Below are 44,489 nucleotides of genomic sequence, written 5' to 3' on the forward strand. Positions count from 1 at the left end.
CGCCGCCGCGCGCGCCGCCGCCGACGCCGCGGGCGTGCCGCTCGCGATCAACGCGCGCACCGACACCCTCGCCGGATCGCCCGACGCGTTCGACGAGGCGATCGACCGCGCGAACGCCTACGTCGACGCGGGCGCGACGAGCGTCTTCGTGCTCGGCCTGCGCACCGAGCAGATGGTGGCGGATGCCGTGGCCGCCGTCCGCGCGCCGGTCGCGCTCTTCGCGCACCCGGGCTACATCCCCCTCGCGCGCCTCGCCGAGCTCGGAGTCGGGCGCATCTCGTTCGGCCCGCAGATCCTCGGCCTCACCCTCGCGCACCTCGCGTCGGCGGCCGAGCAGCTCACCGCCCGCGGCGACTACCCGGCCGAGCTCGCGACGCGCTACGAGCTCTAGCCGCGGGAGGACCGAGGAGTGAGCATGCCCTACCCCGACGACGAGGACGACCTCGATCGCGTGCGGCCCGGCTGGGAGCCCGACCCCGAGCGCGAGGGCTACGAGCGCTGGTGGACGGGCGAGCGCTTCCTCGGCGCGCCGCACCGCGAGCCGCAGCCGTTCTCGGCGCTGAGCCCCGACGCCGAGCGGTCGATGCGCCCCGGCCCGAACCGGGACGCTCGCATCGCGCGCGCGGGCATCGTCGTGACCCTCCTGGGGTTCGCCGGGCAGGTCGTCGCGGCGAGCGGTCTCGTGCGGATCCCGGGCGTCGGGTCGAGTGCGGTGATCCTGGGGGCTCTCGTGCTCGCGGCGCTCACCGCGGCCGTGACGGTCGTGGTCGCGGCGCGCGGGCTGCGCCGGGCATCCGCGCTGGGCGGTCGCGCGATCAGCTCGCTCGCTCTCGGCGTCGGCATCGTGCTCGGGCTCGCTCCCGTGCTCCTGCTCGTCGCGATCGGCATCGGCGGCGGCCTGTAGCCCTCCGGCCGCCGAGCCGGCTCAGACTGCGCGCGCCACCCGCACCCGCACGACCGCGGCCGAGCGCGCGGGCAGCGTCAGCACGCCGTCGACGAGCGTCGCGTCGGGCGTCGTCGACAGCTCGAGCGCCGCCTCCGAGCCGACCTCGAACGACGCCTCCTCGCGGATCGCCGCGCACACGCTCACGATGCCGCCGAGCGGCGACTGGATGCCCGCCCCGCGATCGAGGCGGAACACCGCGAGCCCGCCCTCGCCCTCCCCCGCGGCGAGCGTGTGCTCGAAGCGCGGGTCGGTCAGCTCGGGCAGGTGCCTCCGCAGACGGATGAGCGCCCGGTGCAGGGCGAGCAGCCGCGCGTGGCGGGGCTCGTCGACCTCGGCCCACGCGAGCTTCGAGCGCTCGAACGTCGCGGGGTCCTGCGGGTCGGGCACGACCGACTCGTCCCAGCCCATCTTCGTGAACTCGGCGAGCCGGCCCTCCGCGGTCGCGCGGCCGAGCTCGGGCTCGGGGTGCGAGGTGAAGAACTGCCACGGCGTCGACGCACCCCATTCCTCACCCATGAAGAGCATGGGCGTGAACGGCGAGGTGAGGTTGAGCACCGCGGCGACGGCGAGCTCGTCGTCGCCGAGCGACTGCGAGATCCGGTCGCCCGCCGCGCGGTTGCCGATCTGGTCGTGGTCCTGGGCGAACGTGACGAGCCGCCACATCGGCACCTCGGCCGGGATGGGGAAGCCGTGCGGGCGCTCGCGGAACGACGAGTGCGTCCCGTCGTGGAAGAACCCCTTCGTCGAGGTCTTCGGCAGGGCATCCGCCGTCGCGAAGTCGGCGTAGTAGCCGTCGGCCTCGCCCGTGACGGCCGCGTGGATGGCGTGGTGGTGGTCGTCGCTCCACTGCGCGGTGAGGCCGTAGCCCCCGGCCTCGCGCGGCATGATGAGGCGCGGGTCGTTCATGTCGGACTCGGCGATGAGCGTGAGCGGCCGGCCGAGGTGGGCCGATCGCGCGTCGGTCTCCTCCGCCATGGCCTGCAGGATGTGCGTCGGCGACTCGTCGACGAGCGCGTGCACGGCGTCGAGGCGCAGGCCGTCGACGTGGAAGTCCTCGAACCACATGGCGATGTTGTCGAGCACGAAGCGGCGCACCTCGAGGTTGCCGAGGTTGACCGAGTCGCCCCACGTGTTGGCCGAGTGCCGGTGCAGGTACGGGCCGAACTGCGGCAGGTAGTTGCCGCTCGGGCCGAGGTGGTTGTGCACGACGTCCTGGATGACGGCGAGCCCGCGCGTGTGGCATGCGTCGACGAAGCGGCGGTAGCCGGCGGGGCCGCCGTAGCGCTCGTGCACGGCGAACCACGCGACGCCGTCGTAGCCCCAGTTGTGCTCGCCGTTGAAGCCGTTGACCGGCAGCAGCTCGACGAAGTCGACGCCGAGCTCCACGAGGTGGTCGAGCCGCGCGATCGCGCCGTCGAACGTGCCCTCGGGGCTGTAGGTGCCGATGTGCAGCTCGTAGATCACCGCGCCGGCGAGCTGCCGGCCGTGCCAGTTGTCGTCGAGCCAGTCGGAATCGGCGGGGTCGTCGAGCGCGCTGAGCCCGTGCACGCCGTCGGGCTGGCGGCGCGAGCGTGGGTCGGGCAGCGGATGCTCGTCGTCGTCGAGCAGGAATCCGTAGCGATCGTGCGCCTTGAGCGCCCCGATCGCGACCCACCACTCGCCGTCGCGGGTCAGCTCGATGCGCTCCGCGGCTCCCGCGCGCACGCGGTGCAGCGCGACCCGCTCGGCCACGGGCGCCCACACCCGCGCATCGGCTCGTCCGTCAGTCAGCCTGCTCATGACGCGTCATCCTGCTCGACCTCCACGAGGAGGGCAACGGGGTAGCGCTCGAGCACGTCGGCGAGTCTCAGCTCGCCGCCGGCGTACACGCGCCCGGTGAAGGCGTCGAGCACGGGCCTCTGCGGCAGCACGACGATCGTCTCGCCCCAGCCGCCCGCGCGCTCGAGCCCGACGGGCAGGCGCGTCGCGATCGCGACCGCTCCCCCGCGGTCGAAGGCGATGGCGTGCGCGGCCGCGGTGCCGATCGCGGGGAGCGGCGCGTAGCGGGTGAAGAGCTCGGGCCGGTCGCGGCGGACGCGGAGGGCGCGACTCGTGACGAGGAGTTTGGCGGCTCCGTCGGCGTCGATGTCGGGCATCCACCCCGGGGTCGCCGAGGGGTGCTCGCCGTCGACGCGCGCGAGCAGCTCGCGTCGCGCGGCGTAGTCGACGGGGCGGCGGTTGTCGGGGTCGACGAGGCTCGTCTCCCACAGCTCGCTGCCCTGGTAGACGTCGGGGACTCCCGGCGCGGCGATCTGCAGGAGCTTCGCCGCGAGCGCGTTGGACCAGCCGTAGGGGGCGACGGCGTCGACGAACTCCTGCACGAGGTCGCGCAGCTCGCCCTCGGCGAGGACGGCGTCGATCGCGTCGTGCATGCGCGCCTCGAACTCCTCATCGGGCTCGGTCCAGGTCGTCGCGGTGCCCGCCTCGCGCGAGGCCTTCTCGGCGTACGCGTGCGCGCGGTCTGCCGAGATCGGCCAGGCGCCGACGAGCGACTCCCAGAGGATGTTCTCGAAGGGGCCGTCGCCGATGGGCGCGCGCTCGCGCAGCTCGGCGAGCAGCGCATCCCACGCCTCGGGCACCTCGGCGAGCACGTGGATGCGCGCGCGCGTGTCCTCCCCGCGCTTCGTGTCGTGCGTCGAGAGCGCCGTGAGCGAGGCGGGGAAGCTGCCCTGGCGGACGAGCTGCCGGCGGTGGAACTCGTCGACGTCGACCGCGAACTCGGCCGGGTCGGCCCCGACCTCGGTGAGCGATGCGAGGCGCGAGTAGCGGTAGAAGGCCGTGTCCTCCACGCCCTTCGCCATGACCATGCCGCTCGTCTGCTGGAAACGGATGGCCACCGGCTGGGCGGGGTCGGCGAGGAGCGGCGCGAGCGCGTCGAAGGTCGCCTCGAGCTCGGGGCGGGATGCCCGAGCCGCCTCGAGCGCGGCCTCGAGCTGCTCGACCCCGACGGGCAGGTACGAGCGGTAGACGGGGAAGCACGCGAGCAGCTCGGCGAGCGCGTCGGCGGCCTCGGGGACGGCGTGCGGCAGCTCGCGCTCGAGCCGCAGGACCTCGCTGCGCAGGATCGTGTCGGCGATGCGGCGCTTCGTGCGGCGGATGAGCGCGTGCCAGTCGAGCCGCTGCGGCTCGTCGGCGCCGCCCGCGGTCGACTCCTGCAGCTGGTGCGCGGTCGACGTCTCGGCGCGCAGTCGCGCGTCGAGGTCGTCGAGCGCGCCGCGCCCGGCGGGGTCGACGAGCACGCGGTCGATCGTCGCAAGCGCGTCGTAGCCGGTCGTGCCGGCGACCTGCCAGAACGAGGGCAGCTGCTCGTCGCCCTCGAGGATCTTCTCGACCCACACCGGCGCGTGCCCGGTCGCGGTGGCGAGCTCGTCGAGATAGCCGCCCGGGTCGAGGAGGCCGTCGGGGTGGTCGACGCGGATGCCCTGCACGAGCCCCTCGCGCACCCAGCGCACGATCTCGGCGTGCGAGCGCTCGAACACCCACGGCACCTCGACGCGCACGGCGGCGAGCGTGTTGACGGCGAAGAAGCGGCGGTAGTTGAGCTCGGCGTCGGCGCTGCGCCAGTGCACGAGCTCGAAGCGCTGCCGGTCGAGCACCGCGCGCAGCTGCTCGGGCGTCGCCGCGGAGCGGTCGTCGACGTCGTCGGCGCTGCCCGCCGCGAGCGGGTACTCGGTGCCGTAGACGGCGATCGCATCGTCGCGCAGCTCGACGTGACCGTCGGCGATGACCTCCTCGAGCTCGGCTCCGAGCACGGGGATGCGCACCCGATCGCCGCCGAACGCCCAGTCGACGTCGAAGGCCTCCGCCATCTCGCCCTCGCGCCCGTCGCGCAGCAGGCTCCACCACCAGTCGTTCTGCCGGGGGTCGGCGACGCCCATGTGGTTCGGCACGATGTCGACGAGCACGCCGAGGTCGCGCGCGACGGCGGCCGCGGCGGCGCGCTCGAGCGCCTCGGGCCCGCCGCGCTCCTCGTCGACGACGCCGTGGTCGACCACGTCGTACCCGTGCTGCGAGCCGCGCGTCGCCTGCAGCAGCGGCGACAGGTAGAGCCAGTCGGCGCCGAGGAGGCGCACGTAGTCGGCGAGCGCCGCGACCTCGTCGAGCGGGAAGTCGGGGCTCACCTGCAGCCGGTAGGTCGAGCGGGGCAGTTCGGTGCGGCTCATGCGGGCGTCACCGCCGGGGTTCCGATGACCTCGACCGGGGCCGGCGAGAGCGAGAGCGACACGGCGTCGTCGACCGTGTGCTCGGCGGCGATGTGCTCGCGGAGCACCACGAGGCTGATCGCCTCGAGCTGCATCGACGAGCCGGCCTCGATCACCGCGGCGGTGTCGCCGAGGCCGCTCGTGTCGACGAGCCGCTCCCAGCGCGCGCCGTACTCGGCGGGCGGCAGCGTCAGCTCGATCGGCTCGGTGTGGGCCGAGAAGTAGACGAGGAAGTTGACGTCCGTGATGCGCTCGCCCCGGGCATCCCGCCCCCGGATGCCGTGGCCGTTCAGGTAGACGCCGACCGTGCGGCCGAAGCCCGACTCCCAGTCCGACTCGTCCATCGCGGTGCCGTCGGGGCGCAGCCACTCGACGTCGGGCAGCGGGTCGCTCTTGCCGCGGCGGACCGGCCGGCCGTCGAAGTACCGGGTGCGGCGGAATGTGGGATGCTCGCGCCGCAGCCGCGCGAGCGAGCCGACGAACTCGACGAGCGACGTGTCGGCGGTCGCCCAGTCGATCCACGAGAGCTCGTTGTCCTGCGCGTAGACGTTGTTGTTGCCCTGCTGCGTGCGGCCGAGCTCGTCGCCGTGGGCGATCATCGGCACGCCCTGGCTCAGCAGGAGCGTCGCGAGGAAGTTGCGGACCTGCCGGCCGCGCAGCGCGAGGATGATCGGGTCGTCCGTCGGGCCCTCGACGCCGAGGTTGTACGAGCGATTGTGGCTCTCGCCGTCGTTGTTGCTCTCGCCGTTGGCGTCGTTGTGCTTCTCGTTGTACGACACGAGGTCGCGCATCGTGAAGCCGTCGTGCGCGGTGACGAAGTTGATGCTCGCGACCGGGCGGCGGCCGTCCGCCTCGTAGAGGTCGGCCGAGCCGGTGAGCCGGGCGGCGAACTCGCCGAGCGTGCCCTCCTCCCCGCGCCAGAAGTCGCGGACGGTGTCGCGGTACTTGCCGTTCCACTCCGTCCACTGCGGAGGGAAGTTGCCGACCTGGTAGCCGCCGGGCCCGATGTCCCACGGCTCGGCGATGAGCTTGACCTGCGAGACGACCGGATCCTGCTGCACGAGGTCGAAGAAGGCCGAGAGGCGATCGACGTCGTAGAACTCGCGCGCGAGGGTCGCGGCGAGGTCGAACCGGAAGCCGTCGACGTGCATCTCGGTGACCCAGTACCGCAGCGAGTCCATGATGAGCTGCAGCGAGTGCGGGTGGCGCACGTTGAGGCTGTTCCCCGTGCCCGTGTAATCGCGGTAGTACTGCGGCTCGTCGTCCATGAGCCGGTAGTAGGCCGCGTTGTCGATGCCCTTGAGGCTCAGCATCGGGCCCATGTGGTTGCCCTCGGCGGTGTGGTTGTAGACGACGTCGAGGATGACCTCGATGCCCGCGGCGTGGAGCGCGCGCACCATCGACTTGAACTCCTGCACCTGCTGGCCGCGGTCGCCCGCCGACGAGTAGGCGTTGTGCGGGGCGAGGAATCCGATCGTGTTGTAGCCCCAGTAGTTCGCGAGGCCCTGGTCGACGAGGTGCTTGTCCTGCACGAACTGGTGCACGGGCATGAGCTCGATCGCGGTGACGCCGAGGCGACGCAGGTGCTCGATGATCGCGGGGTGCCCGACGGCCGCGTACGTGCCGCGGATCTCCTTCGGGATGTCGGGGTGCGTCTGGGTCAGGCCCTTGACGTGCGCCTCGTAGATGACCGACTGGCCGTAGGGGATGCCCGGGGAGCGGTCGCCCGCCCAGTCGAAGAAGGGATTGATGACGACGCCGAGCATCGCGTGCGGAAGCGAGTCGAGGTCGTTGCGCTCGTCGGGGGCGTCGAAGCGGTAGGGGAAGAGCGATTCGTCCCAGTCGATCTGGCCGTGGACGGCCTTCGCGTACGGGTCGAGGAGGAGCTTGTTCGGGTTCGCGCGGCGCCCGGTCGACGGGTCGTCGACGCCGTGCACCCGATAGCCGTAGAGCTGGCCCGGCTGGACGCTCGGGAGGTAGGCGTGCCACACGAAGGCGTCGACCTCGATGAGCTCGATGCGCTCCTCGACTCGGCGGCCCCCGCGCTTCTCCTCGATCAGGCACAGCTCGACGCGCTCGGCGGCCTCGCTGAAGATCGCGAAATTGGTGCCGTTGCCGTCGAACGTGGCCCCCAGCGGATACGCACTGCCCGGCCATGAATGCATTGTCAAGCCCCCTCCGTTTTCGAGGGTTTCCCTCGATTCTTTGTCCTGCGACGCCTAGCCTGTGCCTCACTATGGGGGCCATCGGATACGTCGTTCACTACTTCGGGAACAGGTACATCGCCGAATCGGAGATGGCCCTGATCTTCCACCGACGCATGCGCGCCCTCATCGAGGCGGGGGAGGGAGAGCTTGTTCCCCTGCGGCACGTCGAGGGTATCGATCTGCTCTGGATCGCGGCGGAGGTTCCCTGCCGCCTCGAAGAGATCACGGTGCCCCCGGGGGCCGACCTCGACAAGGCTCGCGCGCGGTGGGGGCTCCGTTGCCACAAGTCGACGACGGTAGCACCGACGGGGCGGATCAGCGATCCAGTGCCCAGACGATCAACAGGATCGTGACGACGGCCCCCGCGAGGAAGTTCAGCCAGAGGAACCGCTTCCACCCCCGATTGGCGCTCTCGGCATCCTCGTCGCTCACGTTCCACCACTGCGCGGTGCTCACGGCGTAGGGCACCGCGGCGAGCGCCGCGAGCGGGCCCGGCCAGTCGGTGCCGAGCAGCAGCAGCCCCGCGAGCACGTAGCTCACGACCGCGAACCGCACCGTGGTCCGCGCGCCGATGACCGTCGCGATCGACGCGATGCCGCCCTCGCGATCGGCGATGACGTCCTGCACCGCCCCGAACGCGTGGCTCGCGATGCCCCACAGGAAGAAGGCGGCGAGGATGAGCCACAGCTGCGGCGTGAACTCCGCCCCCGCGAGAACGAGACCGTAGACGGCCGGGCTCACGAAGTGGGTGCTCGAGGTGAGCGAGTCGAGGAACGGCTTCTCCTTGAAGCGCAGCCCCTTCGCCGAGTACGCGACGACGGCGAACATGCTGATCGCGAGGACGAGCCACGACAGCGGCCCGCCGAGCGCGACGAGCACGACGAGGAACGGGGCGCACGAGACCGCGGCCGCGATGAGGGTCGTGCGGTGGATGCGCGGGTCGAGCAGCGCGCCCTCGACGCCGCCCTTGCGCGGGTTCCGCAGATCGCTCTCGTAGTCGAAGACGTCGTTGATGCCGTACATCGCGAGGTTGTACGGGATGAGGAAGAAGATCGTGCCGACCCAGAACGCGAGGTCGAGGCGGCCCGTCGTGAGCAGGTACGCGGCGCCGAACGGGAACGCCGTGTTGATCCAGCTCAGCGGGCGCGAGCTCACGAGCAGCTGGCCGAGGGTCCTCACGAGATCTCATCCTGCCGCTGCGGGCGCCGCGCGAGCAGCTCCCACACCGCGGGCAGGAGGACGAGGGCCGCGACCGTGTACGCGAAGTCCTCGATCGGGGCGAGGCCGATCCGCACCCCGCTGATGAGGCTGTCGTCGTACGCGACGAGCCCCGTGCCGATGATGACGTTGTCGAAGATCGCGGTCATCGTGAGCAGGAGGAGGGCGGCGAGCCCGACCGCGCGCCAGCGCGGCGACCGGCGGGCGACGACGGCCGCGATCGCGACGAGGGCGACGACCGCCAGGAAGACGATATTGAGGAGGGTGTAGGTCATCCCGCACCCCCCGCATTCATGCGAGCTGATGCTCGGCGCGAGCCTCGCGCGTCGAGCAGGTCGCCCGCCGCCGCGTAGGCGTTCATCGTCAGATAGCTCAGCAGGGTGAGGAAGAAGACCTCCTCGACCGGCAGCTCGGGGCCGATGAGGAGCCCCGTCATGAACTCGGTCTGCCCGCGGAAGAAGATGCCGAGGGCGATGCCGAAGACGTCCCAGATCAGGAAGAAGAGCACGCCGAGCGGGAGCACGATCCGGGCCCGGCGGGCGTCGCGCCAGAAGAACAGCCGGAAGCGACGGTCGAGCACGACCATGCCCGTGAGCGAGATCGCGAGCGCCGCGAGGTAGCTGAAGCCGATCACGCCGCGGGGGCCGCCGCCGGCCTGCTCGCCTCGAGGGGCTCGGGGAGCGGACCCGTCGAGGTGTCGCCGCGCAGGCGCTTGATGAGCACCTCCGCGCTGATGAGGCACATCGGCAGGCCGATGCCGGGGATCGTCGAGGCGCCCGCGTAGTACAGGCCGCGTACCTTCTTCGACACGTTGCCGGTGCGGAAGAACGCGCTCTGCTTGAGCGTGTGCGCCGGCCCGAGCATGCTCCCGCGCCAGGCGTTGAGGTCGTCGTGGAAGTCGCCGGGGCCGTACGTGCGGCGCAGGACGATGCGGTCGGCCAGATCGGGGGTCTTCGTCCACTCGGCGATCTGGGCGATGATGCGGTCGGCGTAGACCTCGAGCGGGGTGTCGCCGTCGCCGTCGACCTCGCCGCGGCCGAGCGAGAGATCGGCGGGGGCCGGGACGAGCACGAAGAGGTTCTCGTGGCCCTCGGGCGCGACCGAGGGGTCGACGCCGCTCGGCTTGCAGATGTAGAGCGAGGCCGGGTCGGGCAGGCGCGAGTTCTCGCCGAAGATCGCCTCGAAGTTCTCGCGCCAGTCGGCCGCGAACAGCAGCGTGTGGTGCTCGAGGTTCGGGAGCTCGCCCTCGACGCCGAGGTACATGAGCAGGGCGCTCGGGCCGGGATTGCGGTCGCTCCAGTACTGCTCGGGGTACGACTGGAACCGCTCGGGCAGCAGCTGCGTCTCGGTGTGGTGGAGGTCGGCGGCCGAGACGACGATGTCGGCCTCGATGACCTCGCCCGACTCGAGCTCGACGCCGCGCGCGGCGCTCGTCGCCTCGTCGACGAGGATGCGGCCGACCGGGGCGCTCGTGCGGATGGTGACGCCGTGCTGCTCGGCGACCGCGTGGATGCGCTCGATGAGCGTCGTGAAGCCGCCCATCGGGTAGAGCACGCCGTCGGCGAGGTCGAGGTGGCTCATGAGGTGGTACATCGAGGGGGTGTCGAACGGCGAGGAACCGAGGAACACGGCCGGGTAGCCGAGCACCTGACGCAGCCGCAGGTCGTCGAAGCGGTTCGCGACGTACGAGTCGAGGTTCTGCAGGAGCATCCTCACGAGCTTCGGCGCGCGCTTGAGCACGTCGGTCGTGAGGAGCGGGCCGAACGACTCGAAGCTCGTGTAGAGGAACCGCCGCTTGGCCATCTCGTACGTGTCGAAGGCCGAGTCGAGGTAGCGCTCGAGCTCGACGCCCGCGCCCTTCTCGATCGACTCGAAGAGCGCGACGTTCTCCTCGCGCGTCGCCGCGACGTCGGTCCAGTCGTCGTGGCCCTGGGTGATGACGCGGTAGCCCGGGTCGAGCTGCACGAGCTCGAGCTGCTCGGCGGCGCTCGTGCCGAGGAGCTTGAAGAAGTGGTCGAAGACCTCGGGCATGAGGTACCAGCTCGGACCGGTGTCGAAGCGGAACCCGTCGGACTCCCACGAGCCGGCGCGGCCGCCCGTGGCGTCGCGCTTCTCGACGAGCGTGACCTCGTGGCCCTCGCGGGCGAGGAGGGCGGCGCTCGCGAGACCCGCGATGCCGCCGCCGATGACGACGACGCGGCTCACGCGGTCACCGCCGAGGCGCGGGCCGGAGTCGGCTGGGGCAGGCGGCCGGCGAGGACGCTCGCGGCGATGCGCAGCTTCACGGGGTCGGGCACGCGCACGCGGGTGCGCACGAGCTCGTTCGCGGGCGTGCGGCGCAGCCGTGCGGCGAGCTCGGCGAAGAGGCCCTGGGCGAGGGCGACGGCCCGCCGGCTGGAGGCCGGGAGGTCGGGGAGGACGGCGGCGGACATCCGCAGATCGTCGTCGATGTCGTCGAGCAAGCGGTGCTTCTCCTCTTCCGTGAACGAGTCAACGCGGACCCCCGGGAAGTAGCTGCGACCGAGCGTCTCGAAGTCGGCGGAGAGGTCGCGGAGGAAGTTGACCTTCTGGAACGCCGCGCCCAGGGCTCGGGCGCCGCGCACCATGCGGTCATTCTGGCCGCCGCTCACCGGGGCTTCCTGCATGAAGGCTCGGAGGCACATGAGCCCGACGACCTCGGCGGAGCCGTACACGTAGAGGTCGAAGCTCGCCTTGTCGTGCTCGGTGTCGGTGAGGTCCATGCGCATCGAGTGGAAGAACGGCTCGGTGAGCTCGCGCCCGAAGCCGACCTCGCGGGCCGTGCGGGCGAAGGCGTGCACGACGAGGTTCGAGCTGTAGCCGTTCTCCATCGCCTGGTTCGTGTCGGCCTCGAGCTCGTCGAGGTAGCGGCCGGCGGCGGCCTGGTCGAGGCCCGCCTCCGCGACGCCTCCGTCGACGATCTCGTCGGCGACGCGCACGAGCGCGTAGATGTTCTCGACGTGCTGGCGGATGCCCGGCGCCAGCAGGCGGGACGCGAGGCCGAACGACGTCGAGTAGCGGCGGATCACGACGCCCGCGACCTCGTCGGCGGCGCGGTCGTACAGGCTCAAGCGCTTCATCGCACCCTGTTCAGGACGGTCTCGGCGACGGGGTGGAGCTCGTCGCGGAGGGCGGCGGGAATGTGCGGCTCGGCGAGACGCGCGAGGGCGCGCTGCGCGTACCCTCGGGCGAGGTCCTCGGCGAAGGCCTTCGCGCCGCACTGGACGAGCAGCAGGCGCGCCTCGATGGCCTGGGCGTGGGTGAGGTCGGGGTCGCCGATGAGCTCGCGCAGGCGCGCCCACTCGGGCGTCGAGCACGCGAAGGCGATCATGACCGTGCGCTTGCCCTCGCGGAGGTCGCCGATCGTGGTCTTGCCCGTCGACTCCTCCTCGCCGAAGACGCCGAGCACGTCGTCGACGATCTGGTACGCGATGCCGATCTCTCGGCCGAACTCGCCGAGGGTCGAGACGGTCTCCTCGCCCGCTCCGGCGAGGACCGCCCCGGCCTGCAGCGGGGTCTCGAACGAGTAGACGGCGGTCTTGAGGCGCTCCATGGTGAGGATGTCGTCGACGAGCGGCGTCGTCGTCGCCATCGACAGATCGACGTCGATGAGCTCGCCCGCGGCGCTCGCGAACATCGCCTCGTCGAGGATCTCGAGGAGCCGGTCGCGCATCTCGCCCGTGACGCCGCTCTTGTCGATCAGGCGGTAGGCGTTGAAGAGCGCCAGGTCTCCGGCGATGACGGCGGCGGAGACGCCGCGGTGCTCGGCGATCTCGACGCTCGCGCCGCGATCGACGGCGTGGTCGCGGTACGAGCCCGAGATGTTCGGGATGCCCCGCCGGACGAAGTCGCGATCGATCACGTCGTCGTGCACGATGAGCGCGGTGTGCAGGAGCTCGAAGCTCGCGCCGATGTACGCGGCGGCGTCCATGTCGTCGCCGCCGAGTCCGGCGTAGGCGGCCATGACCATGCGGGGCCGGAAGCGCTTGCCGCCCTGCGTGTTGCGCTCGAGCAGACCCCAGAGCTGCTCGTACGGGGCACCCAGGGGCGTCGCCCGCTTCTTGGATAGGCTGAAGAAGCGCTCCAGAACAGCGTCGACCAGGGCACCGCGCTCCGCGGCCACCGCCACCCCGTCGTGTCGATCCACCCCAGCAGACTAGCGGCACCCATGACCGTAATCCCCGAGAGCGTCGTCCTCCTCGCCGAGGACGGCAGCCCCGTCGGCACCGCCCCCAAGGCGACCGTGCACACCGACGACACCCCCCTCCACCTCGCATTCTCGTGCCACGTGTTCGACGAGCGCGGACGAGTGCTCGTCACCCGCCGCGCGCTCGGCAAGGCGACGTGGCCGGGCGTGTGGACGAACAGCTTCTGCGGCCACCCCGGCCCCGACGAGGACTTCGCCGAGGCCATCGCGCGCCGCGCCGAGCGCGAGCTCGGGCTCACGGTGCGCTCGGTGCGCAGCGCGCTCCCCGACTTCCGCTACCGAGCCGTCGACGCCTCGGGCATCGTCGAGAACGAGATCTGCCCCGTCTTCACCGCGATCGCCGAGGGCGACCCCGCGCCGGCGGACGACGAGGTCGCCGAGTGGGCGTGGGTCGAGCCGGAGGCTCTGCGCTCCGCCGTGAGCGCGACGCCGTTCGCGTACAGCCCCTGGCTCGGCTGGCAGCTCGCGGCCTGGCAGGGCGACTACCGGGCGCCGTAGCGCCCCCGGCATCGCGGCTCGCGCCGCGCGTCAGGCGTGGCCGATGCTGACGGTGTCGTCCTCGTCGACGGCGGCAGGGGCATCCGCCCCGATCGCATCGCGATCCCACGGCAGGGAGACGCGGGCCGTCGTGCCCGACTCGCCGTCCGAGTGGAGCTCGACGCGACCGGCGAGTCGCTTCTCGACGAGCGAGCGCACGATCGGCAGGCCGAGGCCGGTGCCCGGGACGTCGCGGTGCTCGGCGTCGGAGACGCGGTAGAAGCGATCCCAGACCTGCTCGAGCACGGCGGGCGGGATGCCGGGGCCGTGATCGGTGATCGTGATGACGACGCCCTCGGCGCTCGGGTCGACGTCGACCTCGACCTCGCCGCCGTCGGGCGTGAACTTCACCGCGTTCGACAGGAGGTTCGCGAGCACGCGCGTGAGGTCCTGCGGCACCGAGCGGATCGGGAGCGCATCGACCGGGGACGCGACGCGCAGCCGCACGGAGCGCCCCACGGCGAGACCCTCGGCGTCCTGCGCGCAGTGGCGGGTCAGGGCGATGACGTCGAACGGGACGGCCGGTCGCGACACGGCCTCCGACGAGCTCAGCTTGCCGAGCTCGAGGACGTCCTCGATGACGTCGGCCAGTCGGCGGGCGTTGCGGGCGATGACCTCGGTCGCGACCCGCTCGGCGGGCTTCAGATCGGCGCCGTCGAGGTCTTCGACGAAGCCCAGGATGCTCGTGACGGGAGTGCGGAGCTCGTGGCTCACCGACGCGATGAAGTCGTCCTTCTGACGGTTCAGATCGCGCATCTGGTCGGCCGCCGCGATCGCGCGGCGCTCGCGCTCACCGCGGGTCGTCACGTCGGTGAAGACGATCGTCATGACGGTCGCGCCGCCCGCGCCGTCGTGGAGGCCGAGATCGACGTCGAAGCGGCGGCCCTCGCGATCGAGCTCGAGACGCGCGACCTCGCGCCGCCGGATGGCGTCGTCGAGCTCCGTCACGCCGAACACGGGCTGGCCGCGCGAGATGCGCAGGCCGACGACGCCCCACGTGGGCGGCATCGTCTCGCGGCCGAGCGCGCCGAGCGCGGTCGGGTTCACGCCGACGACGCGCAGGCGGTCGCCGTCGAGGATCTCGGCGATGAGGATGCCCGTCTCGGAGTTGACGATGCCGCCGCGCAGGAGCGCCTCACGCGCGCCGAGCTGCGTGACGACGTTCGCCCAGTCGTTGCGGGCTGCGGAGACGAAGAGCGCGGCGCACGCGTGGACGACGAGGAAGAGCTGCAGGAGCACGGCCTCGAGCCGCGGGTCGGAGGCGACGTAGCTGCCGATCGCGCCGCCACCCATCCCGGCAAGGGTCGTGGCGAGGACTGCCACGACGAGCAGCTCGACCGCGACGACGGTGATCGGGAGCCGGAACGCCGCCCACAGGAGGGCGACGAGCGGGACGAACGCGAGCGGCAGGGTGTTGCCCGGCCAGAAGACGAGCGAGACGATCACGACGAGGACGGTCAGCTGCACGATGACCTCGAACCGCCGCACCCCGCGCGCGAGGCGACGGCTGACGAGAGCGACGGGCGCGACGACGAGCATGGCCGAGCCATGCGAGGAGAGGAGGGCGAACGCCGAGGTCAGGAAGTCGGCGTCGGCAGCGATCGCCGCGGTCAGCCCCCCGAGGATTCCCATCACGAGAGCCCCGAGTACGACCGCGATGATGAAGCGAGTCACATCCCTCAGGCTGTCGAGACGCGCCTCCGGCCCGCCCCGCGAGGCGAACTGCGCGACGACGTACGCCTCGGCCGCATTGGCGATCCCGTAGCCGAGGGTCAGCCCGAACTCGCGGCCGAGGAGCGCGTTGGCGGCGAACGCCGCGACGAAGATGCCCGCGGTCACCACGAGACGGGAGCCGCGCGAGGCGAGCACGGCGATGACCGCGACGCCCGCCGCGGGCCACCACGGGGCGATCGGAGAGCCTTCGACGTGCATCGCCACGCTGAGCCAGCCGATGAGGCCCGTCATCACGACGAGCGCCGTGATCCCGGCGCGGCGGATGCCCGGAGTGGCGTACCAGAGCTGGGTCGCGATGCCCGCTTGACCCATGGGGGTGCTCCTCTCGCGACGCGGCACCCGAAAGATCGAATCCCTGTCACTCGTGAGACTAGAGTCTGATGACCGGAGAGGGGAATCGTGTCGCGAATCCTGATCGTCGAAGATGAGCCCGACGTGCTGCTGCTGCTCGAGAATCGAGTGCGCGGTGCGGGCCACGACGTCCAGAGCGCGAGCGACGGCGAGCGCGGCCTCGAGCTCGCCCTCGCCGAGAACCCGGACCTCATCATCCTCGACTGGATGATGCCCAAGCTCGACGGCATCGAGGTGCTCGAGCGCCTCCGGGCCGACGAGGTCGGCGGCGGCATCAAGGTGCTCATGCTCACCGCCCGCTCGCAGCAGAACGACGTCGACCGCGCGTTCGCCGCCGGCGCGAACGACTACATCGTGAAGCCGTTCAGCTCGCGCGAGCTCGTCGAGCGCATCGCGACGCTGCTCGAGGCCGCCGCGTAGGTCGAGGGTCCGGCGCGGCGCGAGCCGAGCATCCGCCCCCTGACGGCGCTCAGTCGGCGGAGTCGGAGCGCGCGATGACCGTGCGGTGAAAGTTCTGGAACGACCGCGACGCCGTCGGGCCGCGCTGGCCCTGGTAGCGGTTGAGGTAGCCGCCCGTCCCGTACGGGTTCTCGGCGGGCGAGCTCAGACGGAAGAAGCACAGCTGGCCGATCTTCATGCCCGGCCACAGCTTGATCGGCAGCGTCGCGACGTTGCTGAGCTCGAGAGTCACGTGGCCGCTGAAGCCCGGGTCGATGAAGCCGGCGGTCGAGTGCGTCAGCAGGCCGAGACGACCGAGCGAGCTCTTGCCCTCGAGGCGCGCGGCGATGTCGTCGGGGAGGCTCACCTGCTCATAGGTCGCGCCGAGCACGAACTCGCCCGGGTGCAGGATGAACGGCTCGTCGGCCTTCGCCTCGACCAAGCGCGTGAGCTCGGGCTGCTCTTCAGCGGGGTCGATGTACGGGTACTTGTGGTTGTCGAACAGGCGGAAGAACGAGTCGATGCGCACGTCGACGCTCGAGGGCTGCACCATCGACAGGTCGAGCGGATCGAGGCCGATGCGGCCCGAATCGAGTTCGGCACGGATGTCGCGGTCGCTCAGCAGCATGCGGTCAGCCTATCGAGATGGCGGCCCCCCATCGCGGCGACGGTCGGCGCTGCGTTGCTACACTCGACGCAGCCCTTCGGGGCGACGCGGATGTAGTTCAATGGCAGAACTTCAGCTTCCCAAGCTGATAGCGCGGGTTCGATTCCCGTCATCCGCTCGATGGTCCACTCCTGGAACCGCCTCGTCGCCCTCGGCTTCGGCCTCGTGTTCATCGCCCTCGGCGCCGCCGGGTTCGTCGCATCGTTCGGGTTGCCCCCGCTCGATGTCGAGGGCGTGCCGCTGCTGGTCTTCTTCACGGTCAACCCGCTGCAATCGGTGCTGTCGATGGCCGTCGGCGCGGTTCTGCTCGTCCCGGCGCTGAGGTCGACGAGCGCCGCGCGACGCGTCAACACGATCATGGGCGCCGTGCTGCTCGCCGCCGGCATCGCCGGTCTCTATCTGATCGGCACCCCCGCGAACGTGCTCGCCCTCAATGCGACGGATGCCCTGCTGCAGTTCGCCGCAGCGGCCTTCCTGCTCGGGGCGAGCCTCGGAGCCGGTCGCGCGCAGCGCTGACCCCGGCCGGGCCGCGCGCCATCAGCCCGCCTGTTCGATCGGCAGCGCCGCCCTGCTCGCCCAGGCATATCGGTAGTAGTCGGCGTGGGCGAGGAGCGAGGCCGCCGCCTCGTCGACGACGACCGTGGTGTGCGGATGGAGCTGGATCGCCGATCCGGGCTGACTGGCCGACACCGGGCCCTCCACCGCCGCGGCGATCGCCCTCGCCTTCGCTTCACCGAAGGCGAGGAGCACGAGGTGGCGGGCCCTCAGAATCGTGCCGATCCCCTGGGTGATGCAGTGCATCGGAACTTCGTCGAGGGAGTCGAAGAAACGGGCGTTGTCGGAACGCGTCGACTCGGTGAGCGTCTTGACCCGGGTGAGCGATGCCAGCGACGAACCGGGCTCATTGAAACCGATATGACCGGAACGCCCGATACCGAGGATCTGCAGGTCGACGCCACCCGCGGCGCTGATCGCGGCCTCGTACTCGCTCCCCGCCATGCGCAGAGTGCGGAGGTCGCCGTTGGGTACGCGCACAAGGTCCGGCGTGAGCCCGAGGGGCTCGACAACCTCGCGGCTGATCACCGATCGATAGCTCTGCGGGTGACCCGCCGGCAGGCCGACATACTCGTCCAGAGCGAATCCGCGCACGCCGCGCACGTCGATGCGCTCGTGCCGGATTCGATGCGCAAGAGCCCGATAGCTCGAGAGCGGAGTCGATCCGGTCGCGAGGCCCAGCACGAGGTCGGGTTTCGAACGCAGGAGCGAAACGATCGATTCGGCGACGAGTTCGCCCGCCTCGTCAGCGTCGGCGACGATTGCAACTTCTGCCATGCCGTCCTACTTCACGCTGCCTGCGGTCAGGCCGCCGACGAGCCGCTTCTCGATGAGCATGAACAGCACGACGACCGGGATGATCGCGACGAGGGAGACGCCGAAGACGTAGTGCCAGCTCGTCTCGTACTGCCCCACGAATTTCGTGAGCGCGACCGAGAGCGGTTGGTTGCCCGCGGTCGAGAGGATCACGAGGGAGGCCGCGAACTCGTTCCAGCACGCGACGAACGTGAAGACGATCGCCGTGACGATTCCCGGCCAGACGAGCGGCAGGTTGATGCGGAAGAGCACCGTGAGCCGTCCCGCGCCGTCGAGCTGCGCAGCCTCATCGACCTCGCGCGGTATTCCCGCGAAGAACGAGTGCATGATCCACACCGCGAACGAGAGGTTGAATGCGGCATTGATGAAGATCATGGCCGCCCACGTGTCGATCAGCCCGAGCGCGAGGAACTGTCGGAAGAGCCCTGACGTCAACAGCGCCGGCTGCAGCATCTGCGTCACGATGACGAGGAAGAGGAACACCATGCGCCCCGGGAACACGAACCGGGCGGTGTAGTACGCCGCCGGCATCGCGACGACGAGCACCAGGGCCGTGGCGAGCGTCGAGATCACGATCGTCGAGATCATGTTCTGCGGCAGCGGCGTCTCGGGAGTGGACCACATCGTGGCGAAGTTCTCCCAGCGCCACTCGGTGGGGAAGTAGGTCGGGTCGACCGAGCGGATCTGGGGCTTCGTCTTGACCGATCCGAAGAACATGATCAGGTATGGGAGGGTGAAGACGACGAGCACGACCAATCCAGCGAGCATCCTGAGTAGAACGCTGCCGAAGGGCACCTGGTCATCGGTGAAGCGGCGTCGGCGAACCTGGGTTGCGGGGAGTCGGATCGCCTGGAGCGCGGGCGCGATGATCGCCATCGTTCAGACCTCCTTCATGGGCTTGACGACCCTGACGTACACGGCGACGATCACGATGACGATGAGGAACGAGACGACCGAGAGAGCGCTCGCGACGTCGATCTTCTGCTGCACCTGGATGTACTTGAAGATCATCGTCATGATGGTGTCGGCGTCGTAGCCCGGTATCGACCCGGTCATGACCTTCAGGATCGGCAGCGAGTTGAATACGTTGATGATGTTGATGAGCACGGCGACCGCGACGGCCCCGCGAAGGTGCGGCAGCACGACGCTGACATAGGTGCGAGCGGGCCCGGCGCCATCCATCTTCGCCGCCTCGAGCACTTCACCGGGGACCATCTGCAGTCCGGCGAGGATCGTGTACGTGGTGAATGGCAACGAGACGAACACGGCGACGACGATCGACCAGGCGAAGGCGGTCGGGGGGTTCCTCGTCCATCCGTAGCCCTCGGGGGTCGTGATGAGGCCGATGTCGACGAGCGTCTTGTTGATGATGCCGAAGTAGGGCTCGAGCCCGTAGTAGAAGACCAGTGTCGTCATGACGACCGAGGCGGCCCACGGGATGATGACCGCGAGCCGCACGATGCGCCGACCGGGGAACGCCTTGTTGAGCAGTTGCGCCAGGGCGAGCGAGATGAGCACCGCCGCGACGACGACCACGACCACCCAGACGATGGTGCGGAGGAAGATCGGCCAGAAGTGCGGGAACGCGAAGACCTCGGCGTAGTTCGCGAATCCGACCGAGCCCTTGTCGATGCCCGAGACCGAGATGTCGCGCGTGGAGTTGTAGAACATCACGGCGGCCGGGAACATCACGACGCCGACGATGAGCAAGAGGGCGGGCGAGATCCACGGGAGGGCGGCGAGCAGGTCGCGCGCGCCGCTTCGTGGCTTCTCGACCGAGCGGAGGTCGCCGCCGGGGCGGGGACGGCGCTGGGCCGCCCCCGCCCCGGGGACCGATGGCGTATCGGTCGTGGTGATCATGATGAGGTACTCACCGTTTCCTCAGAGGTGATGGGTGATGGCGGGGCGCATCAGCCAGCGTCGGCCTGCGCCTGGATCTCGGCCAGGACCTCCGCGGCGGGCTTCGACTGGATCTGCCCGAAGAGAGACTTGAACGCGCCATTCGTGGCCGACCACGCCGGGTTGGTGCTGGGGTAGAACTTAGCGCCCGGCAGCACGTCGAGGAACGGCTTCAGCGATGCCTCGCCCGAGAGCTGCTCGGCACCCGACTTGGTGGTGGGAAGGAACCCCTCGGCCTGCACCCACGGCACGTACACGTCGGCCGAGTAGTAGTAGTCGAGGAACTTCGTGATCGCCTCCTGCTTGTCGCCGCCGTTCTTGAACGCCATGAGCTGATCCATGACGCCGAGGGTGAACGGGCTGCCGTCGCGCGTGGGGATGGGCACGATCGAGTAGTCGAGGTCGGGGTTGCCCTCCGCGATCTGGCCGACGGTCGGCGGAAGCCCCACCTGCATGCCGATCTTGCCCTGGACGAAGATGTCCATGAGCGGCGAGCGATCGGTCGATCCGGGATCGGCCTGCGTCGCGCCGGCGTCGATCATCTTCTTGATCTGCTCGGCACCGGGAAGGTTGGACGGGTCGTCCACGGTGATCTTCTCGGCGTCGCCGAAGGTTCCGCCGCCGCCCCACAGCCAGATGGCCGCTTCTGCCTGGGCCTCTTCTGAGCCAAGGGGCATGCCGTAGCCGGCGATGCCGCCGCCGAGCCCCGAGATCTTCGTCGCGGCGTCGAGCAGCTCATCCCATGTGGTGGGCGCGGCGTCCACGCCGGCCTGCTCGAGCAGTTCGTTGTTGACGAAGAGAGCGCGCGCTGAGGCGATCAGGGGCAACGCGTAGGCCGTGCCGTCGACTTCGGCGTTCGCGATGAACGACTCCTGGAAGTCGCTGAAGGTCTCGGGCGAGACGACGTCCTGCGCCGGATACAGCAGGTCATCGGCCGCGAATCCTGCGAAGGGGCCGCCGTTGTAGATGTCGGGAGCCTGGCCGCCCTGGATCTTCGTGGCGAGCACGCTCTCGAGGTTGTCCCACGACTGCACCTCGAGATTCACCGAGATGTCGGGGTTCTCGCTCTCAAAGCCCTCGATGACCTCTTCCCAGAGGCTCTGAGTGGCATCGGAGTAGCTCGGGACGAGAAGGTTGAGCGACGTGCTGCCTCCCTCGGCATCACCGCCGCTGCCACCGGATTCGCTGAACCCGCAGGCCGCGAGCGAGAGCGATGCGGTTGTCGCGACCGCGATGGCGGCGAACCGTTGCGACTTCTTCATTCGTGTTTCCTCACTGTGTTGTGGACCACGGCCGCTGCGGATCGCCGCGCCGTTTCGGAATGATGGAAGCTTGTCGCATGCACTGATCTGACTGTATATGACCAGTAACACGCACTTTCCGTCATGCTGTGCTCACGATCATCGCCGAACTCAATCGCGTCGTCAAGCGCCAATTATGGGAGCCATAGCGGCACTCTGCGTCGCATGGCGTGGCGCACTCCGCCGACTTCGACCATGCGGATGATTGGTAGACACCATGGGCAATCATTTGCAATCATTGATCTCGCTCTCAACTTTCACATGGAGGATCAGATGACTCAGCCCGCCGGCGTCTCGCCGCATGCGCTCAAGAATCCCGACGCAAGTGCCTCGCCCGGGGCCCACATGGCCGAGGAACTCGCCTCCCAGCCCGACATCTGGGCTTGCGCGGCATCGCTCCACGGCGAGCAGGGAATGCTGCCGCGGCACGGCACCCGCATCGCGGTGGTCGGCTGCGGAACCTCGTGGTTCATCGCCCAGGCCTACGCGTCGCTCCGCGAGCAGCGAGGAAGAGGCGAGACGGACGCCTTCGCGGCTTCGGAGGCCTTCGTTGATCGGGATTACGACGCGGTCGTGGCGATCACCCGCTCTGGAACGACGACCGAGGTGCTCGAACTCATGGATCGCCTTCGCGGACGCGTGCGCACGGTGGGCGTCATCGGCGACCCCGAGTCGCCCCTCGTCGATCTCGTCGACGATGCCGTGACGCTGCCCTTCGCCGACGAGCGATCGGTCGTGCAGACGCGATTCGCGACTACGGCGCTCGCGCTCTTCCGGGCCTCTCTGGGCGAGAGCCTCGACGACGCGGTCTCCGACGCGCGCCAAGCGGTCTTGGAGGAGCTCGACCCCGTGCTGGTCGCATCGGATCAGTTCACGTTCCTCGGTCGTGGGTGGACGGTGGGCCTCGCCCACGAGGCGGCCCTCAAGATGCGCGAGGCCTCACAGTCGTGGACGGAGTCCTACCCCGCCATGGAGTACCGGCACGGTCCGATCGCGATCGCCGCACCCGGTCGCACCGTCTGGCACTTCGGCGAGCCGCCCGCCATGCTCGCGAGCGACGTGCTCGCCACGGGAGCGCGCTTCGAGTGCCGGTCGGTCGATCCGATGGCCGAACTCGTCCGCGCCCAGCGAGTCGCCCTGGCACGCGCGTCCGCGCGCGGCCTCGACGCCGACGCGCCCCGCAACCTGACGCGCTCCGTCGTGCTCGGAGGCTAACGATGTCGAAGCCCACGGCGTCGGCGCTGCCTCTGGGCGCAGGCGAGGTGGTGCTCGCCTTCGACGTCGGCGGAACTGATATGAAGTCGGCGCTCGTCGACGGCGAAGGCCGCGTGCTCGGACTGAGCCGCACGCCGACGCCGCTCGACGGCGATCGCACCTCCATCGCGATCATCGGCCGCGTCGCAGAACTCGCCTCCGACCTCGTCTCGGCGCATCCCGACAGCCGACCCGTGGCCGCCGGCCTGATCGTTCCGGGCATCGTCGACTCGGAACGAGGAGTCGCGGTGTACTCGAGCAATCTCGGATGGCGCGATGCTCCGCTGCGCGAGCTCGCCGCGCGAGCCCTCGGCCTCCCCGTGGCATTCCACCACGACGTGACCGCCGCGAGCTGGGCCGAGCACCGACTCGGAGCGGCGCGCTCCTTCGACGACGTGGTGGTGCTCATCATCGGAACGGGGATAGCCGGGTCGCTCATCCTGGGCGGCCGACCGCACCTCGGCGGCGGATTCGCGGGAGAGGTCGGGCACTCTCCCGTCGCGGAGACCCCCGTGTGCGTGTGCGGCGGCCGCGGCTGCCTCGAGGCCATCGCATCGGCCGGTGCCATCGCCCGCCGTTACGCGAGCAGCGGCGGCGAGCAGGTCGCAGGAGCGCGCGACGTGCTGGCGCGCGCCGAGGCGGGCGATGTTCTAGCGCGAGAGATCTGGGATTCCGCGATCGATGCCCTCGCCTTCGCGATCGCGCAACTGGCCGCGACGGTCGCCCCGGAGGCGATCGTGATCGGAGGCGGCCTCTCTCGCGCTGGCGAGCGGCTCTTCACGCCGCTCGCCGCGCGGGTAGACGAGCGCCTGAGCTTCCAGCGCCGGCCTCGACTGGTGCCCGCCCAGCTCGGCGGCGACGCGGGGCTTCTCGGCGCAGCGCTCATCGCGCGCGAGAGCGCACTCGCATGATCCTCACCGTCACGCCGAACCCGGCGATCGACCTCACTTGGCGAGTCTCGCGACTCGCTCCGGGAACCACCCACCGCATGCCCACGGGCACCTCCCGCGCAGGAGGCAAAGGCCTCAACGTCGCGCGGGTGCTGCTCCAGACGGGCCACGAGGCTCTCGTGCTCGCTACGGCGGGTGGCGCGACCGGAGACGAGTTGCGAGACGACCTCACCGAATCGGGCGTGCCGCACAGGCTCATCACGACGGGGGGTCGCACGCGTCGGAGCCTCGCGATCGTCGACGCCGGCGATGGCACCACGACCATCTTCAACGAACTCGGCGAAGCTCTCGCCGCCGACGAGTCGACGGCCTTCGCCGCCACCGCGGCGAAGCTCGGATCGTCAGCGCGCGCGGTCGCGATCTGCGGCAGCCTCCCGCTCGGATTCGGCGCCGACGAACTCGCGTCGCTCGTCAGCCTCCTCGTGGCCGACCGAATCCCGGTCGTGGTCGACACGAGCGGGCCTGGAATACTCGCGGCCGCCCGAGCTGGCGCCCACGCTCTCAAGCCGAACCAGCACGAACTCGCGGAGGCGACCGGCCTCGACGATCCGGTGGAGGGCGCGCGATTCCTGCTCGGGCTCGGCGCGCGCCTCGTGCTCATCTCGCTGGGCGCCGACGGGCTGCTCGTCGTAGCGGAAGCAGGGGCCGCCGTTCGGGCCCGATTGCCTCGAGCCCTGAGCGGAAACGCGACAGGCGCAGGTGACGCTGCGGTCGCCGCTATCGCGACCGCTCTCGCAGGCGGCGGCGACCTCTGGTCCGATTCGCCGGCTGCCGACGCCGCCCGTGTCGAGCTCGCTCGCCGCGCGACGGCGTGGTCGGCCGGCGCCGTGCTCATGCCGCTCGCCGGAGAGATCTCCGCCGACCACGTCGCACTCGCCGACGAGGTTCAGATCACTACGATCGACGAGGAACGACGATGACTTTGACCTCCACCCGCACGCTCCTCGACGAGGCACACTCCGCCGGACGCGGAATCGGCGCGTTCAATGTGGTGCACCTCGAGACTGCCGAGGCGCTCGCCGGAGCCGCCGAGGATGCCGGCCTGCCGGTCATCCTGCAGCTCTCCGAGAATTGCGTTCGATATCACGGCGGATTCGAGCCGATCGCACTCGCGACCCTCGCAATCGCCGAGGCTTCGACGGCCCGAGTGGCCGTGCACCTCGATCATGCCGAGGACCCCGAACTGGCGCTGCGGGCGATCGACCGAGGCTTCGGATCGGTGATGTACGACGGCGCGAAGCTCGACTTCGCCGAGAACGTGGCAGTCACGCGCCGCGTGGTGGAGCGGGCGGATGCCGCGGGTGCGCTCGTCGAGGCCGAGCTCGGCGAGATCGGCGGCAAGGACGGGGCTCATGCTCCCGGGGTGCGCACTCATCCCGATGAGGCGGCGCGATTCGTCGCCGAGACCGGAGTGGGCGCGCTGGCGGTCGCGGTCGGTTCATCGCATGCCATGACCGAGCGGGTCGCGGCCATCGATCTCGCACTCGTGGCGAGGCTCGCTGATGCGGTACCCGTTCCCCTCGTGCTGCACGGATCATCGGGCGTCTCCGACGACATGATCCAGCGCGGCATTCGAGCGGGGCTCACCAAGATCAATGTGTCGACCCATCTCAACAGCGGTTTCACGGGCGCGATACGCGCTTACCTGAATCGGAACCCCGCCACCGTAGACTCGCGAACATACATCTCAGCGGGCCGAGAAGTGGTGCGCGAGGAGGCCGCCCGCCTCCTCGCGGTCTTCGCCTCGATCACTAGGGGAACCCGATGAATCGCGCCGAGCGTCTCAGCGCCGTGCTCGGCCTGCTCGCCGAGACGGGGCAGGTCGAAGTCGACCAGATCGTCGAGCGCCTCGACGTCTCGCCGGCGACCGCTCGCCGCGACCTCGATGCGCTCGCCGAGCAGCAGCTTCTCACCCGCACGCGGGGAGGCGCGGTCGCCCATTCGGTCGCCTACGACCTGCCGATCCGCTACAAGCACCAGCAGAACCCCGAAGCGAAGGCCGCGATCGCCCGCGCCGCGAGCGCTCTCGTGCCCCGAGGAGCAGTGGTGGGACTCTGCGGTGGTACGACGGCAACGGCGATCGCGGGCGCGCTCATGTCACGCGCCGACATCATGGAACCGTCGCCCGAACCGAGCGTCACGGTCGTGACCAATGCGGTCAACATCGCCATGCAGCTCGCGATGCGGCCGCAGATCAAGACGGTCGTCACCGGCGGAGTCGTGCACGCACGCTCGTACGAGCTCGTAGGCGCCTACGTCGATGCGGTGCTCGGCAGCGTCACGCTCGACCTCGCCTTCATCGGTGTCAACGGCATCGACGCCGTCGTCGGGCCCACGTCGCATGACGAGCGCGAGGCTGCGGTGAACGCGCTCATGGCATCTCGAGCGACCCATGCGGTGCTCGTCGCCGATGCGTCGAAGATCGACAAGCGCGCGTTCGCCGCGATCGGGCATCCCCGGCTGTTCTCGACGATCATCACGGACTCGTCGGCGACGGCCGAGCAGCGTCAGAGGCTCTCCGACAGCGGCTACGAGGTGATCATCGCGTAGATGGACTCCTCCACTACCGTCATCCACTCCGCCCGCGTCATCTCCGACGGCAGGTCGACGCCTGACTCTTGGGTGCGGTTCGAGGGCCAGCGCATCCAGTCGCGCGGCGTCGACGATGCGTGGCGCGCCGAAACCCGACCGGGCGACGCGGTCATCGACGGCTCGGGTCGCACGCTCGTTCCGGGCTTCATCGACCTCCACTGCCACGGCGGGGGCGGCGCCTCTGTCGAGGATGGCTCGCTCGCTATCGAGCGGATTCTCGACCTCCACGGAGCTCATGGCACCACCCGTTCGGTCCTCTCGCTCGTGACAGCGCCCATCGACGCACTCGCTGCTCGCCTCGAGACGATCGCTGAGGTCGCGGCGACCGAGCCGCGCGTGCTCGGCGCGCACCTCGAAGGCCCCTTCCTCGATCGGGAGTTCCGAGGCGCGCACGACCCGGCCTTCCTACGCGCCGCCGATGACGGGGCCGTCGACGAGCTGCTCGCCGCCGCGGGCGGGGTCCTGCGGCAAGTGACGATTGCACCCGAGCATGCGGGAGCAGCATCGGCCATCGCACACTTCATCGATGCTGGCGTCGTCGTCGCGGTCGGTCATACCGGTGCCGACTTTGCCACGGCGCGACGAGCCTTCGATGCGGGAGCGTCTCTGCTGACCCATGCCTTCAACGGAATGCGAGGCATCCATCATCGTGCGCCAGGGCCGGTGCTGGCGGCCTTGCAGTGCGAGCACGTGACGCTCGAGGTCATCAACGACGGAGTGCACGTGCACCCCGCCGTCGTGAGTCTCGCCTTCGCAAGCGCCTCGGGGCGGATCGCCCTGATCACCGACGCGATGGCCGCTGCCGGCTCCGTCGACGGCGCTTATCGTCTCGGATCCCTCGATGTGATCGTCAACGACGGCGTCGCGCGAGTGGCGGACGGCGGCTCGATCGCCGGGTCGACTCTGACCCAGGACGCAGCGCTCCGTCGTGCGGTCGCCGACTGCGGCATCGCTCTGGTCGATGCCGTCGCGGCCCTCACCTCGGTGCCGGCGAAGGCGATCGGCCGCGGCGCCGAGTTGGGCCGCCTCGAGCCCGGCTTCGCCGCCGACGCCGTGCTGCTCACGGACGACCTCGAAGTGGATCGCGTCTGGGCGTCCGGCACGCAACTGTTCTCCGCCGTGTTGGACTGACGAGAAGCGTTCCGCGACCCCATCGGCGTGTGGTTCGCGGGGCCGACTGGGCCGCGCGTCGACCGGTGGCGCGCCGCGCGCCCCGGAGCGAGCGGTTGCGCCGTCCGCACCGAATGCCGTGCATGACCTCGTCGCAGCGCGCTTTCGTCGCTCTCGCCCTGCTCGGTGCGAGCATCGTGCATCTGGCGGTCGCGGCGAGCGGCGTCGCGGCACCCGCCGCGCTGCTGCTCGGCGCTCTCGGCATCGCCGAGGCTGCCGGCGTTGCCCTCGTGGCGCGCAGCGCGCTCGGCACCCGGCCCGCGGCGCTCGCCGCCCTGCTCTTGGTGCCGCTCGCCGTGCCGACGGGCGCGCTCACGATCGCCGATCTGCTCGAGCGCCCCGATCTCGTCGCCGCGCTCACGCGGCCCGCTCTGCTGGGCGCAGCGGCGCTCACCCTCGGCGGCGCGCTCGTCGCCGGCGCCGCCTCGCGCCGACTGCGCATGGCCGGCGCGTCGGCCGAGGGATTCGATGCGGATGCCCGCCGCTCCTCCGGCGCGCGGCCGGCGACCCACGCGCGGCCGGCCCTCGCGATCGCGCTCGGCGTGCTCGTCGCCGCCGCGATCACGGGATCCGCCGTCGCCGCGTCGCGCATCCCGCCGGATGCCGACGCGACCGCACCCCTCGTCGAGCCCGCCGCGATCGACTCCGAGGCGGAACCAGCAGGGCCGCGCATCACCGCCGGACATGAGGGCCATGGCCGGCCCTGACCCGCTCTATCGCCGCACGAGCCCCCGCACCGGGTCGGCGGTCACGGGAATCGGATCGCACAGCTCGCCGACGAACTCGCCGTCGACGTGGTCGATGAAGCCGATGAGATGCCAGCCCGAGACCGGGTCGTGCACGAGTCGGCCCGCGTAGATCTCGTCGAAGCGCTCGGCCCGCGTGAAGTCGAGATCGTCGAGCCGCTCGCCGCAGACCACCGAGAACGTTCCCGACACACGGCCCTCGCGCTCGAGCCGGTCGGGCGCGTACTCGCGCCACCCGCAGCAGAAGAGCACGATCGGCACGCCGTCGACGATCTCGAACTGGAAGACCTCGAGCTGCCCGAAACCCTGCCCGGGCGGCGAGAGCGGCGGCTGCACGGTCCAGTTCAGGAGGTCGTCCGAGGTGGCGTGGCCCATGACTCCTCGCGAACGCGGGTCTCCGGCGTTCGCGCGCGCGGTGATCAGCATGTGCCACGTGCTCTCGTCGGCGAAGCGGAACACCCAGGGGTCGCGCCACGCCTCGTCATGCCAGAGCTCTAGATCGAGGCGCTCGTAGTGACGCGGGTCGGCCGTCACGAGCGCCTCGGTCGACACCTTCGTCCAGGTCTCGAGGTCGGTCGATCGTGCGGCGCCGATCGACTGCACGTCTCCGCCGTCCTCGCGGCTCGTCCCGGTGTAGAACATCCACCACACGCCGTCGTCGTCGCGCACGACTGAGCCCGTCCAGGTCGTGTAGCTGTCGAAGGCGGGCGACTCGCTCACGATGAGCGCGTCGCGAACGACGGTCCACGTGACGAGGTCGTCTGACACGGCGTGGCCGACGATGGGGTGGCGGTGCCGCCGCTCGGGGTCGCCGAGCGCGCGACTGGCGTGCAGGTAGAAGGCGTGGTGGCGAGTGCCGTCGAAGACGTACCACGAGTCCCAGATCCATTTGTCGGGAAGTCGAAGAGCCATGGAGGGGGTCAGCCTTTCACGCCGGATGAGGCGATCGACGCGACGAACGCGCGTTGGAACAGCAGGAACATGACGAGCACGGGCAGGGTGATGATCGTCGTGTAGGCCATGATCTGGCCCCACTCGACGTTCTCTTGGAAGAAGTACTGCAGCCCCACCTGGATCGGGCGCAGATCCTCCTTCTGCACCGTCATGATGGGCCAGAGGTAAGCGTTCCAGACGGGCAGGAAGGTCAGGATGGCGGCGGTCGCGACGACGGGGCCGGCGAGCGGCATGACGATGGTGCGGTAGACCCGCCACCAACTCGCCCCGTCGACCATCGCCGCCTCGTCGAGTTCGCGCGGGATCGACTTGAAGTACTGCGCGAACAGGAAGATCGAGAAGGCGTTCGCCACGAAGGGCAGGATCTGCACCGCGTAGGTGTTCATGAGCCCCTCTTGGAACTGCAGCCCCGCCGAGTCGATCGAGAACCAGGGCAGTCGCGAGACGAGGAACACCATGGGGATCGCGATCGTCTCGAAGGGCACGATGAGTGTCGCGATGAGCAGGCCGAGCACGACGGTCTGACCGCGCCACCGAACCCGCGTGAGCGCGAAGCCCGCGAGGCTGTTGACGACGAGGCCGAGGCCGACCACGAGCGCCGAGGTGAACGCCGAGTTGAGCAGGAACTGCGCGACGGGCACGCGCGCGAAGACTCCGACGTAGTTGTCGAGCGAGACATCGCCGGTCGGCAGGAAGGCGTTCATGGTCTTGAGGTCGAGGAAGATCTGGTCGTCGGGTTTGAGCGACGACACCGCCATGAACACCATGGGGAACGAGAACGCCATGAGCAGCAGCGCGCCGACGGCCCAGTAGACGACGGGCAGCCAGAGCCGGCGGTGCAGTGCGCCGAGGGGTCTAAGGGTCATCGCGATCAGTCCTTCTCTCGAGTCAGGCGCCGTTGGATGAGCGAGATCGTCAGCACGAGCACGAAGAACACGACGGCGATCGCCGAGCCGTACCCCATCTGCTGCTTGCCGTACCCGGCGGTGAAGGCGTGGAAGACGAGGGTCTGGGTCGAGTCGAGCGGACCGCCCTGCGTCATGACGTTGATCTGCACGAAAAGACCGAGCGCGGCGATCGTGATCGTGATGAGCACGAACACCGCCGTGTGACGCAGCCCCGGCCAAGTGACGCTCGTGAAGCGCCTCCAGGCTCCCGCGCCATCGAGTCGCGCTGCCTCGTAGAGCTCGCCGGGGATCGTCTGCAGGCCCGAGAGCCAGATGATCATGTGGAACCCGACCGCTTGCCAGATCGACATGACGATGATCGACGGCAGCGCCGTCTGCGGGTTCGCGAGCCAGTCAACGAACTCGTAGCCCGGGATCACCGAGGCGAGCACTTGGTTGATCAGACCGTCGCGCTGGTACATGAACAGCCACAGGATCGACACGACGACCATCGAGGTCACGACGGGGATGAAGATCACGGTGCGGAAGAGGTTGCTGCCGCGCATGCGCAGATTGACGAAGAGCGCGAGGGCCAGAGCGAGCCCCGCTTGCACGGGGACGACGACGATGACGAACAGGAACGTGTTGAGCAGGGCCTTCCAGAAGATCGGGTCGCCGACGAGCAGGTAGGTCTTGCTCGAGGCGTCGCCCGACTGCCAGCTGCCCAGTTCGGACTTCTTGAGCACCGGATCGGCTTCGGCCTGCAGCTCGCGCGCCGAGGGGTAGACGGGCTCGCCGTCGTCGCCACGCTCGATCGCGCCGCTCGCATCGCGCTCGACGTCGACGGTGGCGATCTCGACGCCGAGGAGGCGCTGGAAGTTCTGGATGCCGACGAACTCGGGGGCGCCCTGCGCGATGAGCTTCGCGTTGGTGAATGACAGGGCGAAGGCCAGCAGCGTCGGGATGACGAGGAAGATCAGCAGCAGCAGGGCGGCGGGGGCGATCGCCGCGAGGCCGAATCGGGCCTCGGCGCGACGCGTGCGGTGCGCGCCGGCGCGCGGGGGCCTGGTGGTGTCCATGACGGTGTCTCCAGTCGACGACGGGGTCGGGAGTCGAGGGGGCGGCGCGGAGGCCGCGGGCTGGGCTCGGGGGCGGCCTGTGCCGACCGCCCCCGAGCCGTGCGGGACTACTCGTAGTAGTTGTTGGCGGCGAGATCGGCGTTGATCTCGTCGACCGCGGCGTCGAGCGCGCGCTGCACGTCGGCGCCGTTCATGATGTCGGCAGCGGCCTTCTCGAAGACCTTCGCGATCACCGGGTAGGCGGGAGTCGCCGGGCGGATGAGGGCCAGGGTCGCGCTGTTCTCGACGAACTGCAGGTAGGGGCTGCCGGGCTGGAAGAGATCGGACTCGGCCGCGGCCTCGGCGGTCGCCGGGATGTTCCCGGTCTCGTTGCTGAAGCGCACGAGCCATTCCTTCTGCAGGGCGAAGTCGATCCACGCCTGAGCGGCTTCGGGGTTCTCGCACGCCGACGAGATGCCCCACTGCCAGGATGCGGCGCCGATCTTCGCACCGGCGCCGAAGTCGGGCGTCGGCAGGAACAGCACGTCGTCGAAGGTGTCGGCGGCGGTCTTGGCGGCCCAGATGCCGTTGAACTGCATCGCCACCGTGCCCTCGGCGAAGCGCTCGCGGTCGGCGCTCTCCTTCGTGCTCACGTAGCCCTGCTCGAAGAGCCCCTGCCACCACTCGCCCCAGGCGATCGCCTCCGGCCCGTTGAGCACGCCCTCGGCGGTCTCGAACGAGTCGCGATCGATGAGGTCGCCGCCGAAGGACTGCAGGAACGGGCTGAAGGCGTAGGGGTACCACTCCCCCGTCCATCCGGTGCCCATGTCGAGGGCGTTCTCGAACTCGCCCGAGCTCTGCAGCGTCGCGAGAGCGGCGTCGAACTCCTCGCCCGTCCAGGGCTCGTCGACGGTCGGCACGCGGATTCCGAACTCCGACAAGATCGACTCGCGCGTCACGATCGCGGTCGCGGCGTCGTAGAGCCCGACCGAGTAGAGGGTGTCGTCGTAGTAGCCCTTGACGCCGCCGATGAGCGACTCCTCCACGGCGGAGTCGACCGTGAGCGGCGCGAGGTAGCCCGCGTACGCCCAAGCGGGCATGACGGGACCGTCGACGTCGAGGATGCACGGCAGGTCGCCGGCCGCGGCGGCTCCGACGATCGCGTCGTTGTACGAGGCCTGCGGAAGGTCTTCGATCGACACCGCGTACTCGCTCTGCGATTCGTTGAAGGCCGTCGTGAGCTCTTCGATGAGCGCGATCTCGGCAGGGTTGCCCGCGGCGTGCGTCCACAGCGAGACGTCGACGGGCCCCGACGACGAGGCGCCGGGGGACGAGCAGGCCGAGAGGGCCAGAGAGGCGACGGCGACGAGAGCGACGCTCGCGCCCGGCTTCGAGAACTTCATTGTTTTCTCCTTGGATGGTGGCCAGTGAACCGATCTCTGTTTCGATTTAGTAAATCGGTTTAGATGCACAGTACGTGCTCTAGAGTGAAGGGGCAAGCGAGCCGGGTAACGTTCCGATAACGCACCGGTGCTCGCGGCGGGGAGGGGCGGCATGGCGGCTCGGCGTGTGACGCAAGCGGAGGTCGCTGCGGCCGCGGGCGTGTCGAAGACGGCGGTGAGCTTCGCGCTCAACGACCCCGAAGGCGGTCGGCTCTCGACCGAGACCGTCGAGCGCGTGGCGCGCATCGCCCGCGAGCTCGGCTACCGCCCCAATCGCACCGCGCGCTCGTTGCGCACGAAGCAGAGCGAGAGCATCGGCTTCCTCTCGCACGACGTCACCATCACCCGCTTCGCGATGGGCATGATCTCAGGCGCCCTGCACGAGGCGAACGCCCACGAGCAGACGCTGCTCATCACCGAGCGCAACGTCGACTCGACCCCGGCGAGCGCCGCCCTCGACCAGGGCCACGCCCTGGCCGCCCTGCTCGACCGGCAGATCGACGGGCTCATCGTCGCCGAGATGGGCACACGCCTCATCGAGCGCCCCGACGTGCCCGCCTCTCTGCCGCTCGTGTTCCTCAACTGCCTCGGCCCGCCCGAGCATCCCTCGGTGCTGCCCGCCGAGGTCGAGGGCGCGCGCTCGGTCGTGCAGGCGCTGCTCGCCTCGGGCGACCGCGAGGGCATCATCGTCGTCGGCGCCGACCGCGAGCTCGAGACCGATCCCCGAGTGTCGGTGACGATCGGCGATCGCCTCGCGACGATCCGCTCGGAGCTGCGATCCGGCGGCGTCGCATCGTGGACCGAGCTTCCGGCGCGGCACTGGACGGTCGACGCCGGCTACGCGCTCATGTCTCATCACCTGCGCGAGAGCCCAGGCGAGGTGCGCGGGGCCGTCGCCCTCAACGACCGCCTCGCCTTCGGCATCTACCAGGCCTGCCAGGAGGCGGGCCTGCGCGTGGGCATCGATCTCTCGGTCGTGTCGTTCGACGACGACGAGATCTCGACGAGTCTGCGCCCGGGGCTCACGACCGCCGCGCTGCCCTACGTCGAGATGGGCGAGACGGCCGTGCGCCTGCTGCTCGACGAGAACGCCGAACCGGGCGTGCACCGCATCGCGATGCCGCTGCGCGAGCGCGAATCGGTCAGGCGGCCCGAGGCCCGCTGACGGCAGAGCGCCGCACGCCGAGGCTCACGCCGAGGCGATCGCGCGCCCGATGGCCGGATCGACGTCGGCCATGAAGCGCCGCACGTCGGCGTCGACGATGACGTCACTCGGCCGCAGCCCGCGCGTCAGGTAGAGGCCCTCGATCGACCGGATGCGCGACAGCGCCACGTACGCCTGCCCGGGCGCGAACGCGCGCGGTCCGAGGTCGACGATCGCCTGGTCGTACGTCGAGCCCTGCGACTTGTGGATCGTCACGGCCCACGCGAGCCGCAGCGGGAACTGCGTGAACTCCGCCACGACGTCCTTCGTCACGCGCTTCGTCGCCGCCGAGTACGTGTAGCGGTACTTCTCCCACACCGCCGGCAGCACCTCGAAGCTCTCGCCGTCGACCTCGACCCACACCGTCTTTCCGATGCGCTCGACCGTGCCGAGAGTGCCGTTGACCCAGCGCGGGGTCCCGTCGCCGCCCGTGTCGTTGCGCAGGAACATGACCTGCGCGCCGATCTTCAGCTCGAGGGTCTCGTCGGCGGGGTAGCCGCCGCGCCCGCCGAACTCGCCCGCGATGTCGGCGCGCGCGGTCTTCGGGGCTCCGGGCAGGCGGCGCAGGGCATCCGTATTGATGCGCGTGACGGTCGCATTCGTCGTCGCGAGGGTCAGGATGCCCTCCGCCGGGGCGGGGCGCGCGCCGGCCTCGTTGAGGGCGCGCCCGATCTCCGGTGTGACCTCCCCGTGGCGGACGGCCGAGAGCATCGCGCGGAAGGCCTCGTCCTGCTGGCGGTGGATGGTCTGCAGCTCGACGATGCGAAGGTCGGCCTCGCGCCACACCTTCGCGTCGAAGAACCACATCGAGCGGTAGTGGTCGGCGTAGTAGGCGCGCTCGCCCTCGTCGCGGCCCGGCACGGGCGCGAGCTGGTACGGGTCGCCGAAGAGCACGACCTGCGCGCCGCCGAAAGGCTCGTGCGGGCGGCGGCGCGACTGGCGCAGGCGGCGATCGATCGCATCCATGAGGTCGGCGCTCACCATCGAGATCTCGTCGATGACGATCGTGTCGACCTCGCCGAGGAGGCGCGCGAGCTGCGGCGGGCTCTCGAGCTCCTGGTCGGCGATGAGCCCGATCGGCAGCCGGAACAGCGAGTGGATCGTCTGCCCGCCGACGTTGAGCGCCGCGACGCCCGTCGGCGCGCAGACGATGACGGTGCGGTCGGTCGCGTCGAGGAACGCCTGCAGCAGCGTCGACTTGCCCGTGCCGGCGCGCCCCGTGACGAAGACGTGGTCGCGCGTCGACTCGATGAGCTCGAGCACGGCCCGCTGCTCTGCGGCGAGGCCGCCGTCGGGTCGATCGGGCATGCCAGCCAGGGTACTGCGCCCGAGGCGGGCATCCCGCCCGCACCTAGGCTGATGCGCATGGCGAGGCGAGGGATGCTCTGGGGAGGGATCATCGCCGCCTCCGTCGCGATCGCGGGGCTCGCGATCGCGGCCGCGGTCGCCGACGCGACGAGCCCGGAGCGCACCGTCCGCGACTACCTCGCCGCGCTCGCCTCCGACGACCTCGCGACGGCCGCCGCGCTCGCGGGTCTCGACGCCGACGACCTCGACCGGCTCGGCGGCATGCCCCTCGGCGACGCGGGCACGGCCGACGTCGCCGAGGTCGTCGACGTCGTCGAGCTCGGCCCGCGCACCCGCATCGTCACGGCGCGCTTCGGCGAGCGCGGCGTCGACGTCGTCCCCGTGACGTTCGAGCTCGAGGCCGCGCCGTTCGGTCCGTTCACGCGCTGGGTGCTGAGCGAGCCGCCCCTCGCCGAGGTCGCCGTCGCCGCCGACCGCCACGACGAGGTGGTGGTGAACGGGATGCCGCGCTCGGCCGAGCGCGCGGGCGGGGCCGTGCGGGTCGTCGGCTTCATCCCGGCGCGACTCGAGGCCGGGATCGCGAGCCCGTACCTCGACGGCGCGACGGTGCGCGCGCGCTTCGGCGCGGCATCCGCCGCCGGAGCGCTCGTCGTGGAGGTCGCGCCGTCACCGCGGCTGCAGCGGGCCGTCGAGCGCGAGGTCGAGGCGTTCCTCGCCGAGTGCGTCGCGCAGCGCGTGCTGCAGCCGGCGGGCTGCCCGTTCGGCATCGCGGTGCCCGACCGGCTCGTCGATCCGCCGCAGTGGCGGGTGAGCGTGCCGCCCGTCGTGTCGCTCGTGCCGGGCGCGAGCGCGGGCGAGTGGGCGATCGAGGGCGGCGTGACCGTGCGCGTCGCACTGCGCGTTCAGCGGCTCATCGACGGGGTGATCGAGTATCGCGATGAGGCGGCCGTCGCGATCGTGCGCGGCACCGTCGCGCTCGACGACGATGGGGCGACGATCGCGATCGCGCCGCCGGAGGACGAAGTCGGCTAGCGCGACTCGTCGCGGGTCGCGCGCTGGGCGAGCATCGCGTTGTAGGCCTTGAGCTCGGCGTCGTCGTCACGATCGGCCTGCCGGTCGCGGCGCTTGGACTCGCGCGAGTCGTCGCGGCTCCACATCACCGCGACGAGGATGGCGAGGGCGAGGGTCGGGATCTCGCCGACGCTCCACGCGATCTCGCCGCCGCGGATCTGATCCGCGATCGGGGTGTCGCCCCACTCGCGGCCCATCGCGCCGAACCACTCCGGCAGCAGCAGGCTCGTGCCCGTGATGAGCGAGAGCCCGAAGAAGGCGTGGAAGGCCATCGTCGCGAGCAGGATCATGAGCCGCACCGGGTACGGCGGCCGGTACGGCGCGGGGTCGACTCCGATGAGCGCGTTGACGAAGAAGTAGCCGCTCAGCAGGAAGTGCAGGATCATCCACTGGTGGCCGAGGTGGTCGCTCACGGCCCACGAGAACAGCGGCGAGTAGTAGAAGACGAGCAGCGAGACCGCGAAGATCACCGAGGCGACGATCGGGTGGCCGACGATCGACGCGAAGCGCGAGTGCACGATCGCGAGGATCCACTCACGCGGCCCGCTCGAGCCGTCCTTCCGCACGTGGATCGCGCGCGCCGCGAGCGTCACGGGCGCCGCGAGCACGAGCAGCACCGGGATGCCCATGCTCAGCATCATGTGCCCGAGCATGTGCACGCTGAACAGGTAGCGCTCGTACACCGCGATGCCGCTGCTCGTGACGATGAGCAGCGCGACCATGCCCGCCACCCACAGGATCGACCGGTGCACGGGCCAGCGGTCGCCGCGGCGGTGCAGGCGCAGCACGCCGGCGACGTAGAAGAACGTGCCGAACGCGGCGAGCAGCGCCCACAGCAGGTTGAGGTCCCACTCCGTGAGCACGCGCCACGGCTCGAACGGCGGCGGCAGCGGCGCGCCCGTGAGCCACTCGGCGGGCGACGGGTCGGCGAGCTGATCGACGGGCACCTCGGGAACCGGAGAGGGCGTGCGCGCGAGCGCCGTCGCGAGCCCGCTCGCGATGCCCATGACCGCGAGTTCGACGACCACGATCGCCCAGAAGGATGCCCGGGGCGTCTTCTCGCGCACGACGCGACCGATGAGAACCCGCCGGTACGCCGCCCCGAACCCGCCGAGGGCGACGAGCGCCACGACCTTGCCGATGAGGATCGCGCCGTAGCCGCTCGCGAGACCCTCGAGCCCGCCGACGCGCAGCTGCGCGCTCACGAGCCCCGAGGCGGCGACGACGACGAAGGCGATGAGGGCGAGCGTCGAGTAGCGCGCGAGGACGACGGGCAGCCGGTCGCCGAGCTCGCGGCGCAGGAGCACGAGGGTCAGCAGCCCGCCGACCCAGACGGCGGCGAAGACCGAGTGCAGGTAGACGGCCGTGACGGCCGCGTCGTGATCGGCGGTGCCGCCCGCGTGGCCCTGCTGCGCGACCGGCCACAGGGTCGCGACGGCGAGCAGCCCGACGAACGCGAGCACGGCCTGCGAGCGGGCCGCGAAGCACAGCACTGTGACGGTCGCGGCCATGACGGTCGTCCAGAGCCAGGCGCGGCCGATGTCGGTCTCGCCGAAGAACGTCGCGAGCAGCCGGCCGAAGCGCTCGTCGAGGGCGATCGGCTCGAGGAAGACGCTGAGGAAGGTGAGGAAGCCCGCGACCGCGGAGGCGAGGGTCCAGAGCCCCGCCGCGCCGGCGGCGATGTCGAGCGCGCGGTGATGCTCGGGGCGCCCGGGCGCGAGCGCGATGAGGGCGAGCAGCAGGCCGCCGATCGTGGCGGCGGCCGCGAGGGTGAGGACGAGCTTGGCGACGGGGAGTCCGTATCGGACGACGGGCCCCGGGTCGGCGACGAGCGGAGCATCGGCTCCGCCGCCGAGCGCGAGCGCGACGACGAGGGTCAGCACCGCGGTCGTCAGCAGCGAGGCGAGGCCGAGAGCGCCCCAGGGCGAAATGCCCGTCGACTCGCGCGCGGGCGCCGTAGAGCGGGGCGCCGGGCGGGTCGAGGTCACGCCTCAAGGGTAGGCGAGCATCCTGGGGCGGCGATGACGGCGGGACGGGTATCCGCCCCTCGAACACGCGGTGCCGACGGCGCTGCGGCGCGTCCATCGGTCAGTTGTTGCCGCCGATCGGTGTCGCGGGCGCAACGAGTGACCGATAGACGTCAGAGACGGTGGGGATTGGGAGCGAGCGGGCGGGACGAGCGGGCGGGCGGGCGGGACGAGCGGACCGGTAGCGCTGCGCGGGAATCGCCCCCGAAATGCGCCTGCGGAATGCGAAGACGGGGACGACCCCGAAGGATCGTCCCCGTCTGCGAGACCGGTGAGGGTCGAACTACTTGGCGGCAGCCTTCAGCTTGCTGCCGGCGCTGATCTTCACGCCGTTCGACGCGGCGATCTGGATCGTCTCGCCGGTCTGGGGGTTGCGGCCCTGGCGGGCGGCGCGAGCGGTGCGCTCGACCGAGAGCCAGCCCGGGATCGAGACCTTGGTGCCCTTGCCCACGGCGTCGGACAGGACCGAGAACAGGCCGTCGACGACACGGTTGACGTCAGCCTGGCTCAGGCCCGACTCAGCGGCCACGGCGGCGACGAGCTCGGAACGGTTCATGGTGTCCTCCTCGGACGTCAAGTTCGGTGGAACGATCCGTGACCAGGGGATGGCCGCGAACCGCCTCGAAACTAGCACCAGTCCCGCGTGTTTCCGGGCTCATTCGCGGTTCGGGGCGTTGATTCGTCGTCGTTTTCGGCGTTTCGGGCCCGATCCGGCCCTCCTGGCTGGGAAAAGCACGAAAGGCGCCCCGAGAACGGGACGCCTTCCGCTGCCGACGATGCGGCGGGTGAGCCGGTTACCAGCTCGACTTCGTGATGCCGGGCAGCTCGCCGCGGTGCGCCATGTCGCGGAAGCGGACGCGCGAGATGCCGTACTGCTTGAGGTGACCGCGGGGACGGCCGTCGACGGCGTCGCGGTTGCGGACGCGGACGGGCGAGGCGTCGCGGGGCAGCTTCTGCAGCCCCTGGCGCGCGGCCTCGCGCGACTCGTCGGTGCCGGCCGGGTCGACCAGGGCCTTCTTCAGCTCGAGGCGCTTCGCGGCGTAGCGCTCGACGATGACCTTGCGCTGCTCGTTGCGCGCGATCTTGCTCTTCTTCGCCATTTCTTAGCGCTCCTCGCGGAATTCGACGTGCTTGCGGATGACCGGGTCGTACTTCTTGAGCACGAGACGGTCGGGGTCGTTGCGGCGGTTCTTGCGAGTCACGTAGGTGTACCCGGTGCCCGCGGTCGACCGGAGCTTGATGATGGGACGGACGTCCTGCTGCTTGGCCATTAGATCTTCTCCCCACGGGCCAGGAGATCCTTGACCACGGACTCGATGCCGCGGGCGTCGATGACCTTGATGCCCTTCGCCGACAGGGTCAGCGTGACGTTACGGCGAAGCGACGGCACGAAGTACGTCTTCTTCTGGATGTTCGGGTCGAACCGGCGCTTGGTGCGTCGGTGCGAGTGCGAGATGTTGTGCCCGAAGCCGGGAACGGCTCCGGTCACCTGGCAGACGGCTGCCATGGTTCCTCCAAATATTCGGCTACCGTGCGGCGAGCGCCGCACCCAAGGTCACTTGTCGGCACGCTGACACCGCCTGATCCGTTCGAGTAGCGGGTGAACGGGGCGGAGAGCGCACAGGAAGGGCGAATGATCGCCCGACACAATCGCCCAGCTTACGGCCTGGATGCCCGATCGACCAAGTCGGAGCAGCGCGCGCACACGCCGAAGATGTCGACGACGTGCTCGGCGCGCGTGAAGCCGTGCTCGGCGGCCGTGCGGCGCGCCCACTCCTCGACCGGCTGCGCCTCGATCTCGACGGTCGTGCCGCAGCGCCGGCAGATCAGGTGATGGTGGTGGGTGCCCGGGGTGCAGGCCCGGTAGAGGACCTCGCCCTCCTGCTGCAGGCTGTCGGCCTCGCCCTCGTCGGTGAGGCCCGTGAGCGCCCGATACACGGTCGCGAGGGCGATCGTCGAGCCCGACTCGCGCAGGCTCGCGTGCAGCGCCTGCGCGCTCACGAAGCCGCCCGCGTCGCCGAGCGCCGAACGCACGGCCTCCTTCTGCCACGTGTTGCGCTTCATCGCGCCACCTCGGCGACGGCCGGCACGCGCGGGCGACGGCTCGCGCCGCCCCTCACCCGGCGCTCGATGAGACGGCAGACGAGGTAGATCGCGAACGAGATCGTCGTAATGTACGGGCTGATCGGCAGCGAGCCGCCGAGCGCGAGCAGGATTCCTCCGACGGCGGAGACGAGACCGAACGCCATGCTCAGCAGCGGCACGAGGACGGGCGAGGCCGACACCCGCAGCGCCGCCGCCGCCGGCGTGACGAGCAGGGCGAGGACCAGGAGCGCGCCGATCACCTGGATCGACACCGCGACGGCGAGGCCCAGCAGGATCATGAACACGATGCTCAGCGCGCGACCCGGGACCCCGCGGGCGCTCGCGACCTCGGCGTCGAGGCTGTCGAAGGTCAGCGGGCGCCAGATGACGAGGAGCGACACGAGCACGAGCGCGCTGATGCCCATGAGCAGCCCGAGCTGCGGCAGGTCGACACTGATGATCTGCCCCGTCAGCAGGCCGAACTTGTTCCCGCTGCGGCCCGGGTACAGGGCGAGGAAGAGGATGCCGAGCCCGAGGCCGAACGGCATGAGCACGCCGATGATCGAGTTGCGATCGCGGGCGCGCGCGCCGAGGACGCCGATGATGCCCGCCGCGATGAGCGACCCGAGGATCGACCCCGCGACGACGTTGACGCCGAGCAGGAGCGCCGCCGCCGCGCCCGCGAACGACAGCTCGCTGATGCCGTGCACCGCGAACGCCATGTCGCGCTGCATCACGAAGACGCCGATGAGCCCGCCGACGATGCCGAGCACCGCCGCGGCGATGATCGAGTTCTGCACGAGCGCGAGGAGCTGCGTGTACGTCGCCCAGTCCACCGAGATCATGCGACCACCTCGTGATGATGATCGCCGTCGGGCGTGCCGACCACGACGACGCGACCGTGCGTGCGGATGACATCGACGGGCGTGCCGTACAGCCCGCTCAGCACGTCGCTGCGCAGCACCTCGTCGGGCGTGCCGATCGTGAAGGCGCCCTGGGCCAGGTAGAGGACGCGATCGACCATGCTCAGCACGGGGTTCACGTCGTGGGTGACGAACACGACCGCGGTGCCGTGATCCCGGCGGCGCGCATCGATGAGCTCGCTCACCCCCCTCTGGTGCTGCAGGTCGAGGCTCATGAGCGGCTCGTCGCACAGCAGGAGCGCGGGGTCGTCGGCGAGCGACTGGGCCACGCGCAGCCGCTGCTGCTCGCCACCGGAGAGGCTGCCGAGGGGCTGGTCTGCGTAGTGGGTCGCCCCGACGGAGGCGAGCAGGGCATCCACTTTCTGACGGTCGGCGCGCGACGTGATCGGCGGGCCGTAGCGGCGGCCGTTGACGCCGAGCATGACGAGATCGCGCCCGCGCAGCGGCGTGCCCGGCGCGACGATCTTCTGCTGCGGGATGTACCCGATGCCGCGGTGACCCCGATGCGCCGGATGCCCGTCCACGAGCACCTCGCCGGACGCGAGCCGCTGCTCGCCGAGCATGGCCTTGAGCAGACTCGTCTTGCCCGTGCCGTTCGCGCCGAGCACCGCGATGAACTCGCCCGCGCGGACGTCGAGGTCGAGCCCGCTCCACAGGGTCCGCGGGCCGAAGCGAAGAGCCCCGCCCCGGATGCTCAGCACCGGGGCGGGGTCGGTCGACGATGGGTCGCGCGTCACGCCGGGCTCAGTGCTCCGACGACCGCCTCGATGTTCGCGCGCATCCATGACACGTAGTCTTCCCCGTCCGGCAGGGTTTCGACGAACGAGACGACCGGGATCCCGGCCTCCTCGGCGGCCTCGCGCACGCGCTCGGTCTCGGGGCTCGCCGTCTGGTCGTTGTAGGCGAGCAGCACGAGCTCGTCCGAGGCGACGAGGTCGAGCGTCTGCTGCAGCGCGAGCGGGGGCACGTCGGCGCCCTCCTCGATCGCCTCGGAGAACTCCGCGGGGGTCTCGTCGTCGAAGCCGAGCTCGGCGAGCAGGTAGTAGGGCACGGGCTCGGTGCTCGCGACGGTGCCGCCGCCGAGCTGCTCGGCGGCGGCCTCGAGCTCGCCCTCGAGGGCCTCGAGCTCCTCCATCCACGCGGCGAGGTTCTCCTCGTAGGCCGCGGCGTTGTCGGCGTCGAGCTCGGCGAGCTCGGTCGCGATCGCCTCGGCGACCTGCTCCATGATGTGGAGGTCGTACCAGACGTGCTCGTTGACGCCCTCGACGTGGCCGTGGCCGTCGTCCTCGGCCGCCTCCCCCTCGGCGGCCTCCTCCTCGGAGTGCTCCTCGCCCTCCTCCTCGGCGTGATCGTCGTCGCCGTGACCGTGGTCGTCGTCGATGCCCGCGAGGGTCGCGGCGGTGATGACGACGGCGCCCGTCTCCGAGCCCTCGACGAGGATGTCGATGAACGGGTCGTAACCGCCTCCGTTCTCGATCACGAGGTCCGCATTCGCGATCGCGAGCTGGTCCTGCGCACTGGCCTCGTAGCTGTGCGGGTCCTGCGCGGGGGAGTCGATGATGCTCGTCACCGTCGCGAGGTCGCCGGCGATGCTCGAGGCGATGTCGCCGTAGACGTTCGTCGAGGCCACGATCGAGAGCCCGTCGGTCGAGGCCGCGGGGTCGGCCGGGGCGGCGCAGCCCGTGAGGGCGAGGCCGGTCGCGGAGGCGAGGACGAGAGCGGGGACGGAGCGGGAGAGCGCGGGCATGAGCCGATGCTACGGCTTACTGAGAACCGTTGTCAAAACCATTCTCAATAAGGATCGCTCGGGAGACGGCGCTCGCTCGACTCCGCTCGGGCCTGGTGAGCATGCGTGTCACTTCTCCGGAGTTCTGGCGACGGCGACGCGGAACGCCGCGGATGTGACTGGCGCACGCGCCAGAACTCCGGAGAACGTGCACACAGTCGCCGGCGCCGCCGTCGCCGGAAGGCCGGGCCGATCACCCCTGGCCGGTGGAGGCCCTGCCAACCGGGCGAGCAGGAGGGCGGGGCGGGCTCGGCGTGCTCCCCGGCGGCGCGGATAGCCTGCACCTCATGTCGAATCGCCTCGCGATGCTCGCGATGACCGGGCTCCACCGCGCCGTGCTGCGCCTCTCCGGCGGACGGGTCGGGGCCTCGCTCGGGCGCATGCGCGTCATCGAGCTCGTCACGCGCGGCCGGAAGTCCGGCGCGGAGCGCCGGGCCATCCTCACCGTGCCCGTCGTCGAGACGACCGAGACGGGGGAGACCCTCGTGGTCGTGGCCTCGCGCGGCGGCGACGACCTCATGCCGTCGTGGTACCTCAACCTCGTCGCCGACCCCGAGGTGGGCGTCGCGTCGGCGGAGGGCGGTGAGCCGCGGCCTTATCGCGCGCGAACCGCGACCGACGCGGAGCGGGCCCGGCTCTGGCCGCTCGCCGTGCGCGCCTACAGCGGGTACGCCGCCTACCAGCGGAAGACGCGGCGGGTCATCCCGCTCGTGGTGCTCGAGCCCGACCCGACGCGCGAGCCCGCGGGCCCGTCGGAGGCCCGACCCGGCGCCTCGACCTAGTCGAGCAGGAGCGCCGGCTCCTCGATCACGGAGGCGACGTCCGCGAGGAAGCGGCTCGCGACATCCCCGTCGACGACGCGGTGATCGAACGAGGCGCCGAGCGTCGTCACGAAGCGCGGGCGCACCTCGCCGTCGACGACCCACGGCTTCTGCTTGATCGTGCCGAGGGCGACGATCGCGACCTCGCCCGGATTGAGGATGGGCGTTCCGGTGTCCATGCCGAAGACGCCGATGTTCGTGACCGTGATCGTGCCGTCAGCCATGTCGGCGGGCTGCAGGCGGCCGTCGCGCGCGGTGATCGTGAGCTGCTCGATCGCCTGGGCGAGCTCGCGCAGGCTCATCGCCTGGGCGTTCTTGACGTTCGGGACGACGAGCCCGCGCGGCGTCGCGGCGGCGAACCCGAAGTTGACGAAGTGGTGGACGATGATCTCCTCGTCCGTCCACGTCGAGTTGACCATCGGGTTGCGGCGCACGGCCCAGATCATCGCCTTGGCCATGATGAGCATCGGCGAGACCTTGATGCCCGCGAAGTCGGGGCTCGCCTTGAGGCGCTTGACGAACTCCATCGTGCGGGTCGCGTCGACGTCGACGAAGAGGCCGACGTGGGGCGCGGCGAACGCGCTGCGCACCATCGCCTGGGCGATCGCCTTCCGCACGCCCTTGACGGGGATGCGCTCCTCGCGCACCTCGGGCCACTCGGGCGTCTGGATGTTCCGGAAGACGCTCGCCTGCGACGCCTGCCGGATTACGTCGTCGCGCGTGATCTCGCCCGCGAGGCCGGTCGGCTGCACGGTCTGGAGGTCGACCCCGAGATCCTTCGCGAGCTTCCGGATCGGCGGCTTCGCGATGACGGGCCCGGCCGACGCGGCGGGCACGAAGGGCGAGGGGGCGGGGCGGGATGCCACGGCGCTCGTCGCGGCGTCGCCCTCGTGGCGCCCGCCGGCGTCACCGCCCGAACCCGCGCGCCGGCGCCGCGATGCCACGTGACCCTTGGCGCCGTAGCCGACGAGCACGGCTCCCGGCTTCTCGTCGTGGTCGATGCTCTCCGCCGTGTCGGCCGCGGCGCTCGAGAAGTCGGCGGCCGTGGCCTCCTGCGCGGTGGGCAGCGCGGTCGC

The 44,489-nt window shown here is 70.5% G+C and carries 46 protein-coding genes and 1 tRNA gene; 17 read left to right on the forward strand and 30 right to left on the reverse strand.

All coding sequences use genetic code 11. The annotated features are described in order from the left end of the window. Both Q7T15_RS01535 and Q7T15_RS01540 read left to right on the forward strand, forming a co-directional pair. On the forward strand, window positions 1-391 hold a 391-nt coding region (locus Q7T15_RS01535), incomplete at its 5' end, for an isocitrate lyase/phosphoenolpyruvate mutase family protein (RefSeq protein ID WP_304692576.1). Window positions 392-415: 24 nt separating this feature from the next. After that, on the forward strand, window positions 416-904 hold the full coding sequence (locus Q7T15_RS01540; protein ID WP_304692578.1) for a hypothetical protein: 489 nt from the start codon (window positions 416-418) through the stop codon (window positions 902-904). A gap of 21 nt (window positions 905-925) precedes the next feature. On the opposite strand, the gene treZ is transcribed toward Q7T15_RS01540, so the two are convergent. From treZ to glgX, 3 genes are read right to left on the reverse strand one after another with little or no spacing between them, the layout of a single operon-like run. After that, window positions 926-2,725, reverse strand: a complete 1,800-nt coding sequence (gene treZ, locus Q7T15_RS01545) for a malto-oligosyltrehalose trehalohydrolase (protein WP_304692580.1) — start codon at window positions 2,723-2,725, stop codon at window positions 926-928. Further along, window positions 2,722-5,148, reverse strand: a complete 2,427-nt coding sequence (gene treY, locus Q7T15_RS01550; protein ID WP_304692582.1) for a malto-oligosyltrehalose synthase — start codon at window positions 5,146-5,148, stop codon at window positions 2,722-2,724. The genes treZ and treY overlap by 4 nt, the downstream gene beginning before the upstream one ends. Beyond that, window positions 5,145-7,352, reverse strand: a complete 2,208-nt coding sequence (gene glgX, locus Q7T15_RS01555; RefSeq protein ID WP_304692584.1) for a glycogen debranching protein GlgX — start codon at window positions 7,350-7,352, stop codon at window positions 5,145-5,147. The genes treY and glgX overlap by 4 nt, the downstream gene beginning before the upstream one ends. A 71-nt stretch (window positions 7,353-7,423) precedes the next feature. Between glgX and Q7T15_RS01560 the strand changes: the two genes are divergently transcribed. Then, window positions 7,424-7,747, forward strand: coding sequence for a hypothetical protein (locus tag Q7T15_RS01560; protein ID WP_304692586.1), 324 nt, complete (start codon window positions 7,424-7,426; stop codon window positions 7,745-7,747). Here Q7T15_RS01560 and Q7T15_RS01565 read toward each other — a convergent pair. The 6 genes from Q7T15_RS01565 to Q7T15_RS01590 are packed head-to-tail and all read right to left on the reverse strand — an operon-like array spanning window position 7,710 to window position 12,777. Further along, window positions 7,710-8,573, reverse strand: a complete 864-nt coding sequence (locus Q7T15_RS01565; RefSeq protein WP_304692588.1) for a prenyltransferase — start codon at window positions 8,571-8,573, stop codon at window positions 7,710-7,712. The two genes, Q7T15_RS01560 and Q7T15_RS01565, sit on opposite strands and share 38 nt — an antisense overlap. Then, window positions 8,570-8,887, reverse strand: a complete 318-nt coding sequence (locus Q7T15_RS01570) for a lycopene cyclase domain-containing protein (RefSeq protein ID WP_304692590.1) — start codon at window positions 8,885-8,887, stop codon at window positions 8,570-8,572. The genes Q7T15_RS01565 and Q7T15_RS01570 overlap by 4 nt, the downstream gene beginning before the upstream one ends. Further along, window positions 8,884-9,246 carry a lycopene cyclase domain-containing protein gene (locus Q7T15_RS01575; RefSeq protein ID WP_370689075.1) on the reverse strand — a complete coding sequence of 121 codons (363 nt, stop codon included), beginning with the start codon at window positions 9,244-9,246 and terminating at the stop codon, window positions 8,884-8,886. The genes Q7T15_RS01570 and Q7T15_RS01575 overlap by 4 nt, the downstream gene beginning before the upstream one ends. Beyond that, on the reverse strand, window positions 9,243-10,817 hold the full coding sequence (gene crtI, locus Q7T15_RS01580) for a phytoene desaturase family protein (protein WP_304692593.1): 1,575 nt from the start codon (window positions 10,815-10,817) through the stop codon (window positions 9,243-9,245). Before crtI ends, Q7T15_RS01575 begins: the two co-directional genes overlap by 4 nt. Then, window positions 10,814-11,710: a squalene/phytoene synthase family protein gene (locus tag Q7T15_RS01585; protein ID WP_304692595.1), complete on the reverse strand. Its 897-nt coding sequence runs from the start codon at window positions 11,708-11,710 to the stop codon at window positions 10,814-10,816. Before Q7T15_RS01585 ends, crtI begins: the two co-directional genes overlap by 4 nt. After that, window positions 11,707-12,777, reverse strand: a complete 1,071-nt coding sequence (locus Q7T15_RS01590) for a polyprenyl synthetase family protein (protein WP_304692597.1) — start codon at window positions 12,775-12,777, stop codon at window positions 11,707-11,709. Before Q7T15_RS01590 ends, Q7T15_RS01585 begins: the two co-directional genes overlap by 4 nt. 21 nt (window positions 12,778-12,798) lie before the next feature. On the opposite strand from Q7T15_RS01590, the gene idi reads away from it, so the two are divergent. Then, window positions 12,799-13,335 (forward strand): isopentenyl-diphosphate Delta-isomerase, encoded by a 537-nt coding sequence (gene idi, locus Q7T15_RS01595; RefSeq protein WP_304692599.1) that lies wholly within the window; start codon window positions 12,799-12,801, stop codon window positions 13,333-13,335. Window positions 13,336-13,365: 30 nt separating this feature from the next. Here the strand turns inward: idi and Q7T15_RS01600 are convergent, their stop codons facing one another. Continuing rightward, window positions 13,366-15,420: an ATP-binding protein gene (locus Q7T15_RS01600; RefSeq protein ID WP_304692601.1), complete on the reverse strand. Its 2,055-nt coding sequence runs from the start codon at window positions 15,418-15,420 to the stop codon at window positions 13,366-13,368. 87 nt (window positions 15,421-15,507) lie between these two features. On the opposite strand from Q7T15_RS01600, the gene Q7T15_RS01605 reads away from it, so the two are divergent. Then, complete coding sequence (locus Q7T15_RS01605; RefSeq protein WP_304692603.1) at window positions 15,508-15,879, forward strand: response regulator transcription factor; 372 nt, start codon at window positions 15,508-15,510, stop codon at window positions 15,877-15,879. 49 nt (window positions 15,880-15,928) lie between these two features. Here Q7T15_RS01605 and dcd read toward each other — a convergent pair whose 3' ends face one another. Continuing rightward, the gene (dcd, locus tag Q7T15_RS01610; RefSeq protein WP_304692605.1) at window positions 15,929-16,525 is read right to left on the reverse strand and encodes a dCTP deaminase; all 597 of its coding nucleotides are present in this window, start codon (window positions 16,523-16,525) and stop codon (window positions 15,929-15,931) included. An 86-nt stretch (window positions 16,526-16,611) separates the two neighbouring features. On the opposite strand from dcd, the gene Q7T15_RS01615 reads away from it, so the two are divergent. Together Q7T15_RS01615 and Q7T15_RS01620 are read left to right on the forward strand one after the other, a co-directional pair. Next, window positions 16,612-16,682: transfer RNA gene (locus Q7T15_RS01615), tRNA-Gly, on the forward strand. Between the two features lie 2 nt (window positions 16,683-16,684). Continuing rightward, window positions 16,685-17,080 carry a DUF4383 domain-containing protein gene (locus tag Q7T15_RS01620; protein WP_304692607.1) on the forward strand — a complete coding sequence of 132 codons (396 nt, stop codon included), beginning with the start codon at window positions 16,685-16,687 and terminating at the stop codon, window positions 17,078-17,080. Window positions 17,081-17,101: 21 nt separating this feature from the next. On the opposite strand, the gene Q7T15_RS01625 is transcribed toward Q7T15_RS01620, so the two are convergent. From Q7T15_RS01625 to Q7T15_RS01640, 4 genes are all read right to left on the reverse strand, one after another. Further along, window positions 17,102-17,896 (reverse strand): glucosamine-6-phosphate deaminase, encoded by a 795-nt coding sequence (locus tag Q7T15_RS01625; protein WP_304692609.1) that lies wholly within the window; start codon window positions 17,894-17,896, stop codon window positions 17,102-17,104. Between the two features lie 6 nt (window positions 17,897-17,902). After that, window positions 17,903-18,703 (reverse strand): carbohydrate ABC transporter permease, encoded by an 801-nt coding sequence (locus tag Q7T15_RS01630; protein ID WP_304692611.1) that lies wholly within the window; start codon window positions 18,701-18,703, stop codon window positions 17,903-17,905. Between the two features lie 111 nt (window positions 18,704-18,814). Next, window positions 18,815-19,795, reverse strand: coding sequence for a carbohydrate ABC transporter permease (locus Q7T15_RS01635; protein ID WP_304692613.1), 981 nt, complete (start codon window positions 19,793-19,795; stop codon window positions 18,815-18,817). 50 nt (window positions 19,796-19,845) lie between these two features. After that, a complete protein-coding gene (locus tag Q7T15_RS01640) occupies window positions 19,846-21,096 on the reverse strand; it encodes an extracellular solute-binding protein (protein WP_304692615.1) in 1,251 nt (416 codons plus the stop codon). Between the two features lie 384 nt (window positions 21,097-21,480). Between Q7T15_RS01640 and Q7T15_RS01645 the strand changes: the two genes are divergently transcribed. From Q7T15_RS01645 to Q7T15_RS01675, 7 genes are all read left to right on the forward strand, one after another. Then, complete coding sequence (locus Q7T15_RS01645) at window positions 21,481-22,350, forward strand: SIS domain-containing protein (RefSeq protein WP_370689078.1); 870 nt, start codon at window positions 21,481-21,483, stop codon at window positions 22,348-22,350. 2 nt (window positions 22,351-22,352) lie between these two features. Further along, on the forward strand, window positions 22,353-23,300 hold the full coding sequence (locus Q7T15_RS01650) for an ROK family protein (RefSeq protein WP_304692619.1): 948 nt from the start codon (window positions 22,353-22,355) through the stop codon (window positions 23,298-23,300). Then, window positions 23,297-24,259: a 1-phosphofructokinase family hexose kinase gene (locus Q7T15_RS01655; RefSeq protein ID WP_304692621.1), complete on the forward strand. Its 963-nt coding sequence runs from the start codon at window positions 23,297-23,299 to the stop codon at window positions 24,257-24,259. The genes Q7T15_RS01650 and Q7T15_RS01655 overlap by 4 nt, the downstream gene beginning before the upstream one ends. Continuing rightward, window positions 24,256-25,107 carry a class II fructose-bisphosphate aldolase gene (locus Q7T15_RS01660; protein ID WP_304692668.1) on the forward strand — a complete coding sequence of 284 codons (852 nt, stop codon included), beginning with the start codon at window positions 24,256-24,258 and terminating at the stop codon, window positions 25,105-25,107. The genes Q7T15_RS01655 and Q7T15_RS01660 overlap by 4 nt, the downstream gene beginning before the upstream one ends. Then, window positions 25,104-25,889 carry a DeoR/GlpR family DNA-binding transcription regulator gene (locus Q7T15_RS01665; RefSeq protein ID WP_304692623.1) on the forward strand — a complete coding sequence of 262 codons (786 nt, stop codon included), beginning with the start codon at window positions 25,104-25,106 and terminating at the stop codon, window positions 25,887-25,889. Before Q7T15_RS01660 ends, Q7T15_RS01665 begins: the two co-directional genes overlap by 4 nt. Beyond that, window positions 25,890-27,062 (forward strand): N-acetylglucosamine-6-phosphate deacetylase, encoded by a 1,173-nt coding sequence (gene nagA, locus Q7T15_RS01670; RefSeq protein WP_304692625.1) that lies wholly within the window; start codon window positions 25,890-25,892, stop codon window positions 27,060-27,062. It abuts the gene before it with no gap. A gap of 122 nt (window positions 27,063-27,184) precedes the next feature. Next, window positions 27,185-27,808, forward strand: a complete 624-nt coding sequence (locus tag Q7T15_RS01675) for a hypothetical protein (RefSeq protein WP_304692627.1) — start codon at window positions 27,185-27,187, stop codon at window positions 27,806-27,808. 6 nt (window positions 27,809-27,814) lie between these two features. Here the strand turns inward: Q7T15_RS01675 and Q7T15_RS01680 are convergent, their stop codons facing one another. From Q7T15_RS01680 to Q7T15_RS01695, 4 genes are all read right to left on the reverse strand, one after another. Then, window positions 27,815-28,759, reverse strand: coding sequence for a glycosyl hydrolase family 32 (locus tag Q7T15_RS01680; protein ID WP_304692629.1), 945 nt, complete (start codon window positions 28,757-28,759; stop codon window positions 27,815-27,817). Between the two features lie 8 nt (window positions 28,760-28,767). Further along, window positions 28,768-29,667 carry a carbohydrate ABC transporter permease gene (locus Q7T15_RS01685; RefSeq protein ID WP_304692631.1) on the reverse strand — a complete coding sequence of 300 codons (900 nt, stop codon included), beginning with the start codon at window positions 29,665-29,667 and terminating at the stop codon, window positions 28,768-28,770. Between the two features lie 5 nt (window positions 29,668-29,672). Then, complete coding sequence (locus tag Q7T15_RS01690; RefSeq protein ID WP_304692633.1) at window positions 29,673-30,767, reverse strand: carbohydrate ABC transporter permease; 1,095 nt, start codon at window positions 30,765-30,767, stop codon at window positions 29,673-29,675. Between the two features lie 107 nt (window positions 30,768-30,874). Next, on the reverse strand, window positions 30,875-32,149 hold the full coding sequence (locus tag Q7T15_RS01695; protein ID WP_304692635.1) for an extracellular solute-binding protein: 1,275 nt from the start codon (window positions 32,147-32,149) through the stop codon (window positions 30,875-30,877). A gap of 151 nt (window positions 32,150-32,300) precedes the next feature. Here Q7T15_RS01695 and Q7T15_RS01700 point away from each other — a divergent pair, with 151 nt between their 5' ends. Next, window positions 32,301-33,353 carry a LacI family DNA-binding transcriptional regulator gene (locus tag Q7T15_RS01700; protein ID WP_304692638.1) on the forward strand — a complete coding sequence of 351 codons (1,053 nt, stop codon included), beginning with the start codon at window positions 32,301-32,303 and terminating at the stop codon, window positions 33,351-33,353. Between the two features lie 24 nt (window positions 33,354-33,377). Here Q7T15_RS01700 and Q7T15_RS01705 read toward each other — a convergent pair whose 3' ends face one another. Continuing rightward, entirely contained in the window at window positions 33,378-34,700 is a 1,323-nt protein-coding gene (locus Q7T15_RS01705; protein ID WP_304692639.1) for an ATP-dependent RecD-like DNA helicase, read from the reverse strand. A gap of 57 nt (window positions 34,701-34,757) precedes the next feature. Here Q7T15_RS01705 and Q7T15_RS01710 point away from each other — a divergent pair, with 57 nt between their 5' ends. Next, complete coding sequence (locus tag Q7T15_RS01710) at window positions 34,758-35,732, forward strand: hypothetical protein (protein ID WP_304692641.1); 975 nt, start codon at window positions 34,758-34,760, stop codon at window positions 35,730-35,732. Here the strand turns inward: Q7T15_RS01710 and Q7T15_RS01715 are convergent. The 9 genes from Q7T15_RS01715 to Q7T15_RS01755 all read right to left on the reverse strand — a co-directional run bounded on the left by Q7T15_RS01715 (window position 35,729) and on the right by Q7T15_RS01755 (window position 42,553). Then, window positions 35,729-37,759 (reverse strand): cytochrome c oxidase assembly protein, encoded by a 2,031-nt coding sequence (locus tag Q7T15_RS01715; RefSeq protein WP_370689076.1) that lies wholly within the window; start codon window positions 37,757-37,759, stop codon window positions 35,729-35,731. The two genes, Q7T15_RS01710 and Q7T15_RS01715, sit on opposite strands and share 4 nt — an antisense overlap. A gap of 322 nt (window positions 37,760-38,081) precedes the next feature. Beyond that, window positions 38,082-38,354 carry an HU family DNA-binding protein gene (locus Q7T15_RS01720; protein ID WP_304692643.1) on the reverse strand — a complete coding sequence of 91 codons (273 nt, stop codon included), beginning with the start codon at window positions 38,352-38,354 and terminating at the stop codon, window positions 38,082-38,084. 238 nt (window positions 38,355-38,592) lie between these two features. Then, entirely contained in the window at window positions 38,593-38,898 is a 306-nt protein-coding gene (gene rpsN, locus Q7T15_RS01725; RefSeq protein WP_304692646.1) for a 30S ribosomal protein S14, read from the reverse strand. Between the two features lie 3 nt (window positions 38,899-38,901). After that, entirely contained in the window at window positions 38,902-39,069 is a 168-nt protein-coding gene (rpmG, locus tag Q7T15_RS01730; RefSeq protein ID WP_055857761.1) for a 50S ribosomal protein L33, read from the reverse strand. Beyond that, a complete protein-coding gene (gene rpmB, locus Q7T15_RS01735) occupies window positions 39,069-39,305 on the reverse strand; it encodes a 50S ribosomal protein L28 (protein WP_055857759.1) in 237 nt (78 codons plus the stop codon). The genes rpmG and rpmB overlap by 1 nt, the downstream gene beginning before the upstream one ends. Before the next feature lie 152 nt (window positions 39,306-39,457). Further along, window positions 39,458-39,862 carry a Fur family transcriptional regulator gene (locus tag Q7T15_RS01740; protein WP_304692654.1) on the reverse strand — a complete coding sequence of 135 codons (405 nt, stop codon included), beginning with the start codon at window positions 39,860-39,862 and terminating at the stop codon, window positions 39,458-39,460. Then, on the reverse strand, window positions 39,859-40,728 hold the full coding sequence (locus Q7T15_RS01745) for a metal ABC transporter permease (protein ID WP_304692656.1): 870 nt from the start codon (window positions 40,726-40,728) through the stop codon (window positions 39,859-39,861). The genes Q7T15_RS01740 and Q7T15_RS01745 overlap by 4 nt, the downstream gene beginning before the upstream one ends. Then, window positions 40,725-41,591 (reverse strand): metal ABC transporter ATP-binding protein, encoded by an 867-nt coding sequence (locus tag Q7T15_RS01750; protein ID WP_370689077.1) that lies wholly within the window; start codon window positions 41,589-41,591, stop codon window positions 40,725-40,727. The genes Q7T15_RS01745 and Q7T15_RS01750 overlap by 4 nt, the downstream gene beginning before the upstream one ends. Next, window positions 41,540-42,553, reverse strand: coding sequence for a metal ABC transporter solute-binding protein, Zn/Mn family (locus Q7T15_RS01755; protein ID WP_304692660.1), 1,014 nt, complete (start codon window positions 42,551-42,553; stop codon window positions 41,540-41,542). The genes Q7T15_RS01750 and Q7T15_RS01755 overlap by 52 nt, the downstream gene beginning before the upstream one ends. Before the next feature lie 326 nt (window positions 42,554-42,879). On the opposite strand from Q7T15_RS01755, the gene Q7T15_RS01760 reads away from it, so the two are divergent. Continuing rightward, window positions 42,880-43,374, forward strand: a complete 495-nt coding sequence (locus Q7T15_RS01760) for a nitroreductase/quinone reductase family protein (RefSeq protein ID WP_304692662.1) — start codon at window positions 42,880-42,882, stop codon at window positions 43,372-43,374. Here Q7T15_RS01760 and Q7T15_RS01765 read toward each other — a convergent pair. Then, window positions 43,371-44,489: dihydrolipoamide acetyltransferase family protein (locus Q7T15_RS01765; protein WP_304692664.1), on the reverse strand; the 1,119-nt coding region annotated here is incomplete at its 5' end. The genes Q7T15_RS01760 and Q7T15_RS01765 overlap by 4 nt on opposite strands.

Source organism: Microcella sp. (assembly GCF_030645145.1).
GTDB lineage: Bacteria > Actinomycetota > Actinomycetes > Actinomycetales > Microbacteriaceae > Microcella.

What these genes read in the sequence shown, in the direction of transcription:
- Q7T15_RS01650 (WP_304692619.1), top strand. Translation starts at nt 22,353, where the DNA reads ATGTCGAAGCCCACGGCGTCGGCGCTGCCTCTGGGCGCAGGCGAGGTG.
- Q7T15_RS01665 (WP_304692623.1), top strand. Translation starts at nt 25,104, where the DNA reads ATGAATCGCGCCGAGCGTCTCAGCGCCGTGCTCGGCCTGCTCGCCGAG.
- Q7T15_RS01710 (WP_304692641.1), top strand. Translation starts at nt 34,758, where the DNA reads ATGGCGAGGCGAGGGATGCTCTGGGGAGGGATCATCGCCGCCTCCGTC.
- Q7T15_RS01695 (WP_304692635.1), bottom strand. Translation starts at nt 32,149, where the DNA reads ATGAAGTTCTCGAAGCCGGGCGCGAGCGTCGCTCTCGTCGCCGTCGCC.
- Q7T15_RS01755 (WP_304692660.1), bottom strand. Translation starts at nt 42,553, where the DNA reads ATGCCCGCGCTCTCCCGCTCCGTCCCCGCTCTCGTCCTCGCCTCCGCG.
- Q7T15_RS01705 (WP_304692639.1), bottom strand. Translation starts at nt 34,700, where the DNA reads ATGCCCGATCGACCCGACGGCGGCCTCGCCGCAGAGCAGCGGGCCGTG.
- rpmB (WP_055857759.1), bottom strand. Translation starts at nt 39,305, where the DNA reads ATGGCAGCCGTCTGCCAGGTGACCGGAGCCGTTCCCGGCTTCGGGCAC.
- idi (WP_304692599.1), top strand. Translation starts at nt 12,799, where the DNA reads ATGACCGTAATCCCCGAGAGCGTCGTCCTCCTCGCCGAGGACGGCAGC.
- Q7T15_RS01570 (WP_304692590.1), bottom strand. Translation starts at nt 8,887, where the DNA reads ATGACCTACACCCTCCTCAATATCGTCTTCCTGGCGGTCGTCGCCCTC.
- Q7T15_RS01560 (WP_304692586.1), top strand. Translation starts at nt 7,424, where the DNA reads ATGGGGGCCATCGGATACGTCGTTCACTACTTCGGGAACAGGTACATC.
- Q7T15_RS01620 (WP_304692607.1), top strand. Translation starts at nt 16,685, where the DNA reads ATGGTCCACTCCTGGAACCGCCTCGTCGCCCTCGGCTTCGGCCTCGTG.
- Q7T15_RS01680 (WP_304692629.1), bottom strand. Translation starts at nt 28,759, where the DNA reads ATGGCTCTTCGACTTCCCGACAAATGGATCTGGGACTCGTGGTACGTC.
- Q7T15_RS01660 (WP_304692668.1), top strand. Translation starts at nt 24,256, where the DNA reads ATGACTTTGACCTCCACCCGCACGCTCCTCGACGAGGCACACTCCGCC.
- Q7T15_RS01740 (WP_304692654.1), bottom strand. Translation starts at nt 39,862, where the DNA reads ATGAAGCGCAACACGTGGCAGAAGGAGGCCGTGCGTTCGGCGCTCGGC.
- Q7T15_RS01720 (WP_304692643.1), bottom strand. Translation starts at nt 38,354, where the DNA reads ATGAACCGTTCCGAGCTCGTCGCCGCCGTGGCCGCTGAGTCGGGCCTG.
- Q7T15_RS01760 (WP_304692662.1), top strand. Translation starts at nt 42,880, where the DNA reads ATGTCGAATCGCCTCGCGATGCTCGCGATGACCGGGCTCCACCGCGCC.
- Q7T15_RS01685 (WP_304692631.1), bottom strand. Translation starts at nt 29,667, where the DNA reads ATGACCCTTAGACCCCTCGGCGCACTGCACCGCCGGCTCTGGCTGCCC.
- Q7T15_RS01675 (WP_304692627.1), top strand. Translation starts at nt 27,185, where the DNA reads ATGACCTCGTCGCAGCGCGCTTTCGTCGCTCTCGCCCTGCTCGGTGCG.
- Q7T15_RS01690 (WP_304692633.1), bottom strand. Translation starts at nt 30,767, where the DNA reads ATGGACACCACCAGGCCCCCGCGCGCCGGCGCGCACCGCACGCGTCGC.
- Q7T15_RS01655 (WP_304692621.1), top strand. Translation starts at nt 23,297, where the DNA reads ATGATCCTCACCGTCACGCCGAACCCGGCGATCGACCTCACTTGGCGA.
- treY (WP_304692582.1), bottom strand. Translation starts at nt 5,148, where the DNA reads ATGAGCCGCACCGAACTGCCCCGCTCGACCTACCGGCTGCAGGTGAGC.
- nagA (WP_304692625.1), top strand. Translation starts at nt 25,890, where the DNA reads ATGGACTCCTCCACTACCGTCATCCACTCCGCCCGCGTCATCTCCGAC.
- dcd (WP_304692605.1), bottom strand. Translation starts at nt 16,525, where the DNA reads ATGCTGCTGAGCGACCGCGACATCCGTGCCGAACTCGATTCGGGCCGC.
- glgX (WP_304692584.1), bottom strand. Translation starts at nt 7,352, where the DNA reads ATGCATTCATGGCCGGGCAGTGCGTATCCGCTGGGGGCCACGTTCGAC.
- Q7T15_RS01600 (WP_304692601.1), bottom strand. Translation starts at nt 15,420, where the DNA reads ATGGGTCAAGCGGGCATCGCGACCCAGCTCTGGTACGCCACTCCGGGC.
- Q7T15_RS01540 (WP_304692578.1), top strand. Translation starts at nt 416, where the DNA reads ATGCCCTACCCCGACGACGAGGACGACCTCGATCGCGTGCGGCCCGGC.
- Q7T15_RS01745 (WP_304692656.1), bottom strand. Translation starts at nt 40,728, where the DNA reads ATGATCTCGGTGGACTGGGCGACGTACACGCAGCTCCTCGCGCTCGTG.
- Q7T15_RS01645 (WP_370689078.1), top strand. Translation starts at nt 21,481, where the DNA reads ATGGCCGAGGAACTCGCCTCCCAGCCCGACATCTGGGCTTGCGCGGCA.
- treZ (WP_304692580.1), bottom strand. Translation starts at nt 2,725, where the DNA reads ATGAGCAGGCTGACTGACGGACGAGCCGATGCGCGGGTGTGGGCGCCC.
- Q7T15_RS01635 (WP_304692613.1), bottom strand. Translation starts at nt 19,795, where the DNA reads ATGATCACCACGACCGATACGCCATCGGTCCCCGGGGCGGGGGCGGCC.
- Q7T15_RS01625 (WP_304692609.1), bottom strand. Translation starts at nt 17,896, where the DNA reads ATGGCAGAAGTTGCAATCGTCGCCGACGCTGACGAGGCGGGCGAACTC.
- Q7T15_RS01585 (WP_304692595.1), bottom strand. Translation starts at nt 11,710, where the DNA reads ATGAAGCGCTTGAGCCTGTACGACCGCGCCGCCGACGAGGTCGCGGGC.
- rpsN (WP_304692646.1), bottom strand. Translation starts at nt 38,898, where the DNA reads ATGGCGAAGAAGAGCAAGATCGCGCGCAACGAGCAGCGCAAGGTCATC.
- Q7T15_RS01640 (WP_304692615.1), bottom strand. Translation starts at nt 21,096, where the DNA reads ATGAAGAAGTCGCAACGGTTCGCCGCCATCGCGGTCGCGACAACCGCA.
- Q7T15_RS01630 (WP_304692611.1), bottom strand. Translation starts at nt 18,703, where the DNA reads ATGCTCGCTGGATTGGTCGTGCTCGTCGTCTTCACCCTCCCATACCTG.
- rpmG (WP_055857761.1), bottom strand. Translation starts at nt 39,069, where the DNA reads ATGGCCAAGCAGCAGGACGTCCGTCCCATCATCAAGCTCCGGTCGACC.
- Q7T15_RS01750 (WP_370689077.1), bottom strand. Translation starts at nt 41,591, where the DNA reads ATGGATGCGCGCGAACATCGAGGCGGTCGTCGGAGCACTGAGCCCGGC.
- Q7T15_RS01700 (WP_304692638.1), top strand. Translation starts at nt 32,301, where the DNA reads ATGGCGGCTCGGCGTGTGACGCAAGCGGAGGTCGCTGCGGCCGCGGGC.